The sequence below is a fragment of the Pararhodobacter zhoushanensis genome (assembly GCF_003990445.1).
GTDB classification, from domain to species: Bacteria; Pseudomonadota; Alphaproteobacteria; order Rhodobacterales; family Rhodobacteraceae; genus Pararhodobacter; species Pararhodobacter zhoushanensis.
Genome location: NZ_REEZ01000003.1, coordinates 165,621 through 219,974 on the forward strand (window position 1 = coordinate 165,621; position 54,354 = coordinate 219,974).

57 protein-coding genes (2 of these 57 running past the window's edge) are annotated in these 54,354 nt (G+C 65.7%); 22 read left to right on the forward strand and 35 right to left on the reverse strand.

All coding sequences use genetic code 11. The features are described 5' to 3' along the window. Nucleotides 1-2,360: the 3' portion of a hypothetical protein gene (locus EAE28_RS23975; protein WP_181954483.1), read on the forward strand. It extends 433 nt beyond the left edge of the window; 2,360 of the gene's 2,793 nt are visible here — the last part of the coding sequence; its start codon lies off the left edge, out of view; it ends in the stop codon at nucleotides 2,358-2,360. A gap of 187 nt (nucleotides 2,361-2,547) precedes the next feature. Here the strand turns inward: EAE28_RS23975 and EAE28_RS08915 are convergent, their stop codons facing one another. Beyond that, nucleotides 2,548-2,928 (reverse strand): VOC family protein, encoded by a 381-nt coding sequence (locus EAE28_RS08915; RefSeq protein ID WP_127105501.1) that lies wholly within the window; start codon nucleotides 2,926-2,928, stop codon nucleotides 2,548-2,550. Nucleotides 2,929-2,967: 39 nt separating this feature from the next. On the opposite strand from EAE28_RS08915, the gene EAE28_RS08920 reads away from it, so the two are divergent. After that, nucleotides 2,968-3,510: a winged helix-turn-helix transcriptional regulator gene (locus EAE28_RS08920; protein ID WP_127105502.1), complete on the forward strand. Its 543-nt coding sequence runs from the start codon at nucleotides 2,968-2,970 to the stop codon at nucleotides 3,508-3,510. 138 nt (nucleotides 3,511-3,648) lie between these two features. On the opposite strand, the gene EAE28_RS08925 is transcribed toward EAE28_RS08920, so the two are convergent. Together EAE28_RS08925 and EAE28_RS08930 are read right to left on the reverse strand one after the other, a co-directional pair. Next, nucleotides 3,649-3,873: a DUF2842 domain-containing protein gene (locus EAE28_RS08925; protein WP_127105503.1), complete on the reverse strand. Its 225-nt coding sequence runs from the start codon at nucleotides 3,871-3,873 to the stop codon at nucleotides 3,649-3,651. Further along, nucleotides 3,873-5,171, reverse strand: coding sequence for an adenylosuccinate synthase (locus tag EAE28_RS08930; RefSeq protein WP_127105504.1), 1,299 nt, complete (start codon nucleotides 5,169-5,171; stop codon nucleotides 3,873-3,875). Before EAE28_RS08930 ends, EAE28_RS08925 begins: the two co-directional genes overlap by 1 nt. Nucleotides 5,172-5,593: 422 nt before the next feature. On the opposite strand from EAE28_RS08930, the gene EAE28_RS08935 reads away from it, so the two are divergent. From EAE28_RS08935 to EAE28_RS08950, 4 genes are all read left to right on the forward strand, one after another. Beyond that, the gene (locus tag EAE28_RS08935) at nucleotides 5,594-5,992 is read left to right on the forward strand and encodes a DUF6524 family protein (RefSeq protein ID WP_127105505.1); all 399 of its coding nucleotides are present in this window, start codon (nucleotides 5,594-5,596) and stop codon (nucleotides 5,990-5,992) included. Then, a complete protein-coding gene (locus EAE28_RS08940; protein ID WP_127105506.1) occupies nucleotides 5,992-6,372 on the forward strand; it encodes a VOC family protein in 381 nt (126 codons plus the stop codon). The genes EAE28_RS08935 and EAE28_RS08940 overlap by 1 nt, the downstream gene beginning before the upstream one ends. A gap of 101 nt (nucleotides 6,373-6,473) precedes the next feature. Next, entirely contained in the window at nucleotides 6,474-6,836 is a 363-nt protein-coding gene (gene secG / locus EAE28_RS08945) for a preprotein translocase subunit SecG (RefSeq protein ID WP_127105507.1), read from the forward strand. 172 nt (nucleotides 6,837-7,008) lie between these two features. Then, on the forward strand, nucleotides 7,009-8,652 hold the full coding sequence (locus EAE28_RS08950) for a CTP synthase (RefSeq protein ID WP_127105508.1): 1,644 nt from the start codon (nucleotides 7,009-7,011) through the stop codon (nucleotides 8,650-8,652). A 36-nt stretch (nucleotides 8,653-8,688) separates the two neighbouring features. Here EAE28_RS08950 and EAE28_RS08955 read toward each other — a convergent pair whose 3' ends face one another. From EAE28_RS08955 to EAE28_RS08980, 7 genes are all read right to left on the reverse strand, one after another. After that, nucleotides 8,689-9,360, reverse strand: coding sequence for a pentapeptide repeat-containing protein (locus EAE28_RS08955; protein ID WP_127105509.1), 672 nt, complete (start codon nucleotides 9,358-9,360; stop codon nucleotides 8,689-8,691). Nucleotides 9,361-9,487: 127 nt separating this feature from the next. Next, nucleotides 9,488-9,619, reverse strand: coding sequence for a hypothetical protein (locus EAE28_RS24340; protein ID WP_264507194.1), 132 nt, complete (start codon nucleotides 9,617-9,619; stop codon nucleotides 9,488-9,490). A 236-nt stretch (nucleotides 9,620-9,855) separates the two neighbouring features. Further along, on the reverse strand, nucleotides 9,856-10,593 hold the full coding sequence (locus EAE28_RS08960; protein ID WP_164736591.1) for a pentapeptide repeat-containing protein: 738 nt from the start codon (nucleotides 10,591-10,593) through the stop codon (nucleotides 9,856-9,858). A 116-nt stretch (nucleotides 10,594-10,709) separates the two neighbouring features. Continuing rightward, complete coding sequence (locus tag EAE28_RS08965) at nucleotides 10,710-12,308, reverse strand: peptide chain release factor 3 (RefSeq protein ID WP_127105511.1); 1,599 nt, start codon at nucleotides 12,306-12,308, stop codon at nucleotides 10,710-10,712. Between the two features lie 292 nt (nucleotides 12,309-12,600). Further along, the gene (locus tag EAE28_RS08970; RefSeq protein ID WP_127105512.1) at nucleotides 12,601-12,843 is read right to left on the reverse strand and encodes a hypothetical protein; all 243 of its coding nucleotides are present in this window, start codon (nucleotides 12,841-12,843) and stop codon (nucleotides 12,601-12,603) included. Between the two features lie 273 nt (nucleotides 12,844-13,116). Then, nucleotides 13,117-13,674, reverse strand: a complete 558-nt coding sequence (locus EAE28_RS08975; protein ID WP_127105513.1) for a hypothetical protein — start codon at nucleotides 13,672-13,674, stop codon at nucleotides 13,117-13,119. Between the two features lie 184 nt (nucleotides 13,675-13,858). Then, nucleotides 13,859-14,740 (reverse strand): sensor domain-containing diguanylate cyclase, encoded by an 882-nt coding sequence (locus EAE28_RS08980; RefSeq protein WP_127105514.1) that lies wholly within the window; start codon nucleotides 14,738-14,740, stop codon nucleotides 13,859-13,861. A 400-nt stretch (nucleotides 14,741-15,140) separates the two neighbouring features. Between EAE28_RS08980 and EAE28_RS08985 the strand changes: the two genes are divergently transcribed. After that, nucleotides 15,141-16,718 carry a DEAD/DEAH box helicase gene (locus EAE28_RS08985; protein WP_127105515.1) on the forward strand — a complete coding sequence of 526 codons (1,578 nt, stop codon included), beginning with the start codon at nucleotides 15,141-15,143 and terminating at the stop codon, nucleotides 16,716-16,718. Nucleotides 16,719-16,779: 61 nt separating this feature from the next. Here EAE28_RS08985 and EAE28_RS08990 read toward each other — a convergent pair whose 3' ends face one another. From EAE28_RS08990 to EAE28_RS09005, 4 genes are all read right to left on the reverse strand, one after another. After that, nucleotides 16,780-17,040, reverse strand: coding sequence for a hypothetical protein (locus tag EAE28_RS08990; protein WP_127105516.1), 261 nt, complete (start codon nucleotides 17,038-17,040; stop codon nucleotides 16,780-16,782). Nucleotides 17,041-17,151: 111 nt separating this feature from the next. Then, nucleotides 17,152-18,522 (reverse strand): glutamate--cysteine ligase, encoded by a 1,371-nt coding sequence (locus EAE28_RS08995; protein WP_127105517.1) that lies wholly within the window; start codon nucleotides 18,520-18,522, stop codon nucleotides 17,152-17,154. A 55-nt stretch (nucleotides 18,523-18,577) separates the two neighbouring features. Then, the gene (locus EAE28_RS09000; protein WP_127105518.1) at nucleotides 18,578-19,093 is read right to left on the reverse strand and encodes a hypothetical protein; all 516 of its coding nucleotides are present in this window, start codon (nucleotides 19,091-19,093) and stop codon (nucleotides 18,578-18,580) included. Next, a complete protein-coding gene (locus tag EAE28_RS09005; RefSeq protein WP_127105519.1) occupies nucleotides 19,090-19,842 on the reverse strand; it encodes a 16S rRNA (uracil(1498)-N(3))-methyltransferase in 753 nt (250 codons plus the stop codon). The genes EAE28_RS09000 and EAE28_RS09005 overlap by 4 nt, the downstream gene beginning before the upstream one ends. 12 nt (nucleotides 19,843-19,854) lie before the next feature. Here EAE28_RS09005 and ubiA point away from each other — a divergent pair, with 12 nt between their 5' ends. From ubiA to EAE28_RS09025, 4 genes are all read left to right on the forward strand, one after another. After that, a complete protein-coding gene (gene ubiA, locus EAE28_RS09010) occupies nucleotides 19,855-20,865 on the forward strand; it encodes a 4-hydroxybenzoate octaprenyltransferase (protein ID WP_127105520.1) in 1,011 nt (336 codons plus the stop codon). Nucleotides 20,866-20,936: 71 nt separating this feature from the next. Then, nucleotides 20,937-22,928, forward strand: a complete 1,992-nt coding sequence (locus EAE28_RS09015; RefSeq protein WP_127105521.1) for an OmpA family protein — start codon at nucleotides 20,937-20,939, stop codon at nucleotides 22,926-22,928. Nucleotides 22,929-22,958: 30 nt separating this feature from the next. After that, nucleotides 22,959-23,282 carry a hypothetical protein gene (locus tag EAE28_RS09020; protein WP_127105522.1) on the forward strand — a complete coding sequence of 108 codons (324 nt, stop codon included), beginning with the start codon at nucleotides 22,959-22,961 and terminating at the stop codon, nucleotides 23,280-23,282. Nucleotides 23,283-23,374: 92 nt separating this feature from the next. Beyond that, the gene (locus EAE28_RS09025; protein WP_164736592.1) at nucleotides 23,375-24,010 is read left to right on the forward strand and encodes a hypothetical protein; all 636 of its coding nucleotides are present in this window, start codon (nucleotides 23,375-23,377) and stop codon (nucleotides 24,008-24,010) included. Between the two features lie 5 nt (nucleotides 24,011-24,015). Here EAE28_RS09025 and EAE28_RS09030 read toward each other — a convergent pair whose 3' ends face one another. The 12 genes from EAE28_RS09030 to EAE28_RS09085 all read right to left on the reverse strand — a co-directional run bounded on the left by EAE28_RS09030 (nucleotide 24,016) and on the right by EAE28_RS09085 (nucleotide 34,357). Next, nucleotides 24,016-24,456: a molybdenum cofactor biosynthesis protein MoaE gene (locus EAE28_RS09030; protein ID WP_127105524.1), complete on the reverse strand. Its 441-nt coding sequence runs from the start codon at nucleotides 24,454-24,456 to the stop codon at nucleotides 24,016-24,018. Nucleotides 24,457-24,460: 4 nt separating this feature from the next. Next, nucleotides 24,461-24,706: a molybdopterin converting factor subunit 1 gene (gene moaD / locus EAE28_RS09035; RefSeq protein ID WP_127105988.1), complete on the reverse strand. Its 246-nt coding sequence runs from the start codon at nucleotides 24,704-24,706 to the stop codon at nucleotides 24,461-24,463. Between the two features lie 2 nt (nucleotides 24,707-24,708). Further along, nucleotides 24,709-25,377 carry a CDP-diacylglycerol--glycerol-3-phosphate 3-phosphatidyltransferase gene (pgsA, locus tag EAE28_RS09040; RefSeq protein WP_127105525.1) on the reverse strand — a complete coding sequence of 223 codons (669 nt, stop codon included), beginning with the start codon at nucleotides 25,375-25,377 and terminating at the stop codon, nucleotides 24,709-24,711. 41 nt (nucleotides 25,378-25,418) lie between these two features. Continuing rightward, nucleotides 25,419-26,810: a PAS domain-containing protein gene (locus tag EAE28_RS09045; protein ID WP_164736593.1), complete on the reverse strand. Its 1,392-nt coding sequence runs from the start codon at nucleotides 26,808-26,810 to the stop codon at nucleotides 25,419-25,421. A 141-nt stretch (nucleotides 26,811-26,951) separates the two neighbouring features. After that, on the reverse strand, nucleotides 26,952-28,877 hold the full coding sequence (uvrC, locus tag EAE28_RS09050) for an excinuclease ABC subunit UvrC (protein WP_127105527.1): 1,926 nt from the start codon (nucleotides 28,875-28,877) through the stop codon (nucleotides 26,952-26,954). Nucleotides 28,878-29,175: 298 nt separating this feature from the next. After that, nucleotides 29,176-29,958, reverse strand: a complete 783-nt coding sequence (locus tag EAE28_RS09055; RefSeq protein WP_127105528.1) for an SDR family oxidoreductase — start codon at nucleotides 29,956-29,958, stop codon at nucleotides 29,176-29,178. A gap of 8 nt (nucleotides 29,959-29,966) precedes the next feature. Continuing rightward, complete coding sequence (locus tag EAE28_RS09060) at nucleotides 29,967-30,902, reverse strand: calcium/sodium antiporter (protein WP_127105529.1); 936 nt, start codon at nucleotides 30,900-30,902, stop codon at nucleotides 29,967-29,969. Then, complete coding sequence (locus EAE28_RS09065; RefSeq protein WP_127105530.1) at nucleotides 30,899-31,099, reverse strand: hypothetical protein; 201 nt, start codon at nucleotides 31,097-31,099, stop codon at nucleotides 30,899-30,901. Before EAE28_RS09065 ends, EAE28_RS09060 begins: the two co-directional genes overlap by 4 nt. 1 nt (nucleotide 31,100) lies before the next feature. After that, nucleotides 31,101-31,910 carry a S49 family peptidase gene (locus EAE28_RS09070; RefSeq protein WP_246022318.1) on the reverse strand — a complete coding sequence of 270 codons (810 nt, stop codon included), beginning with the start codon at nucleotides 31,908-31,910 and terminating at the stop codon, nucleotides 31,101-31,103. A 97-nt stretch (nucleotides 31,911-32,007) separates the two neighbouring features. Continuing rightward, complete coding sequence (locus EAE28_RS09075; protein WP_127105531.1) at nucleotides 32,008-32,598, reverse strand: hypothetical protein; 591 nt, start codon at nucleotides 32,596-32,598, stop codon at nucleotides 32,008-32,010. A 143-nt stretch (nucleotides 32,599-32,741) separates the two neighbouring features. Next, a complete protein-coding gene (locus EAE28_RS09080) occupies nucleotides 32,742-33,341 on the reverse strand; it encodes a hypothetical protein (RefSeq protein WP_127105532.1) in 600 nt (199 codons plus the stop codon). A gap of 74 nt (nucleotides 33,342-33,415) precedes the next feature. Further along, entirely contained in the window at nucleotides 33,416-34,357 is a 942-nt protein-coding gene (locus EAE28_RS09085) for an aspartate carbamoyltransferase catalytic subunit (RefSeq protein WP_127105533.1), read from the reverse strand. A gap of 232 nt (nucleotides 34,358-34,589) precedes the next feature. Between EAE28_RS09085 and EAE28_RS09090 the strand changes: the two genes are divergently transcribed. From EAE28_RS09090 to EAE28_RS09115, 6 genes are all read left to right on the forward strand, one after another. Further along, nucleotides 34,590-35,399, forward strand: a complete 810-nt coding sequence (locus tag EAE28_RS09090) for a uracil-DNA glycosylase (RefSeq protein ID WP_246022319.1) — start codon at nucleotides 34,590-34,592, stop codon at nucleotides 35,397-35,399. Then, nucleotides 35,396-35,986, forward strand: a complete 591-nt coding sequence (locus EAE28_RS09095; RefSeq protein ID WP_127105535.1) for a LysE family translocator — start codon at nucleotides 35,396-35,398, stop codon at nucleotides 35,984-35,986. The genes EAE28_RS09090 and EAE28_RS09095 overlap by 4 nt, the downstream gene beginning before the upstream one ends. Then, entirely contained in the window at nucleotides 35,983-36,597 is a 615-nt protein-coding gene (locus EAE28_RS09100; RefSeq protein ID WP_127105536.1) for a LysE family translocator, read from the forward strand. The genes EAE28_RS09095 and EAE28_RS09100 overlap by 4 nt, the downstream gene beginning before the upstream one ends. A 3-nt stretch (nucleotides 36,598-36,600) precedes the next feature. Continuing rightward, complete coding sequence (gene moaB / locus EAE28_RS09105) at nucleotides 36,601-37,143, forward strand: molybdenum cofactor biosynthesis protein B (protein WP_127105537.1); 543 nt, start codon at nucleotides 36,601-36,603, stop codon at nucleotides 37,141-37,143. Between the two features lie 91 nt (nucleotides 37,144-37,234). Then, complete coding sequence (locus EAE28_RS09110; RefSeq protein WP_342773084.1) at nucleotides 37,235-38,692, forward strand: efflux RND transporter periplasmic adaptor subunit; 1,458 nt, start codon at nucleotides 37,235-37,237, stop codon at nucleotides 38,690-38,692. Between the two features lie 3 nt (nucleotides 38,693-38,695). Then, nucleotides 38,696-42,100, forward strand: a complete 3,405-nt coding sequence (locus EAE28_RS09115; protein ID WP_246022320.1) for an efflux RND transporter permease subunit — start codon at nucleotides 38,696-38,698, stop codon at nucleotides 42,098-42,100. Between the two features lie 56 nt (nucleotides 42,101-42,156). Here the strand turns inward: EAE28_RS09115 and EAE28_RS09120 are convergent, their stop codons facing one another. Further along, a complete protein-coding gene (locus EAE28_RS09120) occupies nucleotides 42,157-42,972 on the reverse strand; it encodes a protein-disulfide reductase DsbD domain-containing protein (protein ID WP_127105539.1) in 816 nt (271 codons plus the stop codon). Nucleotides 42,973-43,102: 130 nt separating this feature from the next. Between EAE28_RS09120 and EAE28_RS09125 the strand changes: the two genes are divergently transcribed. After that, complete coding sequence (locus tag EAE28_RS09125; protein WP_127105540.1) at nucleotides 43,103-43,666, forward strand: YqgE/AlgH family protein; 564 nt, start codon at nucleotides 43,103-43,105, stop codon at nucleotides 43,664-43,666. Here the strand turns inward: EAE28_RS09125 and EAE28_RS09130 are convergent. Next, nucleotides 43,663-44,157 (reverse strand): MarR family transcriptional regulator, encoded by a 495-nt coding sequence (locus EAE28_RS09130; RefSeq protein ID WP_127105541.1) that lies wholly within the window; start codon nucleotides 44,155-44,157, stop codon nucleotides 43,663-43,665. The genes EAE28_RS09125 and EAE28_RS09130 overlap by 4 nt on opposite strands. 317 nt (nucleotides 44,158-44,474) lie before the next feature. Here EAE28_RS09130 and ileS point away from each other — a divergent pair, with 317 nt between their 5' ends. Continuing rightward, complete coding sequence (ileS, locus tag EAE28_RS09135) at nucleotides 44,475-47,390, forward strand: isoleucine--tRNA ligase (protein ID WP_127105542.1); 2,916 nt, start codon at nucleotides 44,475-44,477, stop codon at nucleotides 47,388-47,390. A 63-nt stretch (nucleotides 47,391-47,453) separates the two neighbouring features. Then, a complete protein-coding gene (locus tag EAE28_RS09140) occupies nucleotides 47,454-47,909 on the forward strand; it encodes a methylated-DNA--[protein]-cysteine S-methyltransferase (RefSeq protein ID WP_127105543.1) in 456 nt (151 codons plus the stop codon). On the opposite strand, the gene EAE28_RS09145 is transcribed toward EAE28_RS09140, so the two are convergent. Continuing rightward, nucleotides 47,906-48,769 (reverse strand): LysR substrate-binding domain-containing protein, encoded by an 864-nt coding sequence (locus EAE28_RS09145; protein ID WP_127105544.1) that lies wholly within the window; start codon nucleotides 48,767-48,769, stop codon nucleotides 47,906-47,908. The two genes, EAE28_RS09140 and EAE28_RS09145, sit on opposite strands and share 4 nt — an antisense overlap. Nucleotides 48,770-48,862: 93 nt before the next feature. On the opposite strand from EAE28_RS09145, the gene EAE28_RS09150 reads away from it, so the two are divergent. Further along, entirely contained in the window at nucleotides 48,863-49,699 is an 837-nt protein-coding gene (locus tag EAE28_RS09150; protein WP_127105545.1) for an EamA family transporter, read from the forward strand. On the opposite strand, the gene EAE28_RS09155 is transcribed toward EAE28_RS09150, so the two are convergent. From EAE28_RS09155 to fsa, 6 genes are all read right to left on the reverse strand, one after another. Continuing rightward, the gene (locus EAE28_RS09155; RefSeq protein WP_127105546.1) at nucleotides 49,696-50,391 is read right to left on the reverse strand and encodes a CDP-alcohol phosphatidyltransferase family protein; all 696 of its coding nucleotides are present in this window, start codon (nucleotides 50,389-50,391) and stop codon (nucleotides 49,696-49,698) included. The genes EAE28_RS09150 and EAE28_RS09155 overlap by 4 nt on opposite strands. Before the next feature lie 108 nt (nucleotides 50,392-50,499). Further along, a complete protein-coding gene (locus EAE28_RS09160) occupies nucleotides 50,500-50,730 on the reverse strand; it encodes a hypothetical protein (RefSeq protein WP_127105547.1) in 231 nt (76 codons plus the stop codon). A gap of 111 nt (nucleotides 50,731-50,841) precedes the next feature. Beyond that, nucleotides 50,842-51,009, reverse strand: a complete 168-nt coding sequence (locus tag EAE28_RS23710) for a hypothetical protein (protein ID WP_164736594.1) — start codon at nucleotides 51,007-51,009, stop codon at nucleotides 50,842-50,844. A 102-nt stretch (nucleotides 51,010-51,111) separates the two neighbouring features. Further along, entirely contained in the window at nucleotides 51,112-52,074 is a 963-nt protein-coding gene (locus EAE28_RS09165) for a tyrosine recombinase XerC (protein WP_127105548.1), read from the reverse strand. Next, a complete protein-coding gene (locus tag EAE28_RS09170; protein ID WP_127105549.1) occupies nucleotides 52,071-52,787 on the reverse strand; it encodes a DUF484 family protein in 717 nt (238 codons plus the stop codon). The genes EAE28_RS09165 and EAE28_RS09170 overlap by 4 nt, the downstream gene beginning before the upstream one ends. A gap of 42 nt (nucleotides 52,788-52,829) precedes the next feature. Further along, nucleotides 52,830-53,483 (reverse strand): fructose-6-phosphate aldolase, encoded by a 654-nt coding sequence (gene fsa, locus EAE28_RS09175; RefSeq protein WP_127105550.1) that lies wholly within the window; start codon nucleotides 53,481-53,483, stop codon nucleotides 52,830-52,832. 97 nt (nucleotides 53,484-53,580) lie between these two features. Between fsa and EAE28_RS09180 the strand changes: the two genes are divergently transcribed. Then, a protein-coding gene (locus EAE28_RS09180) for a primosomal protein N' (protein WP_127105551.1) crosses the window boundary here: on the forward strand, nucleotides 53,581-54,354 show its 5' end (the start). The gene runs 1,422 nt beyond the window's last position; 774 of the gene's 2,196 nt are visible here — the first part of the coding sequence; its start codon is at nucleotides 53,581-53,583; its stop codon lies beyond the right edge, outside the window.

Here is a 54,354-nt window from a genome sequence, read left to right on the forward strand (position 1 = left end):
GCGCTGCCGTGGCGCAGGTCCGCGCCTTTGAGGCGGCCGAGGATGACGACAGCGCTCCGGGCTATCCCGACGAGACCGCGATCGACGACGCGCCGATGTTTGAGTCGCCCGAGACCGAATCGCTGGTGGCCGACACCGTCGCGGTGGACGAGGCCGCAGCCGAACTCGCGCGGGCTGAGGCAGAGCGTGCGGCGGCTGAGGAGGCTGCGCGGGCTGAGGCAGAGCGTGTGGCGGCTGACGAGGCAGCGCGGGCTGAGGCAGAGCGTGCGGCGGCTGAGGAGGCTGCGCGGCTTGAAGCGGAGCGCGTGGCGGCTGAGGACGCTGCGCGGGCTGAGGCGGAGCGCGTGGCGGCTGAGGAAGCTGCGCGGGTTGAGGCGGAGCGTGTGGCGGCTGAGGAGGCTGTGCGGGCTGAGGCGGAGCGTGCGGCGGCTGAGGAGGCTGCGCGGGCTGAGGCGGAGCGCGTGGCGGCTGAGGAAGCTGCGCGGGCTGAGGCGGAGCGCGTGGCGGCTGAGGAAGCTGCGCGGCTTGAAGCGGAGCGTCTGGCAGCGGAAGAGGCAGCGCGGGCCGAGGCAGACCGTCTGGCCGAGGAAGAATTTGCCCGTCAGGAAACGGAGCGTCTGGCGGCAGAGGAAGAGGCGCGACTTGAGGCGGAGCGTCTGGCGGCTGAAGAAGCTGCGCGTCTTGAGGCAGAGCGTCTGGCCGCTGAGGAAGCTGCGCGGCTTGAAGCAGAGCGTCTGGCCGCTGAAGAAGCCGAGCGGCTGGAAGCCGAGCAGCGGGCAGCGCAGGAAGCGGCGCGGGCCGAGCAGGTGCGTCTGGCGGCTGATGAGGCCGAGCGTGCCGAGGCTGCCCGTATGGACGCCGAACGGATCGCGGCAGAGGAAGCAGCCCGGGCAGAGGATGAGCGTCTGGCCGTTGAGGCGGCCGCGCGTGAAGATCTGGCCCGCGAAGAGGCCGAGCGCGAGGCGGCACAAGCTGCCGAGCGTCAGGCCGCGATTGACGCTGAGCGGGTCGAAGCCGAGCGTCTCGCCGCTGAGGCTGAGGCTGAGGCTGAGGCTGAGGCTGAGGCTGAGGCTGAGGCTGACAGCGATGCCGTCACCGCCCGGCTGGCCGCCGAACGCGAGCAGCTGGAAAGCGAAATTCGTGCCGAGATCGCGCAGCGTGATGCGCGTGCCGGTGGTGCGGCGGTGCCCCGGCAGGGGCGTCGCGTGGTCGTGGTGCGCCCGAACGCCGGCGCGATGACCCCGCGGCCTGCACCGGTCGAGCCGGCAGCGCCGTCGCAGGCGCAGGGCGCGTCGGACAATGTCCGCGCGACGATGGCGGCGTTTGCTGCCGATGGATTTGCCGATGAAGACGCGCTGGCCGAGGCTCCGGTTGCGGCGGCGGCTCCTGAGGTCGCCGATGGTGCGGCCAGCGAAGGGGCGACCCCAGCACAGACGCAGGACGACGAGGATGCCCCGCTCGACGATGCCGCGCTGCAGGCGCGTATCGCGCAGACGCTGGGCGAGACCGGGCTGAGCGCCGAGGAAGAGGCGGCTCTGGTCGCCGATCTGGCGGCGGTCGAGCGCGAAGTGCAGACCTCGCGCCGCCCTGACGGGCAGCGCCGCTCGATTCTGGGCGACGAGGCGGATGCCTCGGTTGACCGGCTGATCATTCAGGCCGACAGCCAGCTGTCAGGGGCCGAAGCGCAGCGCCGCCTGTCGACGCTGTCGCATCTGAAGGCCGCCGTGGTGGCGACCCGCGCCGACGAGGAAGCCGGTGCGCCGCGCAATCCCGAGGACGAGGAGCGCGCCGAAATCGCCCGCTACCGCGCCGATCTGGAACGCAGCGTGCGGGTTCCGGCCGCCGAGGGTGTCGAAGAAGGTATGCCGCGCCGTCCGTCCCGGTCGCAGACCCATCGCACCGAGCGCCCGCGCTCGGCGCAGCCGCCGTTGGTGCTGGTGTCCGAGCAACGCATCGACCGGCCCACGGATACCGAGATCGTGCATCCGCGCCGCATCAACACCGGCGCGCTGGCGATGGAAGAGCTGTTCGACGAGGACGCGCCGGTTGCCATCGTCCCGCGCGGCAAGGCGTTCAGCGATTTCGTCGGCCCGATGCATCTGACCACGCTGGCCGAACTGACCGAGGCCGCTGCGGCCTATGTCACGCATGTGGAGGAGCTGGAGGAATTCACCCGCCCGCAGGTCATGCGGCATGTGGTGTCGACCGGCCAGCCGATGACCCGCTCGCGCGAGAACCTGCTGCGGACCTTCGGCATGCTGATGCGTCAGGGCACCATGCAACGCTCGCGCCGCGGCCAGTTCGAGCTGTCGCCGGGGTCCGAATTCGCGGAACAGGCCAAGCGGTTCGCCGAGCGGTGAGGTGTTGGACGGGACAATGAAAAAGGGCGCCGCGATTGCGGCGCCTTTTTTATTGGGGCGGGTTTGCCGTGCCGGGGCCCTGTGTCGTGCGGGCAGGGCATGGACTGAAAATCCGCTTCCAGCCCCCCGGCTTTGCGAATGCGGCTCAGGGTTCAGAGGTCCGCCAAATGTAAGGCATACCCACGCATTACACTCCCCCGCCGGTCAAATCCTGGGCCAGCATCAACGCGTTGCCATCAGGGTCATAGAACGTCGCTGTCTTGACCATGCCGTCAATGACGTCGGTTTCGCCGTCAAATTTCACGTTGGCCCGTTCCAGTTCTCGCCGCGCTGAATCGAGATCAGCGATACCGAAAACGGGGACACAGTTTCCGGGCGCGGGCTTTGTATGCTCGCCCAATCCGATCGTCACCCCGGCTGTCTTGGTCCGAAGCTCTGACCATCCCGCATCATCCGCGTGGTAGATAACGTCAAACCCGAGGATGTTGCCGTACCACGCGGCGCTGGCGTGGCGATCTTTGACCGAAAGTGAGATGGTGATCGTCTCATCCACCGAAATAAGCGACATGGTCTTTCCTTGTGATTAAATTTATACTAACTATACTTTATGGACATTGAGGCCTTTGTCAACACCACGTCAAGAGCGTGGGCCATACCGATCCTTGCGAACCTGCATGCGGGCGTCGCCGCGCGACAGGCGCCGCTGTTGGTGGCGACCGGTGCAAGCAGGACGGCTTTTGCGCAAAGCATGGAACACTTGATCACGATCGGATTGATGGAACGAAACCCCGGCTATGGTCATCCGCTACGCCCCGAGTTCCGTTTGACCCCGCTTGGCGTTACCGCCGCTGCCATCGCCAACAGAATTCAACGTGTCACGCCTGACGAAGATCAGGATCTGCTCCGCCGCTCATGGACCTTGCCGGTGCTGACAGCACTCCACAGGCCGACCCACTTCAACGATATCAGACGAAACCTGCGCACGATTACGGATCGCGCCTTGTCACAGTCGCTCAAAGCCATGGAGGTTCGAAACTGGGTGGAGCGCACTGTCGATCAGGCTGCGCGCCCGCCGAGATCGCTCTATCATGCTGTGAACACTGGCGGCTTGATAAGCCGTGTCGCGGCGGCTGAAATCAGCTTCTCTTAGGCGGTTCAGCCGGTCATTAACCGCGAAGCTCGCGGAAATCCTGCCGTGCGCTTCTCGCCGCGATGCGCGGCGCTTTGCCGAGGGGGGCAGCGTCAGCCTCGGCGGGGTCGCCGAAGCAACCCCGCCGAGCTAGGTTCGTTACTCGTCGCGGGCATCGGGGTCGGCCTGGCCGACGCCTTTGAACACCGCTTTCAGCGGAAAGGCCCAGATCACGCCCAGCCCGATATAGATCGCCAGTTCCAGCAGGAACGGCGGGCGGTCTATCAGGCCGACCAGCGTGACGGCGACCACGATATACAGCGGCAGCGCCACGATCAGGATCAGTAGCGACAGACGGCGGCGGGCTTTGTACGAGAGGGCCATCAGTCTTCGAACGGGTCGGTGACGAGGATGGTATCCTCACGCTCGGGCGAGGTGGACAGCATCGCGACCGGGCACTGGATCAGTTCTTCGATCCGGCGCACGTATTTGATCGCCGCCCCCGGCAGATCGGCCCAGGACCGCGCGCCTTCGGTCGATTCGGACCAGCCTTCGATCTCTTCATAGATCGGCGTGCAGCGCGCCTGCTGGTCGGCGGCGGTGGGCAGATAGTCCAGCCGCTTGCCGTCCAGATCATAGGCCACGCAGATTTTCAGCGTCTCGAACCCGTCGAGCACGTCGAGCTTGGTCAGCGCGATGCCGTTGATGCCGGAAATCGCGCAGGTCTGGCGCACGAGTGCCGCATCGAACCAGCCGCAGCGGCGCTTGCGCCCGGTGACGGTGCCGAATTCATGGCCGCGGGTGCCAAGGCGTTCGCCGTCGTCGTCGTGCAGTTCGGTCGGGAAGGGGCCTTCACCGACGCGGGTGGTATAGGCCTTGACGATGCCCAGCACGAAATCAATCGCGTTGGGGCCGACGCCGACGCCCGTGGCGGCCTGTCCGGCGATCACGTTGGACGAGGTGACATAGGGGTAGGTGCCAAAGTCGATGTCCAGGAGCGAGCCTTGCGCGCCCTCGAACAGGATGCGTTTGCCGGCGCGGCGCAGGTCGTTCATCACTTTCCACACCGGGGCTGCGTATTGCAGGATCTCGGGCGCGATCTCTTTCAGCGAGGCGATCAGCGCATCGCGGTCGATGGCTTCCAGCCCCAGACCCGAGCGCAGCGCGTTGTGGTGCACCAGCGCGCGGTCAACGCGCAGCTCCAGCGTGGCGGTGTCGGCCAGATCAGCGACGCGGATCACCCGGCGGCCGACCTTGTCCTCATAGCACGGGCCAATGCCGCGCCCGGTGGTGCCGATCTTGGCCTTCGAGCCCGAGGCCTGATCCTCGCGCGCGCGGTCCAGCTCGCCGTGGTAGGGCATGATCAGCGGGGTGTTTTCGGCGATCATCAGCGTCTCAGGGGTGATCACCACGCCCTGTTCGCGGATCTTGGCGATCTCGCGCACCAGATGCCAGGGGTCGAGCACGACGCCATTGCCGATGACGCTGAGCTTGCCGCCGCGCACCACGCCCGAAGGCAGGGCGTTCAGCTTGTAGACCTGCCCGTCGATGACCAGCGTATGGCCAGCGTTATGGCCGCCTTGAAAACGCGCAATGACGTCGGCGCGCTCTGAGAGCCAATCGACGATCTTGCCTTTGCCTTCGTCGCCCCATTGAGCGCCTACGACAACAACATTGGCCATGACAGGAGTCCTTCCCCGGTTTGGTGAAACCGTGCGTTCTATAGCGATGCACGCGCAGCAACGAAACACGTTTTTTCGTCGCGGCCTGAACCGGGGCGGGCCGGACGTGCAGCGTGGGAAAGATAAGGCAATGGGAAGCCCATAGAACGCGCCAGCACCCGTGTCGCCTGTGCGGGATGAGACTGATTTTCCTGAAGGGCGCGGTCTTTCCCCGCCTGCATCCGGCAATCGGGTGTTTTTGAGCGCCATCACAACACGGTGTCCCGGGCGCTGCGGTTCCCAACGCGCTGGCTGTGTTGTCACGCACGCCGTGTCTGGTGCTGCGGCGCGGGGGCAGGGCGCGCGGTCACGAAGCGGGGATGCGGGCTGGACACAGGCGCGTTTCCTCTGCACCAAGGGTCATCTTGCGAGGATTAGCGCCCATGTCATTTCTTATCCGCTGGCTGATTGCCTTTGTGCTGGTCGCCGCCACATGGAACCCGACGCCGTATAATTTCGTGCGCTGGGCGATGGACAACGGCATGGCCGAGTTGCCGATTCTGGTACTGTCGGGGCTGGTGCTGATCGTCGGCTACACGATCTATCTGCGCGCCACGCTGCGCTCTATCGGGCCTTTGGGCATGGCGCTGGTTGCGGCGATCTTTGCCGCGCTGGTCTGGGTGCTGATCGACTGGGGCGTGCTGGGCACCGACAATTCCAAGCTGAACCAGTGGCTGGCGATCCTGATCGGCTCGCTGGTGCTGGGGGTCGGGCTGAGCTGGTCCATCGTGCGGCGCCGAATCAGCGGGCAGGCAGATGTCGACGACGTGGATGTCGAGTGATGCTCAGCTACGTCACCGTCGGCAGTGACGATATCGAGCGGGCGGCGCTGTTCTATGACGCCGCGCTGGGCGCGCTGGGCTATGTCCGGCTCTATACGGACCCGCGCGAGATCGGCTATGGCGCGCCGGGTGGCCCGATCCGGTTCTGGGTGAACCGGCCCTATGATGCGCTGCCGGCGAGCGTCGGCAATGGCTCGATGCCCTGTTTTGAGGCGCCCAGCCGGGCGGCCGTGGACGCGTTTCACGCCGACGGGCTGCGCGCAGGCGGCCGGGATGAGGGCGCGCCGGGGCTGCGGCCTTACGGGCGGGTCTTCTATGCGGCGTATCTGCGCGACCCTGACGGCAACAAGCTGTCGGCGGTTTGCGACGCTGAGGCCTGAGCGCATCGCGGCCAGATCCGCGCGGTAAAGGGCAGGGCAAAGGGCTTGCACCCTTTTCCGGCTGCGCATAGATAGGCTCGAACCGTTGAAAAGGCCGCCCCATGCAGAACGTTGTGCTGATCATCCACCTCCTCCTGGCGCTTGCGCTGATCGGCGTGGTGCTTCTGCAGCGTTCCGAGGGGGGTGGTCTGGGGATCGGTGGGGGCGGCATGGGCCCGCAGGCGGGTCGTCCGCCGCTGACGGGTCTGGCCAAGCTGACCTGGGGTTTTGCCGGGGCATTCATCCTGACCTCGCTGGCGCTGACGGTGATTGGCGCGTCCAATTCGACCGAAACCTCGGTTCTTGAGCGTCTGGGCTTCCCGACTGCTCCGGCCACGCCGGATGCGGGCACCAGCATCCCGCTGCCCGATATCCAGTTGCCGCCCGCCGGTGACGCTCCTGTCCTGCCGCCGCGGCAGGACTGATCTGACAAACGGGCCTTGCCGGATGGCAGGGCCGAGCTCACTCAATATTTTGGGGCCCCGGCCCCGTTCACGCAGGATGTTGCGTCCGTATTGCGGAACGTCGGGGTTTAGGCTATAGCTCGAATCCCGTGATCCGTTGATTCTGACGGCGACGAACACGGGAGTTTCCAGCATGGCGCGCTATATCTTCATCACCGGCGGTGTGGTGTCGAGCCTTGGCAAAGGTCTGGCTTCGGCCGCGCTGGGGGCGCTTTTGCAGGCCCGCGGCTTCACGGTCCGCTTGCGCAAACTTGACCCCTATCTCAACGTTGATCCGGGCACGATGTCGCCCTTCGAGCACGGTGAAGTCTTTGTCACCGATGACGGGGCCGAGACCGATCTGGACCTTGGCCACTACGAGCGTTTCACCGGCGTTCCGGCGCGCAAGACGGATTCGATTTCGTCCGGGCGGATCTATTCCAACGTGTTGGAAAAAGAACGCCGTGGCGATTATCTGGGCAAGACGATCCAGGTGGTTCCGCATGTCACCAATGAAATCAAGGACTTCCTGCGCATCGGCGATGACGAGGTCGATTTCATGCTCTGCGAGATCGGCGGCACGGTCGGCGATATCGAGGGTCTGCCGTTCTTTGAAGCGATCCGCCAGTTCATCCACGAGCGCCCGCGCGGCCAGTGCATCCTGATGCACCTGACGCTGCTGCCCTATCTGGCGGCCTCGGGCGAGCTGAAGACCAAGCCGACCCAGCACTCGGTCAAAGAGCTGCAGTCGATCGGTCTGGCCCCGGATGTGCTGGTCTGCCGGTCCGAGCATCCGATTCCCGAAAAGGAAATCGCCAAGATCGCGCTGTTCTGTAATGTGCGGCCCGATGCGGTGATCCCGGCCTATGATCTGAAGACGATCTATCAGGCGCCGCTGGCCTATCACCAGGAGGGGCTCGATCAGGCCGTTCTGGACGCCTTCGGCATCAACCCCGCCCCGCGCCCCAATCTGGCCCGCTGGGAGGATGTGATGGACCGCCTGACGCATCCCGAGGGGATGGTGCGCGTGGCCATCGTGGGCAAGTACACCCAGCTGGAAGATGCGTATAAATCCATCGCCGAGGCGCTGACCCATGGCGGCATGGCGAACCGGGTCAAGGTCAAGGCCGAGTGGATCGACGCCGAAATCTTCGAGCGCGAAGACCCGACGCCGCGGCTGGAAGGCTTCCACGCGATTCTCGTTCCCGGCGGCTTTGGCGAGCGGGGCACCGAGGGCAAGATCCGCGCCGCGCAATGGGCGCGCGAAAAGAAGATCCCGTATCTGGGGATCTGTCTGGGCATGCAGATGGCGGTCATCGAGGCCGCGCGCAACATGGCGGGCATCAAGGACGCCGGGTCCGAGGAGTTCGACCATGAGGCGGGCGGCAAACGCTTCACGCCGGTGGTCTATCTGCTCAAGGAATGGATTCAGGGCAACCATGTCGTCGAGCGCAAGCTGGGCGACGACAAGGGCGGGACCATGCGTCTGGGGGCCTATGATGCCCGTCTGGTGCCCGACTCGCTGGTCGCGAAGATCTATGGCAGCACCCGTATCGAAGAGCGCCATCGCCACCGCTACGAGGTGGACGGCAAATACCGCGAGCAGCTCGAGGCCTGCGGGATGGTCTTTTCAGGCCTGTCGCCGGACGGTCGGTTGCCCGAGATCGTCGAGCACAAGGACCACCCGTGGTTCGTCGGTGTGCAGTTCCACCCTGAGCTGAAGTCCAAGCCCTTCGCCCCGCACCCGCTGTTCGCCGATTTCGTGCGCGCGGCGGTCGAGGTGTCACGGCTGGTGTGAGACCCGTGCGCGCTGCGAAAGCGGCGCGCGCCCTGCTCAGCAATGGGTTATCACGCCATCCGCGCCGGTCGACCCGCAGAGCAGCGCGCCGGTGAAATCCGCGCCGGCGGTATTGGCACCGGTCAGGTTTGCACCGGTCAGATCGGCGCCGGTAAAGAGCGCGCCGCGCAGATCGGCCCTGCGCAGGTCCGCCCGGACCAGCAGGGCGTCTTGCAGATCGGCGCCGCGCAGATCGGCCTCGGCCAGATTGGCATCATTCAGGATCGAGCCGCCAAAGAGCGCGCCGTCGAAGGTTCCTTCGGACAGGTCTGCGCCGGTAAGGTTGGCCTCGTCAAAGATTGCGCCCTGACAGGCGGCCTTGTGCAGGGTCGCGCCGGTCAGGTCGCTGGCCTCGAAGCTGGCGCCAGCACAGGCGGCGTTGCGCAGATGGGCGTCGGTCAGGGTGGCGCGGGAAAGATCGGTGCCGTACAGGATCACGGCTTCCATGATCGCGCCGCTCAGATCGCTTTCGGCCATATCGGCCCCCGAGAGCCGCGCGCGGCTGAGGCTGGCACCGGGCAGGTGCTGATCGAACAGATCCGCCCCTTGCAGATTGCAGGCATTGCAGGTGCCCCCACTGATCACGGCCTGAACCGAGCCCTCGCGATAGCCCAGCGCCGGCGAAGCGAGCAGCGAGAGGGCGGCGGCGAAGAGGGGCAGGTGGGACATGGCAAAGCTTCCGGGCGGTTTTCGGGGCCGCCCATCGTGGCGGACCCGGGCCGCCAAGGCAACCTGCGCCCGCCTGAATTTGCCTGAAGGGGGGGAACGCGCGAGGCCTCGCGCGCTCCCGCTCGGGTCACTTGACCTTTTTGCCGCCGATCGTGAGGTCTTTGCCCGCGTTGGAATTGGCCGTGGCCAGAACCTTGGGCTTTTCAGCCTTGGGTTTCTTCACTTCCTTGTTGCCGCGTTTGTTGTCGCCCTTGCCCATGGTGTTCTCCGTTGCCGAACCACCGTCGGGCTGATGCCCGCCGGTCCGTTGCCTAGGGGAAAGTCAAGAAGGCCGGGTGGTCCGCACCGGGCGGTGGCTTTCGACAAGCAGCAGGGCTGCCCGCCCAAGGAAAAGCCGGGGCGATGCCTGCTCGGTGAATCTGGTGTCTGGGCGGGACTTTTGCAAGGGGGATCAACGGGCGGCGGCGGTGGCCAGCCACCACCGCGCGCGCCGTGTCAGTTGCTTTGCTCGGCCGCCTCGTCACCGGCGGCGGCGCTGTCGCCATCCTCGGCGATGGCAGCGTCCTCTGCCGGGCTGGCCGCGTCTTGGCCAAAGCCCTCCGGCATCTCGGCGTCCGCGGTGTTTGCACCGCCAAAGCGCGCGTTCTCAAGGCTGGCGTCGGAAAAATCCGCGTCATCCAGCACCGCACCAGCGAAATTGGCGTTGTCGGCGTTGCTGTCGGAAAGATCGGTTTCGGTCAATGTCGCGCCCGAGAAATCGGCCTGCGTCAGGGTTGCGCGCGACAGATCGGTCTCGGTCAGGTCGGCACCGGAAAGGTCCGCTTCGGTCAGGTCGGCGCGCGACAGGTCCGCCTCGGTCAGATCGCTCCCGGCGAGATCGGCCCGGACGAGCGTGGCGCGTGTCAGGTCGGCTTCAGACAGGTTTGCCCCGGCCAGATCGGCGTCGGTGAGGTCGGCGCCTGACAGGTCGGCCTCGCTCAGGTTGGCGCCCGCGAGGTCGGCACCGACCAGATTGGCACCCGAGAGATCGGCTTCGGACAGATCCGCGCCGGCCAGATCGGCCCCGGCGAGGTTGAGGCCAGACAGGTCGGCTTCGGCGAAATCACCCCCGGCGAGGTCGCAGGACGGGCAATCCTCGCCATCGCGGACCGAGGCGGAGCGGGCGGAATCATGCGCCAGAGCGGGCGAACCCGCAGCAAATAGCAGGAGGGCAACGAGGGGAAATGTACGCATGAGACGCCTTTTTCGGTTGTTTTTCGAAGGCGTCGAGAGTGACGAGACGAGGCGCAGATAGCAACAATTAATGGCCGCGGTGACCCGGATTGGTGTTTTCGCAACAATCAGGCCGCTCAGACCATCATTTCCTTGGTCGCCGTGAGCCGTGCCTCGGGGTGATCGCGCTGGATGCGGTCGATATCCCATTGCAGGCGGGTCAGATAGACCATGTCGCCGTCGTGGTCGGTGGCGATATGGCCCTTGTTGGCCTCGACCACCGCGTCAACCGCTGCCTTGCTGCCCGAGATCCAGCGCGCCGAGGTGAATTGCGAGGGGCCAAAGCGCACCGGCAATCCGTATTCCAGCTCGATGCGCGAGGCGAGGACCTCGAATTGCAGGGCACCGACGACGCCGACGATAAAGCCCGAGCCGATCATCGGTTTGAACACCTTGGCCGCGCCCTCTTCGGCGAATTGCATCAGGGCTTTTTCCAGATGCTTGGCCTTCATCGGATCGCCCGCGCGCACCGATTGCAGCAGTTCCGGCGCGAACGAGGGGATGCCGGTGAAGCGGATCAGCTCGCCCTCGGTCAGCGTGTCGCCAATGCGCAGCTGCCCATGGTTGGGAATGCCCATGATGTCGCCGGCCCAGGCCTCTTCCGTCAGCTCGCGGTCAGAGGCGAGGAACAGCACCGGGTTGGTGATCGCCATCGGCTTGCCCGAGCGCACATGCGTCAGCTTCATGCCGCGCAGGAAGTGACCCGAGGCGAGGCGCACAAAGGCCACGCGGTCGCGGTGCTTGGGATCCATGTTGGCCTGCACCTTGAACACAAAGCCGGTGACTTTGGTTTCTTCGGGCGAGACCTGCCGTTTGTCGGTGGTCAGCGGCTGCGGTTCGGGGCCGAATTCAGCCATGCCCGCCATCAGTTCGCGCACACCAAACGAGTTGATCGCCGAGCCGAACCAGATCGGCGTCATCGAGCCGTTCAGCACCTGCTCGCGGTCATAGGCGGGCAGCAGTTCGCGGGCCATTTCCAGCTCTTCACGCAGGGTGGCGAGCATGTCGGCGGGGATGTGGTCGGCCAGTTTGGGATCGTCCAGGCCGTTGATCTTGAGGCTTTCGCCGACGCGGTTGCGGTCGGCGCGGTCCATCAGTTCCAGCCGGTCGTGCAGGATGTCGTAGCAGCCCAGAAACTCGCGGCCCTGACCGATCGGCCACGAAGCCGGGGTCACATCGATGGCCAGATTTTCCTGAATCTCGTCGATGATCTCGAAGGTATCGCGGGCCTCGCGGTCCATCTTGTTGCAGAAGGTCAGGATCGGCAGGTCGCGCATGCGGCAGACCTCGAACAGCTTCTGCGTCTGGCTTTCCACGCCCTTGGCACCGTCAATCACCATGATCGCGGCGTCAACGGCGGTCAGCGTGCGGTAGGTGTCTTCCGAGAAATCCGAGTGGCCGGGGGTGTCGACGAGGTTGAAGCGGTACTGCTCGAAATCGAAGGACATCGCCGAGGCCGACACCGAGATGCCGCGGTCCTTTTCCATCTGCATGAAGTCCGAGCGCGTGCGCCGTGCCTCGCCCTTGGCGCGGACTTGTCCGGCCATCTGGATCGCGCCGCCGAACAGCAGGAATTTTTCCGTCAGAGTCGTTTTACCGGCGTCGGGATGCGAGATGATCGCAAAGGTCCGGCGGCGGGCGATTTCGGCGGGCAGATCGGGGCGGTTGTCCAGCATGGCCGGGCCTCTAGCCGAAAGCGCGGCGCGTGTCCACTGGCGCCGGGTGCGCCGCGGTCAGGGAAGCAGCGGCAGAGCAACGGCCATCGAGCCATTCAGCAGCAAAGTCAGCACGGTGGCACAGGCGAGAAGGGCGCGGGTCATGATGTGGCTCTCGGGTGGCGGGCGCTCAGGGCGCGTTTGAAGGTTAACGGACCTGCCGGGCGGAAGTTCCCGCCCGGCAGGGGCGGGCGCAAAAAAAAAACGCCCCCGCAGGGGCGTTGGTCAGGTGGGGAGGGAGGGGCAGGTGTCGTCAGCGGCGACCAACCGCGGGAATGCTGTAGGACGCTTGTTGGGCGTGGCGCGCGGCCAGATCGGCGGGCCGGGCCGGGGGCGCGGACAACATGCGCAGCGAGATGACGCAAGGCGTCGCGGGCGTGCAGCTGGCCGAGACCGGCGTGACGGGCATCGGGTTCAGCGAGATCGAGGCCGAAGCCATCGAGCCATTCAGGGTCAGGGTGGAGAGAGCGGCGAGGGTCAGGGCAAAACGGGTCATCGGTCAATTCCTTTGCGCAGGGCAGTGCGTTGAATTGCCTATGGGTCGTCGGATTGCGCGGGATGGTTCAAAGAAAATCGCAGCCCCGGCCTGCGCTCGGGGTCAGCCGTTGCCCGGGCGACAGGAATGCGGCTGAAACGGGTGACAGAACGCTTTGCACGACCGGTCCCGGGCTTTCGGCCACGCGGCGTCGGGCGCAAGGGAAGCGCGTCGGCTTTGACGTTGCGTGTCGGTGCCCTCTCACGCGGGCCTGCGTGAGAGGGCAGCTCCGGGTTAGCGCGACTCGGCCATGGCGGCGTAATCCGAGCGCGCGATGTAGTTGATGTCTTCAAAGCCCCAGCTTGTGTCCTGCGGCCCGTCGAGCGTGAGCACGATGGCCATGTATCGCCCGTCCGCGCCGGAGAAGAGGCCGGCAGGCCCGCTTTCCCCTTCAATCGCGAAGGGGACGATTGCCTGGCCACGGTCGTTGTAGCGCACGGGCAGACTCTTGCCGTCCCACCCTGTTCCCGCTTCGCCGCGCGTGCCGTCAAACAGTTCTGACGGGCTTTCGTCGCCAGCCAGCAGTCGGGCGAAGAAATTCGCGTTGGTTTCGTTGGAGTAGGGCGCGATCATCGTCACGTCCTGATGGACATAGCCGTTCAGAATTGCCGAGGCGACACTGCCGGGCGTTTGATCCTGCGCGGTTGCGGCGGTGACGGTTGCGAATAGGGCGAAAGCGGTCAGTGCTTTGACTTTCATATGTAAATTCCGTATTTTGTCATCAAATTCTTGGCTTGCGGCGGTGATGGCCGATCGTCCAGACACGCGAATGGTCGCCAAAAATCCAGCCATCACAGGCCATTTTCACCCGTCAGGGCCAGCGTATCAAGTGGGGCCTGCCCGGTCCTGGCAGGCCGACGCATGTACTGCGGTGCAGCATCCAGCAGCAAACGCTGCGGTAGCCCCCAACACCAGTGGCACCAAAAAACACCCGCGCGCCGAGGGGCGCGCGGGTGTGTGGCACTGTAGTGTTGGCTCAGTTAACGGGCGTGAGTGGCTTGGCCATCGGGGCGATGGCGACCCGGTTCCGGCCGTCTTCCTTGGCGGCGTAAAGCTGGGCGTCGGCGCGATCCGACCAATCCTCGACATCCAGCACCGCGTCCGAGGCTTCGGCAACGCCGAAGCTGGCGGTAACCTTGATATGTGCGTAACCCTCGACCACCGTGCTCTCGATGGCGCGGCGCATACGCTCGGCGACATCCCCGGCGGTCGTGGCCCCGGCATTCGACACCAGCACGGCGAATTCTTCGCCGCCGACGCGGCCAAAGCTGTCCTCGACCCGCATCTCGCGCAGCACGGTACGGCTGACGGCTTTGAGCACGGCATCGCCGGCCGCATGGCCCCAGGTGTCGTTGACGCGCTTGAAGTGATCCAGATCGAACAGAATCAGCGAGGCCTTGGAGCGGGTCCGCTGACGCGAGGCAAAGGACTTGCGCAGCGATTCGGAAAAGGCGCGGCGGGTCATCGCGCCGGTCAGCCCGTCGCGGCTGGCTTCGGACCATAGTTCGACCTGATCGACGACCAGCTTGGCGAAGCCTTCTAGTAACTGACAGTCGCGCTCGTTGAAGGCGCGTTCCGAGGTGTCGAGAATGCGCAGGGTGCCGATGGTTTCGTGGTCCTTGATCAGCGGGATCTCCAGAAACGAGCGGTAAACGCCGCCTTCGGCGTTGGCCGGTGCCCCGTGCAGGGCAACCGCAACCGCCGGAACATGGAAGACCGACTTGATCAGCGCACTGACCGCCGCAAAATGGGCTGGCGACGGCAGGGCAGCTTGGACGGGAGCTTGGTACATAGACATCACCTCGACCGAGTTGAGCGCTCTATCGTCAGGACTGTAGGTCGAAACGGTGGCTAACATCGGCTTGTTCCTGCAAATTTTTTGCGGTCAGCCTATACTTGATCCTGAAATGCGGCCTGCATTTGTGCCGTATGTGGCCAAAACAAGATTAATTGGGTGTTAACTAAGGCGCGCAGCGTTTTTCTGCCTTACTTTCGCCAGAAACTTGTCCGGGAATGCAAGGAATGAGGCCAAAATCGGCCACGCGGCGGGCCTTCCTGACATTATACACCATGAATCACCCGTGGCGAGCCTGAAAACGCGCGATTGCAAGCGCCCCGGATTGACCCGAGCCCGCATTTGCGCTATCGCCCCCCATCGGTTGCTGTGCTCTGTGCAACCTGACCGATTGCTGCCGGGGCGCAGTATCTGGCGTCCCATCATTCCCTTGCGGCCCGATGCCGCAACATGACGGACACTGATGACCAAATTTGCTGATCTCAAGCTGGACCCCAAGGTCCTGAAAGCCGTGGCCGAAGCGGGCTACGAAACCCCCACACCGATTCAGGCGCAGGCGATCCCTGAAGCGCTGAACGGCCGCGACGTGCTGGGCATCGCCCAGACCGGGACCGGCAAGACAGCGTCCTTCACGCTGCCGCTGATCACGCGCCTTGCGCGGGGCCGGGCACGGGCGCGCATGCCGCGCAGTCTGGTTCTGGCACCGACGCGCGAATTGGCCGCGCAGGTGGCTGAGAACTTTGACGTTTATGCCAAGTACACGCGCCTGACCAAGGCACTGTTGATCGGCGGCGTCTCGTTCTCGGAGCAGGACAAGCTGATCGACCGTGGCGTCGATGTGCTGATCGCCACGCCGGGCCGTCTGCTCGACCATTTCGAGCGTGGCAAGTTGCTGCTTACCGGCGTTGAAGTGATGGTCGTCGATGAGGCGGACCGCATGCTCGACATGGGTTTCATCCCCGATATCGAGCGGATCTTCCAGATGACGCCGTTCACCCGGCAGACGCTGTTCTTCTCGGCCACCATGGCGCCCGAGATCGAGCGGATTACCAACACCTTCCTGTCGAACCCCGTGCGCGTCGAAGTGGCGCGTCAGGCGACGACGGCGGAAACCATCGAGCAAAAGCTGATCGAGCTGAAGCCGACGCGCCGCGACCGCGCCTTTGCCGAAAAGCGCGCGATGCTGCGTCAGCTGATCGAGTCCGAGGGCGACGCCTGCACCAACGCGATCATCTTCTGCAACCGCAAGATTGACGTCGATGTTGTCGCCAAGTCGCTGAAAAAGCACGGGTTTGACGCGTCTCCGATCCATGGCGATCTGGACCAGTCGGTGCGCACGCGCACGCTGGACGGTTTCCGCGATGGTACGGTGCGCTTGCTGATTGCCTCGGATGTGGCCGCGCGCGGTCTGGACATCCCGGCGGTGAGCCATGTGTTCAACTTCGACGTGCCCAGCCACGCCGAGGATTACGTGCACCGCATTGGCCGTACCGGCCGGGCAGGTCGCTCGGGCAAGGCGTTTACCATCGCCACGCCGTCGGATGAGAAGTATCTGGCCGCAATCGAAGCGCTGCTGCAAAAGCCGCTGCCGCGTGGCGAAGAGCCTGCCGGATTCGCGCAGGCTGCTGTGGACTCCGAGACAGCGGATGGCGGTCGTCCCGACAAGGACGAGCGTCCCGCGCGCAAGCCGCGCGGCGAAAAGACCGAACGTCCGCGCCGTGAGCGCAAGCCGCGTGGGGCCAAGGCCGCTGCGGTTGAGCCTGTGGCCGAGGAAGCAGTCGAGGCTGTCGCCGAGGCGTCGGTCGCGGCGGCTGAGCCGGTTCAGGCCGCGCCGGTGGCTGAGGTTGTTGCCGTGCGTGCCCCACGTGAGGAAAGCCGGTCGGACAATCGCGGCGAGCGGAATGATCGCAACACCGACCGCAACGAGAATCGCAACCGGGGTGGCCGTGGCCGCCGTGACCGCGACGATCAGCCGGTGGTCGGCATGGGCGACCATGTGCCCGAGTTCCTGCTACGCGAATTCCGCACCAAAGCGGGATGAGCCACAAGGCATTGCCGATAGAACAAGGGCCGCTCGATTGAGCGGCCCTTTTCTTTTGCGCTCAGCGCGCGGCGAGTTGCTCGATCGCGTCAGCGGTGCGACGGGTGTTCTGGTAGATGCCGAGCCCAAGGTACATGAAGCCGCCCATCACCACGACATAGATGCCGCCGCCGATCAGAATGGCGAGCGCCATCAGCGGGCCGGGGACGCCGGGCTGCGGCATGAACAACGCCCCGCCAGCGGCGACAACAACGCCGATCATCATGATGACGACCAGAACGGTGATCAGTTTTTCCAGAAGATTGATGAAAATATCGCGCATTAAACACTCCGACATAAAGAGGTGGTTTCCTGAAGAATAAGCAGGAAACCACGGCTTTTGCGGTGTGGCAAGCGGCCTGTGCCGGGCAGGGCACAGGGCCGCCGCAGCGTCTTAGTAGCTGTAGTCGGCGTAAACGCGGTTCAGATCGCCGCCCCAGTCGCCGTTGTAATGCGCCAGCAGCTCATCCGCCGGGGTCATCCCGGTGTCGAGGCTGTCTTTGAGCGCATTGAGGAAGTGAGTCTCGTCGGGCACCAGCCCACCGGCACCGGGGCGCGCGCGGGCTTTCAACCCGGCGTCGGCGATGTCGACGACCTGACGGGCCAGATCCATCATCTTGACGCCATGCGTCTCGGCCTGCAGCCCGTCGACACTGGCCGCGACGCGCAGGGCCTCGCGGGTTTCGGTGTCCCAGTTCTTGCACAGATCCCACGCCGCATCGAGCGAGGACTGGTCATAGAGCATGCCGACCCACAGTGCCGGCAGCGCGCACAGGCGGCGCCACTGGTTGCCATCGGCACCGCGCATCTCAAGGTATTTCTTGAGCCGGGCTTCGGGGAAAATGGTGGTCAGGTGGTCGGCCCAGTCGCTGAGCGTCGGCACTTCGCCGGGCAGGGCGGGCAGTTTGCCGTTCAGGAAATCACGGAAGGACTGGCCAAGGGCGTTGATGTATTTGCCGTCGCGGTAGACAAAATACATCGGCACATCAAGGGCATAGTCCACATACCGCTCGAAGCCGAAACCTTCTTCGAAGGCAAAGGGCAGCGTGCCGGTACGCGCCGGGTCCAGATCGCGCCAGATGCGCGAGCGCCAGGATTTATGGCCGTTGGGCTTGCCGTCAAAGAACGGCGAATTGGCGAAAAGCGCGGTGGCGACGGGCTGCAGCGCCAGCGCCACGCGGAATTTCTGCACCATGTCGCCCTCGGACGCGAAGTCGAGGTTGACCTGCACCGTGCAGGTGCGGCGCATCATCTGCGTGCCGTGGGTGCCGACGGTCTGCATGTAGCTGTCCATCAGCTTGTAGCGGCCCTTGGGCATCAGGGGCATGTCGTCATGCGACCAGACGGGGGCGGCACCAAGGCCGATAAAGCCCACACCGATCTCGTCGGCGATGCTTTTGACGTCGCGCAGGTGTTCGTTCACCTCGTCGCAGGTCTGGTGGATGGATTCGAGCGGCGCGCCCGAGAGTTCCAACTGGCCACCCGGCTCGAGGCTGACATTCGCGCCGTTATGCGTCAGGCCGATCAGTTTGTCGCCTTCGAGCACCGGCTGCCAGCCGAAGCGGTCGCGCAGACCTTCGAGCATGGCGCGGATCGAGCGGTCGCCGTCATAGGGCAGGGGTTTCAGGCTGTCTTTGCAGTAGCCGAATTTCTCGTGCTCGGTGCCGATGCGCCAGTCTTCGACGGGCTTCGAGCCTGATGACAGAAATTCTGCCAGTTGATCGCGATGTTCGATCGGCCCGCCGCCGGACTGGGGGATGGACATGTCAAGGGGCTCCGGGCTGATGTCTATGGACCTCTGACCTGTAGCGCCGACCGGCTCAAGTCAAGAGGCGCTGCGACCGTCTTTGCCAGATCGCGCGGGCGCGCGGGGCGGGGCCTTGGGCGATGGTGCGCAGCAGCAGGGGCATATCCAGCCCGCCGAGCGCGGCGAAAGCGTCGAAAAGTGCCTCGTTTCCCTTGGCCGCACGCGGAATTGCCAGAATGGTGCCGTCGAGCGATTCTACCAGCCAGAACGCCCCATCGGCGCTGAGCATCAGCGTTTGCATCAGGTCCAGCGCGATGACGCCGCCGCCGCGCGGGCCGAAATAGCGGATCTCGCCCTCGATCACCTCGATCACGCCTGCCGCATCGCCGCGCGCCGTGAAGCGGGCGCGTTGCACCGCGCCCAGGGTCAGGCCCGCGCCGACCAACGCGAGGAGCCAGCCCAGCCAGTAGACCGGACCGGGGCCTTGCAGCGCCCACCAGACGCCCAGCGCGGTGAGGGCCAGCGCGCCAAGGGTTTCGCCCCAGCGGCGCAGGGTGGCGAGGGCTTCGGGGCGCCAGAAGAAGGTCATCGCGGGCCGGCCCAGTCGCCGTGGCGTACCTGCCAGAGGGTCAGGGTGGCAACGGCGGCGGTATCGGCGCGCAGGATGCGTGGCCCAAGGCTCAGGCGGCGGATGAAGGGCAGGGCGCGCAGGCGCGCGCGCTCGGCCGGGGAAAAGCCACCCTCGGGCCCGATGAGAATCGCGGCGGGGGCGGGGGCCGGGTCGGCGATGTCCTCGCCTTTGAGGCTTTCGTCTGCCCACCAGAGCACGCGGTCGGCGGGCCAGTCGGCCAGCAGACGGTCAAGGCGGGTTAGTTCGGCGACCTCGGGCACGAAGGTTCCGGCGGATTGCTCGGCGGCCTCAACCGCGTGGGCCTGCAGGCGGTCGCGGCGGATGCGTTCGGAATTGGTGAACTCGGTCTGCACGGGCAGGATGCGGGCCGCGCCCATCTCAACGGCCTTTTCGACGATGAAATCGGTGCGGGCTTTCTTGATCGGCGCAAACAGCAGCCACAGGTCGGGCGGGTTGGTCTGCGGGGCGGTCTGTTCCTCGCAGGTCAACAACCCGCCGCGTTTGGCCAGATGCCCGATCCGCGCGCGCCATTCGCCGTCCTTGCCGTTGAAAAGGGCGACATCGGCCCCTGCCGCCAGCCGCAGGACGTTGCCCAGATAATGGGACTGGTCTTGCGTCACTGCTACGTGTTGCCCTTGGGCCAAGGCTTGCTCTACATAGAGGCGCACCTTGGGGCGGTCATCGTTTCGGGGCGGAATCGTCGGCATGGAAGCGACTGTATGACCGGGTCAGAGCAAACACCAGAGGCCGAAAACGGCGCAGCGACCAAGGCCGGGGTGTCTGCAGGCGATGCTGGCATCGCGGATCGGGTCGAAGACAACTGGGTCGATACCAAAGCCCCCGAAGAGATGCGGCCCTATCTGCGGCTGAGCCGGATCGACCGGCCGATTGGCACCTGGCTGCTGTTGCTGCCCTGCTGGTGGGGCACGATGCTGGGCGCGCTGGCGGTGCCTGAGACGCGCGGCGGGATCACGCTGTGGATCCTGCTGGCCTGCGGTCTGGGCGCACTGTTGATGCGCGGGGCGGGCTGCACGTGGAATGACATCACCGACCGCGATATCGACCCGCTGGTCGAGCGCACGCGCAACCGGCCATTGGCGGCGGGGCATGTCACCCTGCGCGAGGCGTTTATCTGGATGGGGATCCAGATGGCGGCGGCCTTTTTCCTGCTGCTGACCTTCAATGCTGCGGCGATCATGCTGGGCGTTCTGGCGCTGCTGCCGGTGGCGATCTATCCGTTTGCCAAGCGCTTTACCTGGTGGCCGCAGGTCTTTCTGGGGCTGGCGTTCAACTGGGGCGCGCTGCTGGGCTGGACGGCGCAGACCGGCAGTCTGGGCTGGCCGGCAGTGATCTTGTACCTTGGCGGCATTGCCTGGACGCTGTTTTACGACACGATCTATGCCCATCAGGACCGCGAAGATGACGCGCTGATCGGGGTGAAATCCACCGCGAGGCTGTTTGGCGACAACACCGAAAACTGGCTGCGCGGGTTTCTGGTGGCCTCGGTCGTGTTGATTTCGCTGGCAATTATCTACGCGCTGGCCCCATTGGCCGATCCGATGCGTCTGTCCCTGACGCTGGCCGGGGCCTGGGCGTTTGGCGCGCATCTGAACTGGCAGCTGGGGCAGCTGAACATCAACGACAACGATGTGCTGCTGCGCCTGTTCCGCTCGAACCGCGATGCGGGCCTGATCCTTGTGCTGATTTTCGCCGCTGCCTTGCTGGTTTGATTGCATCGCTGGGCGCATGGGGCTAGGTCAATGCCTGACCGGCCGCTGTCGGCCGCTGCCACGGACCCTCTATGTCACATAAAACCCTGCTCGTTTCGATCGCTGCCTTCTTGCTGGCGGTGGTTTTGGCGATGGTCACGGCACTGGGTCTGGTGGCGCTGGTCGAGCGGCGGACCGCAGATTCGCTGAGTGCTGCGTTCACCGACGCGGGCATCGGTTGGGTGCAGATTTCTCTGAACGGTCTGGATGTAGAACTGGGCGGCAACGCGCCGACGGAAAGCGCCCGCATTCGTGCCTTGCAGGTCGCGGGGGGTGTCATTGACGCCTCGCGCGTGTCGGAAAGCATCAGCGTGGCGGTGCGCAACGGTGTCGTCGCTCCGGTGTTCCGCATTGAGCTGATGCGCAACCGGGACGATCTGTCGGTGATCGGGCTGGTTCCGGCCCGGGCCGAGGGGGGCGCGATTGTGGACCGGCTGCGCGCGGCGATGCCGGACCTGCGGGTCGAGGACATGCTTCAGTCATCGGATTATCCGGTGCCGGGCGGCTGGGTTACGGCTGTCGGCTTTGCTGTCGAGGCGTTGCAACGGTTCGAGGTCGGCCGGGTCAGCGTCAGAGCCGGTCGCATTCAGATCGAAGCGCTGGTCGACGGACCCGAGGCCCGGCGCACGCTGGAACAGGACCTGCGCGCGCTGGCTCCGCGCGGGCAGGTGCTGACGCTGGATCTGGTCGCGCCGCGCCCGGTGGCCGCCCCGTTCCTGCTGCGCGTCGATGCGGCGCAGGGCGCGCTGCGCGTCGGCAGCTGTGTTGCGGATACCGACGAGGCGCAAACCCGCATCGCGGCGGCGCTGACTGAGGCGGGGGTGACCCGGCGGCTGACCTGTCCGCTGGCGTTGGGCGCGCCCACGCCGCGGTGGGGCGAAGGCGCGGCGGTGGCGATCAATGCGCTGGCGGCGCTGGGGGATGGCAGCCTGACGATCTCGGACGGGACGGTGATTCTGGCCGTGCCGCACACCATTGCCAGTGCCGATTTCGACCGCGCCGTGGGGCGTCTGGAAACCGCGCTGCCCGATGCCTTCAGTCTGAACGCCCGCCGACTGGACCCGCCCGCCGAAGAGAACGCCGCCGATGAGGCTGCGCCCGAAGTGCGCATGACACTGACCGAAGAGGGGCGCATGGCCCTGTCGGGCCGACTGCCGGACGAACGCATCCGCGCCGCTGTCACCGCGTTCTCGGGCGCGCGCTTTGGCTCGGGCGCGGTGGATGTCGCCACCCGGCTGGACCCGGATCTGCCCGCCGGCTGGTCGGTTCGCGTGCTCACCGTGATCGAGGCTCTGGCCGAGCTGCACCATGGCCAGGCCACCGTGCAGGCCGGTCGGGTTGCCGTTTCGGGCGTGTCGGGTAATCCGGATGCCAGCAGTCAGGTGACGCAGGTTTTGCTGCAAGGGCTTGGCTCGGACGCGGTGATTGATGTGAACGTGCGCTACGATGAGGCGCTGGACCCGGTGGTCAACGCCCCCACGCCCGACAATTGCGAGGCGCGGGTGCAGGCGATTCTGGCCGCCGACAAGATCACCTTCGATCCCGGCTCGACCGAGATCAACGAGGCCTCGGGCGTGATCATCGACCGTATCGCCGATGTTTTGCGGGAATGCGGCGAACTGCCCTTCGAGGTGGCGGGCTATACCGACAGTCAGGGCCGCGACGAGACCAACCTGAACCTGAGCCAGGCACGGGCCGAAGCGGTGATCAACGCCCTGCTGGCGCGGCGGGTGCTGGTGGCCTCGCTGGTGGCGCAAGGCTATGGCGCGGCAGATCCCATCGCCGACAACGGCACCGAAGCCGGGCGCGAGGCCAATCGCCGCATCGAATTCACCCTGATCCGCCCCGAGCCGGACCCCGAGCCGATGGACCCGGCGCTGGAGGCCCAGCTGGTGTTCGAGATCCAGACGGCTGATGACGACACAATCCGCCCGCGCCCGCGTCCCGGTAGCCAGCCGGCGGTTGTGCCCACCGTCGGCAGCGGCGATGATGCGCCCGAAGAAGACGCCCCGAATGACAACTGACGCGCGCCCGCGCACCCCGGAGACCGCCCGATGAACCGCACCGAATTCGTAATTGTCACCGTGATCGTGCTGACGGCGGCCTTTGCGCTAGGCTGGTTCGTCAACTGGCTGATCCACCGTTTCACCCGCGTCACGCAGGCCGATCTGGGCGAACTGGAGCGCATGGCGCAGGCGCTGCACGAGGCCGAGGAAACGCGCGATCAGGCCATCGCCTATATCCAGCAACGTGACGAGGAAGTCGGGCGCGAAATGGCGCAGGTGCAGGCGGAATTGCGGGCGGCGATGGACGGGTTGCGCGGTGCGCGGCACGAGGCCGAGACGCTGCGTCAGCAGCTCGACGGGCACGATAGATAAGCCAGGCGATACACATCGCCGCGAGCGGGACTTGCCCGCTCGGCGCTGTCCGGGCAAAGTGGCGTCATGACATTGCCGAGCGAGTTCGAACGATGAAATTCTGGTCGATTTGCCCAGCGATGCCTTTGGCCCGGCACGTCCTGAGGCCCTTTGCTCTTGCGGCTCTGGTTGGTGTCGCGCCGCTGGTGGTGGGGGCACAAAGCCTGACGCAGGCGGCCCAATCCATCGAATCGATGCTCGCCGAGGGGCGCACCGATGATGCCGTAGTTGCGGCCCGCCGCTTTATGCGCACCGTGACCGATCAGGCCGGGTTTGGCGTGACCAACGCCCAGCTCACCGCCGGGCAGGCCGAGGGCTATGGCATGTTCGTGCCGCGCGCGGACAACGTCTATGACATTGGCGAGCCGATCTATGCCTATGTCGAAGTTTACGGGTTTTCCATGACGTCGCTGGCCAATGGCGCGAATCGGTTGCTGTTCGACGTGTCTTTCACGCTCGACAGCCCCGAGGGCGAGCAGATGACCGACGCGATGATCCCGATGGGCGAGGTGCAGCTGGACAGCTACAGCCGTCCGGTGGACGGGTATTTCCACCTGACCTATCGTGTCACCGGGGCCGAAGGGGCTTACCAGCTGCGCACGCAGGTGGTGGACCGGGCAAGCGGTCAGCAGGCCGAGTTCACTTTGCCGGTGGTGTTTCAGACGGCCGATGATGCGCTGCGAAAATAGCCCGTTTACCAGCGCTTGAGGGCGTCTTCGTCGGCCTCGCGTGCCTCGACCCAGCCTTCACCCGTAGCGGTGCGTTCCTTTTTCCAGAACGGCGCGCGGGACTTCAGATAATCCATCAGGAACTCTGCCGCTGCGAAGGCATCGGCGCGGTGGCGTGAGGCCGTGGCGACCATCATGATCATCTCGCCGGGGTTCAGCGCGCCATGGCGGTGGATGATCAGCGCATCGCTCAGCGACCAGCGGCTGCGCGCCTCGGCCTCGATCGTGCTCAGCGCGCGTTCGGTCATGCCGGGGTAATGCTCGATCTCCATGCCGCGCAGCGTGCCGTCATTGTCGCGCACCACCCCACAAAAGGTGACAATGGCGCCCGCACCATCACTGGACCGGGCAAAAGCGTTGCTTTCGGCACCGTAATCAAAGGGCTGGGCCTGAACGCGAATCGTCATGGGTTCAGCCGCCGGTCATGGGCGGGAAAAACGCCACTTCGCGCACGCCGGCGAGAGGGGCGTCAAAATCGGTCAGTTCCTGGTCCAGCGCGACGCGCACCGCCTTGAGGTCGGCGAAGGTGAAAGCATAGCGCTCTTCGCGGGCGCGGAGTTCGTCGACCAGGTCGGCAACGGTGGCGGCCTCGGTCTGCACCGTTTCGCGCGGCAGGCCGATGCGTTCACGCAGCCAGGCGAAGTAGAGAATGGTCAGGGTCATTCGCTGCTGTCCCGCAAATGGGGCATCGCCTTGCGCAGATAGTCGAGGCCGGTGATCGCGGTCAGGATCGCGGCGATCCAGATCAGCGCAAGGCCGATCGCCCAGACGACCTGGCCCATGTTGTTAGCGATCGACAAGAGGTTGATATCGGCATCCAGCCCGGTATCGGCCATCTCGGCGATGATCGAGCGGTTACGCGCGAGCGCCTGCTCGCGCACGTACTCCAGACCCAGCGCGGCGAACAGCGTCGAGATCGCCACCATCTGCGCGGTGGTCTTCCACTTGGCCAGCTGCGTTACCGCCAGCAGGCGCGAGGTATTGCCCAGATATTCGCGCAAGCCTGACACGAACACCTCACGAAACAGGATCACCGTCGCGGGCAGGATCAACCAGGGATCCATGCCGGAATAGCCGGTGATCACCAGCAGGGCGATGACGACCATCGCCTTGTCCGCGATCGGGTCGAGCATGGCGCCGATGCGGCTTTCCTGCCGCCACAGGCGGGCGAGGTAGCCGTCGAAATAGTCGGTGATCGCGGCGCCCAAGAAAAGGACCAGCGCGAACCAGTCGGCCCAGGGGCGGGCAAAATACAAGAACATGATCGCAACGCCCGGGGCGGCGACCAGGCGCATAACAGTCAGGGTGTTGGGTATGGTCCAGCGCATGCACGATAGGTAGCCCAAGCGCGCGCGTTGCGAAAGGGGGACTACTCGGCCGCGATGTGCTGCGTTGGCCCATGCGCGGCATCTGGCGGAGCATCGTCGCGCCAGCCGCTGCTGACAGGGACGGCGGCGGCCGGTGTGGTGCCCGGCTGCCCGGTGGTGCCGCTTTGCGGGGTGTGTGTTTTGGCCGGGGACGACACGGGTTTGGGCGCTGCACCCGTCGCCTTGACGCGGTCCTTGCCCGGTTCGCGCACGGCGCTGATCATGGCCAGTCCGGTCTGGATCGAAACAGCGAGATTGGACAGTGTCTGCAGGCTTTCCGAAATGGCCGCCTGTACCGTGTCGATCTGGTCAAGCGTGGCCGAGCAGGCCTTTTCGAAAACCCGGTCGCGCCGGCTTTCGACCCGGCCAAGGATGCGGATGGTATCAAGGCCCAGGACCATGCGGCGGATTTCATAGGCCGAGGCGATCAGCGTTGCGGCAAGTCTGGACGCTTCGGCCAGCGACACCTGCACCAGCGTTTGGCTTTCATCGCCGAGCTTCGCGATGATCGTGTGTTCCTGACGGTTCTCTTCGCCGGCGAAGTTTTCGTCCGGCTGACGGATCTGTTGCGACATCTCAAGATGCAGGCGTGAGCAATTGGTCAGAATAAGGCTGCGCCGAACCGCGGCATCCATGCTCCCGCAGATGTTCTTTTCACCGGTGACAAAGGCACTTAGCCTTTCCGCGATATTGTCGAACGAGGTCTTGTAGTTCATCGAGATCTGGCTGATCGGCCCGCCCTGCGGTTCCAGCCGCGAGGCGATCAGGCGCATGTTCACTGGCAGCAGTTTGAGGCTGTCAAACAATCCGACCAGCCGTGTCTGTTCTTCCAGAGCGGCGGTCAGGCCGCTGACCAGCGTAGCGAGATGGTTCGCCACCTTGTCCACCGGTCGATCGAGCCCACGGTCGCGCGCAAGCGTTTCTTCCTGCAGGGCCTGGCTCATGAATTCGGGATAAGATCGGAAGCCAAGTTCGGTGAGCCGCGTCAGAAGGATTTCTGCCGACGCTTCGGCCGACAGCGATTCGTTCTGTTCGCGCCGCCGAAGGCGCGCGTATTCTTCGCGCATGGTCTGGAACAGGGCCGAACTGGGCTTGAGCCGGACCGAGAAATACCCCCCCTCACACGGAATTGCCGCAGCGAGAACCCAATAATAGCGTCCGTCCTTGTTGCGGTTCTTGACGTAGCCGACAGCCGGTTCCCCGGATTTCAGCATGGACCAGAAGATATGGAAAAACCCCTTGGGCATATCGGGGTGGCGCACCAGTTTATGCGGCGCGCCGATGGTGTCGCGCCACCCGTAACCCGCAAGCCGGTCGAACGTGTCATTCGCCGCGCAAATTACGCCGCGCGTGTCGGTCCGCGAATAGATCAGCTCAAGAAGGTCAAAAGGCACCTCCTGGCCGGTGTCCCGCGCTGAAGAGTTAAAGGTGGAAGGAGCCTGAGCCATGATCGCCAACGCATGTGAGGGACATTGCTGGTGAGCATGGCGCCGACTTATTACTGCTTCGTTAGCGCCGGGCCGGTTTCTGTGCTGTCATTCCTCGGCGTGGAAAAAATTATAGACAGTTTCCGCGATTTTCTGCGAGATCCCCGGCACTGCCATCAGGTCGGGCAAGCCCGCGCGGGTCACGGCCTTGGCCGAGCCGAAATGCGCCAGCAGCGCGCGTTTGCGGGTCGCACCAACGCCGGGCACCTCGTCGAGCGGGGTGCGGGTGGTCGTCTTGGCACGGGCGGCGCGGTGGGTGCCGATGACGAAGCGGTGAGCCTCGTCGCGCAGGCGCTGGATGAAATAGAGCACCGGGTCATTGTGGCGCAACGCAAAGGGGCGCTGGCCGGGGCGGTGGAATTCCTCGCGCCCCAGATCGCGGTCGACGCCCTTGGCGACGCCAATAAACGGTATGTCATCGAGCCCCAGTTCGGCCAGCGTCTCGGCCACGGCCGAGATCTGCCCGGCGCCACCGTCGATCAGCAGAAGATCCGGCCAGGCCTCGGACTCGCGGCCCGGGTCATCCTTGAGCAGCTTGTCGAAGCGCCGCGTCAGCACCTCGCGCATCATGCCGAAATCGTCGCCGGGCTTGGCCATGTCGCCCTTGATGTTGAACTTGCGGTACTGGTTCTTCATCCAGCCGTCGGGCCCGGCCACGACCATGGCACCCACGGCATGCGCGCCCTGAATGTGGCTGTTGTCATAGATTTCAACCCGTTGCGGGGTCTCATCCAGATTGAACGCCTCGGCCAGACCGGCCAGAAGGCGGGACTGCGCGGCACTTTCCGACATCTTGCGGCCCAGCGATTCGCGCGCATTTCTAAGCGCGTTTTCCACCAGCTCGGCCTTTTCACCGCGCTGGGGGACGCGCAAGTCGACGTTGCGCCCGGCGCGGGCGCTGAGGAGTTCGTGGATCAGATCCTCATTCTCAACGGGATGCGAGAGCAGGATCTGCTTGGGCGGCGGTTTGCCGTCGTAGAATTGCGCGAGGAACGCCTCCAGAATCTCCCCTTCTTCGGCACCCGAGCCGGTGCGGGGGTAAAAGTCGCTGTTCCCCCAACTCTGATGCGCCCGGATGAAGAAAACCTGAACGCAGGCCTGCCCCTTTTCCAAATGCAGCGCGATCACGTCGGCCTCGTCGACCCCTTTGGGGTTGATGCCCTGCGACTGCTGCACGGCGGTCAGCGCGCGGATGCGGTCGCGCAGGGCCGCCGCGCGCTCGAATTCCATCGCGTCGGACGCTTCCTGCATACCGCGCGCCAGATCGGCCTGAATGCGGGTCGTCTTGCCGGACAGGAACTGCTCGGCGTCGGATACCAGATCGCTGTAATCCTCGGGCGTGATCAGGTTCACGCAGGGACCGGCGCAGCGCTTGATCTGGTAGAGCAGGCAGGGCCGTGTGCGGTTCTGGAAGGCCGCATCGGTGCAAGATCGCAAAAGGAACACTTTTTGCAGCTGGTTCAGCGTCCGATTGACCGCTGTTCCGCTGGCGAAGGGGCCGAAATAGCTGCCTTTTTCCGTCCGCTTCCCCCGGTGTTTGCGGATCTGGGGAAAGGCGTGATCTTTGGAAATCAGGATATTGGGAAAGCTTTTGTCGTCGCGCAGCAGCACGTTGTAGATCGGCTTGAGCTGCTTGATCAGGTTCTGTTCGAGCAGCAGCGCCTCGGTTTCGGTCTTGGTGGTTAGGAACATCATCGACCGGGTTTCCGAGATCATCCGCGCGATGCGGCCCGAATGCCCGGAAGGGCGCGCGTAATTCGACACGCGGACCTTCAGGTTGCGCGCCTTGCCGACGTAGAGCACGCGCATGTCGTCGCCCAGCATGCGGTACACGCCGGGAGAGCCGTCAAGGGTGCGCACGTAGCTGGCGATAAGGGCGTGGCCGGTGAGGCCATCGGTCCGTGCGCCAAGCTCAACGTTAAGATCGTCGGGGCCAAGCTCGTCAGCGCCAGATTCGTCGGGTGTTTCGGTCATCAAAGGGGCCGGGTGATTCTGCTCGCTGGCTGCACTCTAGCGCGCGTGAGTTCAAGGGCAAAGCTTTCCACGGAATCTGTGGATAAACCTGTGGAGGTGCTGTTGGGAAGGGTGAAAAACCTAGGTTTCAGGGCTGGTTCGGATGAATGCCCAATTTTTGGGCGCTGCCTTAAGTCATTGAAATCAAAGAGAAGAAAAACAATGCATGGCAACCTACTGAAAAGCTTAACAATTTCATAACGCTTCTGTGACAGCTTGCGGTCCGGTGGACAAGCTGACGCGGCGTCCGGCCAAAGGGCTATTCCAGACCCAGAATATCAGGCGTTTTCCAGCCCAGATGCTGGCCGCCATCAACGCAGATCAGCTGGCCGGTGACCGCCTTCGCGTCGAGCAGATACCCAAGCGCTGCCGTGATGTCATCGGTGTCCGAACCCCGGCCCAGCACGGTATTGGCGCGCTGGCGGGCGAAGTGTTCGGGGGTCTGGCGGGTGCCGATAAGGGTGGGGCCGGGGCCGATGGCGTTGACCCGGATCCTTGGCGCGAGGGCCTGTGCGCTGGTCTGGGTGAGGGTCCACAGGCCCGCCTTGGCCAGTGTGTAGGTCAGGAATTCAGGCGTCAGTTTCAGCACGCGCTGGTCGATCATGTTGATGACCTGCGCCAGTGCCACGGCCTCTCCGCGGGCGTCCGTGCCGGTCGCGGGGGCCTGCGCGGCGAAGGCCTGCGTCAGGATCAGCGGCGCGCGCAGGTTCGAGCCCATGTGCCGGTCCCAGCTGGTGCGGGTGGCGCTTTGCAGGCTGTCGTATTCGAAGATCGAGGCGTTGTTGATCAGCACGGTCAGCGGCCCGCCGAGCGCCTCGGCTGCGGCGGGGAGGAGGGCGTGGGTCTCGTCCTCATCCAGCAGATCGGCCTGATGAACGCTGGCGGTGACACCCAGGGCGCGGGCCTCGGCGGCGGTGGCTTCGGCCCCGTCGCGGCTTGAGGCGTAGTGCAGCGCGACGTCATAGCCGCGCCGGGCCAGCTCGAGCGTCATTGCCGCGCCCAGACGGTGTCCCGCCCCCGTGATCAGTGCCTTGCCAGCCATCCCAAGCCTCAGTGAAACAGAGAGAACAGATACGCGCCATAGAGCGCAATGAGCAGCACGCCGGCAACCCGGCCGATGCTGCGGCCGCTGAGCACGAAGACCCCCAGCAAGGCCGAGGTAGCGGCCATGACCCAAAGGTCAAGGTGCAGCATCTCGACGGGGACCGGAATGCGTCCGACCAGCGACGAAATCCCGATGATCCCCAGCAGGTTGAAGATGTTCGAGCCGATGACGTTGCCCAGCGCCACGCCGGTTTCCCGGCGCAGGGCGGCGGTGACGGTGGTGGCAAGTTCGGGCAGCGAGGTACCGACGGCGACCAGCGTGAGGCCGATCACGGCCTCGCTGACGCCGAAGGTGGTGGCGATGTCGGTGGCACCGCCCACCAGCAGGTTGGCACCCAGCGGCAGGCCGATGATGCCGCCGAGCAGGTAAAGCCCGATGTGCAGGCGCGACATGCCATGGTCGACGCCCTCAAGTTCGGGCTCGGCGGCGGCGCGGTGGGCCTGCGCGCGGGAATAGCTGCTCCACAGCATCAGCCCCAGACCCGCCAGCAGTGCCAGCCCGTGCGGCCAGCCCAGCGGGCCGAACCATGCCAGCGCGATGAACAAGGCGGTCGCGGCCATCATCACAAGGAAATCGAACATCAGATCGCGAGAGACAGGGACAGCCGCGATCAGTGCCGGGATGCCCAGCACCAGAAGGATATTGGCGATGTTCGAGCCGACCACGTTGCCGATGGCCAGCGCCGGCACGCCGTCAAGGATCGCATCGACCGAGACCAGCAGCTCGGGCGCGGAGGTGCCGAAGGCCACAACGGTAAGACCAACGATCAGCGCCGGCACGCCCAGCCGCAGGCTGAGGTTGACCGCGCCTTTGACCAAAGCGTCGCCCGCCACGACCAGCAATGCCAGCCCGGCGAGAATCATCAAAGCGTCAATAATCATGGTCGGTACCGGCAGTCAGGGCGCGCGCAGGGCGCGGGGGTGTTGGTCAGGTTGACGCGCTTGCAGGTCGGGCAGCGCAGCCGGTCCAGCGTCGGGGTGTTTCGTTTGGTCAGCCGCGCATTGGGGCGGAACATTTTCTGAACCATCCCCATGACGAGGATGAAGATCAGGAACAGAATGACGACGCGGATCAACATCTTAGGCGCCCAGCCGTGCCCAGAGGGCGGCTTCTTCGACCCCAGCCAGCGCGTCTTGCGCTAGCGTCAGGCCAAAGCGCGACAGCAGGCTGCGGCGCGGGCCATAGGCTCGGACGCGCAGCTTTTTGCCATAGCGCGCCTTGAGGGTCGGCACCGCGTGGCCGATGCCATCGGCGAGGCCGAGCGACACGGCCTCGGCCCCCAGCCAGAAGCGCCCGTCAAAGAGGTCGGTCGTCGTGCTGAGCCGGTCGCCGCGTGCGGTCTTGATTTGGTTGATGAACACGCCGTGCATCTGTTCGAGCAGGCTGGTCAGGCGCTCGATATCCTCAGGCTTTTCCGGGCGGAACGGGTCGAGCTGGCTTTTCGAGCTGCCCGCCGTATAGACGCGGCGCTCGACTCCCAGCTTGCCGATGGCTTCGGTCAGGCCAAACCCGGCCGAAATCACGCCAATCGAGCCAAGGATCGACGCCGGGTCGCAGTGGATGTCATCGGCGGCGCTGGCGATCCAGTACCCGCCCGAGGCTGCGGCATCCTCGACAAAGGCATGCACCGGGGTTTCCGTCTCTTCGGCCAGCCGCCTGATACGCGCGCCGATCAGCGAGGATTGCACCGGCGAGCCGCCCGGCGAATTGATCACCAAAGCGACGGCGACGGGCTTGCCGGTGCGGAACGCACGCTCGAGCAAGGGCGCAACGCTTTGATCAGACAGACGCCCGCGACCACCGGCGGCAATCATGCCCTCCAGTCGCACGAGATTTACACGGGGGCCACGGCGAAACAGCCGCGCGGGCAGGGCGAGGGGGCTTTTCATGCCCTCCGATGTAGGGGCGGTGCCATTCAGCAGCAAGGCCCGGCCCCTGCGGTTGCCCAGAAAAAGCCCGCAGGCGGGGGGATTAAGCGCCGCGCGCTCATGCCATCACGGCCTCACGCGCGTCGGTGATCAGCCGGTAGACCCGCCGCGCATCGGGGATGCGGCGAAACCCGGTGCGCACGACGGTGGTCTGGCGTCGCGATCCGCCGCTCCGCCCGCCGCTGGCCGTGCGAAACGACCGGCGCGTATAGGCCTGCGAGTGGAACCACACGGTGCCGGGCGCGCTGTCGTCGAGCGCCAGCGAGTTCATCTCGCGCAGATCGAACGGCTTGAGCGAGCGGCCAAAGAGCACGTCGGTGGCTATATAGGCCTTGCGGTTGGTCAGCGTGTACCACGTCCGCTGCCGGACATAGGCGTCCCAGAACAGCCGCCCGACCAGCAGGTATAAACCAACCGCAATGAAGGGCAGGCCGAAGAGCGGGAAGAGACGGAACACCGGATCGCCTGCCGGAACCATCGACGCCGCGAGCGTGACCCAGAAGATCGAGAACCCGGTGAAAAACACGCCCATGATGCTGACCGGGCTGATCAGATCGCTCCAGACAATCCCGGTTTGCGGACGGTCCTGCCACAGGATGTGTTCGTCGGGGGCAAGGATATCCTCCCATCCCGGAGGCGGATTGGTCATGGGGAAACTCCGAATACAATCACGAAATCAAGACGCTCATCGTGCCGCGCCCGGGGCGGCGTGGCAAGTCTTGGGGCGTGACGTGGCCGCGCTCGGGACGCTGTGCGCCGGGCGGTGCAACGGGTCCGGCAGGACGCGCGGGGTCATCCCGTCACCGCCGCGCGATGCGGGGCCATCAGGGCGAAGACGTGCCGGGCCTCGGCGATGTTGCGAAAGCCGGAGCGTTTGCGATGGATCTGCTGTCGGTGCACGCCGCCGTGGCGGCGGCTGCCGGTGGTATAGCGGATCAGCTCCTGCGCGAACCAGACGGTGCCGGGCGTGGTATCGACCAGTTCTATGGCACGCATGTCCTCGGTGCCATAGCGTTGCAGGGCGCGCCGCCCCGGTCCCTGCGTGGCGATAAACGCTGCGCGGTCGGTGAGCGTGTACCAGGTGCGGCGGCGCTGACGGGCCTCCCAGAACAGCCGTCCGATGAGCAGATAGGCCCCGACCAGCCAGAAAAACCCGCCGATCAGCGGGAAGACCACGCGAAACGGCCAGAGCATCGGGCGCTCGGGCATGCTGGCGAGCATGACGCTGACGCCAAAGAGCCACGCGGTTGAGAAGGCAAGGAAAAACAAACCCATTAAGGTTAACGGGCTGAGCAGGTCGCGCCAGAGGATGCCCGGTTCAGGCTGTCCTTGCCACAGGATGCGCTCATCGGCGGCCAGAAGGCCTTCCCAGCCGGGGGGATGTGCTGTCACAAAACGGCTCCGCTGAATGTCAGGCGATCCATCCGCGCATCGTGCCAACCCGCGGCGGCGCTGGCAAGGCGGCCTCAGGCCGCCCGCGCCGCCCGCAGGTTGCGCGCCAGCAGGTCCATCGCCGCCATACGCACGGCGACGCCCATCTCCACCTGCTCCTGAATGACCGAGCGGTTGATGTCATCGGCAATGGTGCCGTCGATCTCGACGCCGCGGTTCATCGGGCCGGGGTGCATGACAATGGCGTCTTCCTTGGCGAAGGCCAGCTTCTCGGCGTCCAGCCCGTAGCGGTGGTAATATTCGCGCTCGGACGGGATGAACCCGCCGTCCATCCGCTCTTTTTGCAGGCGCAGCATCATCACCACATCCGCGCCTTCCAGCCCTTGCCGCATGTCGTCATAGACCTCGCAGCCGAACTCGGCGACGCCCGCGGGCATCAGCGTCGGCGGCCCGATCAGGCGTACGCGGTTCTCCATCTTGCCCAGCAGGATCAGGTTCGAGCGCGCCACCCGGCTGTGCGCGATGTCGCCGCAAATCGCCACGGTCAGACGGTGCAACCGGCCCTTCTTGCGCCGGATGGTCAGCGCATCGAGCAGTGCCTGCGTCGGGTGCTCGTGCTTGCCGTCCCCGGCGTTGAGCACGGCGCAATTCACCTTCTGCGCCAGAAGATCGACTGCGCCGGAATGGGGATGCCGCACGACCAGCAGATCAGGGTGCATCGCGTTCAGGGTCAGCGCGGTGTCGATCAGCGTCTCGCCCTTCTTCACGCTAGAGGATTGCATCGACATGTTCATCACATCCGCCCCCAGCCGCTTGCCGGCCAGTTCGAAACTGGCCTGCGTGCGGGTGGAGTTCTCGAAGAACATGTTGATCTGGGTGAGCCCGCGCAACGCTTCGGAATGCTTGTCGGTCGAGCGGTTCAGCGTCACGTAATCCTCGGCCAGATCAAGGATCGTGGTGATTTCGGCGGGATCCAGCGGCTCGATCCCAAGAAGATGGCGGTGCGTATAGGTCATGCGGGCCTCGCAGGGATTTGCTGGCGGTATAGAAAGCGCCGGGCGCACGGGCAAGAAGAAAGCCCCCAACCCCGCCTCATCATCTTGTCCCAAATACTCACGGGGGTTTCCAAAGGGGGAGCGTGCTTCCCCTTTGGCGAGGGGGTTCGGGGGGCGAGCAGCCCCCCGACCTGCCCGCGACTCATTGGCGAGCCGCGCGTGATCCGCTAGGGTCAGCGCCATGACGGCTGCCATGGACTGGAACCTGGCCCGGGCGCTGCTGGAATGGCAGGTCGAACTGGGCGTGACGGACGCGATTCTCGCGGAGCCGGTGGATCGGTTTGCCCATGCCGCCGAGCTTCGCGCCGCGCGCGAGGCTCCGCGTGAGCCCGCGCCCGAGGCCGAGGCCAAAGCCCCCACCATCGTCCCCAAGGCCACACCAGCCCAAGAGACAGCGAACGCGGTGGCCGAGGCCCGGCGCATCGCCGCCGCCGCGCAGGATCTGCCCGCGCTGGCCGAGGCCTTGGCCGATTACGGTCACTGCGAGCTGCGGCGCGGGGCGCGAAGCTGTGTGTTTTCCGATGGCAACCCCAAGGCCCGCGTGATGCTGGTCGGCGAGGGCCCCGGCGCCGAGGAAGACCAGCAAGGCAAGCCCTTCGTGGGCCGCGCTGGGCAGCTGCTGGACAAGATGTTTGCCGCCATCGGTCTGTCGCGTCACAGCCCTGATCCGGCAACCGCGTTCTATGTCACCAACACCGTGCCGTGGCGTCCACCCGGCAACCGCGAGCCGACGCGGGACGAGCTGGCGATGCTCAAACCCTTCCTGCTGCGCCATATAGAGCTGGCCGATCCCGATCTGGTCGTGGTGATCGGCAACGTCGCCTGCGACGCGCTGATGGGACAACGCGGCATCCTGCGGCTGCGCGGCAAATGGGGCGAGGCGCAGGGCCGTCCCGCGCTGCCGATGCTGCACCCGGCCTATCTGCTGCGCTCGCCCGAAGCCAAGCGCGAGGCCTGGGCCGATCTGTTGTCACTGCAGGCGCGGATGCGGGATTTGCCATGATCGACCCGCTGGTGCTGCTGGCGTTTTTCCCTGCCGCCTTGGCGCTTGCCCTGATACCGGGGCCCGAGATGATGTTCTGCATCGGACAAGGCGCACGGTTCGGCGCGGGCAGGGCGCTGCGGTCGGCCTTGGGCATGGCGCTGGGGGCTTTCGCCGGGGCTGCGCTCGCCGGGCTGGGTCTGTCGGCGCTGTTGGTCAACGCGCCGGACGCCTTCTCGCTGCTGCGCTGGTTCGGGGCGGGGTATCTGCTTTGGCTGGCGTGGTGCGCCTGGCAGTCTGGTGACGCAGGGCCAGCCCGCGCGGCGGGCGTGCCCGGCGGGTTGCTGGTGGCGCTGACGAACCCCAAAGGGGCAGGCTTTTCGCTGGGCGTCCTGCCGCAGTTTCTGGACCCGGCGCATCCGCTTTTACCGCAGACCTTGGGCTTGGCGGTGGTCATGGCGGGGTGCGGGTTTTGTGTGAATGCTTTGGCCGGCGCTCAGGCCGCGCGGTTGGGAACGCTGCTGGCCGGATCACGCTGGTGGCGGGGGATCAGCGCCGGGATATTCGGGTTGTTGGCGTTTCGTGTGATCGCAGGAGAGCGCGGATGATCGAGCCCCTTGTCTTGCTGGCCTATATCCCTGCCGCGCTGGCGCTGAACCTGACGCCGGGGGCGGATATGATGTTCTGTCTGGGCCAAGGCCTGCGGGGTGGTCCGCGCGCGGCGATGGCGGCGAATGTCGGGATTGCCTGCGGTGGCATGGTGCATGTGCTGGTCGCCGGTCTGGGTCTGGGCGCGCTGATGGCGGCGCATCCGGGGATGTTCGAGGCGGTGCGCTGGCTGGGCGTGGCCTATCTGCTCTGGCTGGCGGTCAAGTCGCTGCGCGCCAGCGGTTTGCCCGAGGTGCCGCCGGTTTCGCCGGGGCGGGCGTTTCGCGAGGGCCTCGTGGTCAATCTGCTGAACCCCAAGGTGATCCTCTTCGTACTGGCCTTCATCCCGCAATTCGTTGACCCTGCGCGCCCGATCCTGCCGCAGTTCCTGCTGTTCGGCGCGGTGCTGTCGGTCGGCGGGCTGGTGGTGAATGGTGCGGTCGGGCTGGCGGCAGGCGGGGCAGCGGGCCGCCTGATGCGCTCGGCGCGGTTTGCCACGGTGCTGGGGCGCGTCTCGGCGGGTATCTTTACGGCCTTGGCGCTGCGTCTGGCGCTGATGCAGAGGAGCTGAACCATGGGCAGGATCGATGAGAGCAAGGACTTCATCCCGGTGCGCATTGCGGTGATGACCGTGTCCGACACCCGCACGGTGGCCGAGGATCGCTCGGGCGACACGCTGGTGCAGCGGCTTGAGGCCGACGGGCACGTGCTGGCGGCGCGGATGATCCTGCAAGACGAGCGCGCGCAGATCGCCGCTCAGTTGCGGGTCTGGTGCGCGGATCCTGACATAGATGTGATCCTGACCACGGGCGGCACAGGCCTGACCGGACGTGATGTGACGGTCGAGGCGCATCGTGATGTCTATGAAAAAGAGATCGAGGCCTTCGGCACGGTTTTCACCATGGTTTCCATGCAGAAAATCGGCACATCGGCGGTGCAGAGCCGTGCAACCGGCGGTGTAGCAGGCGGAACCTATCTGTTTGCGTTGCCCGGATCGCCGGGGGCGTGCCGCGACGCGTGGGACGAAATCCTGCACTGGCAGCTCGATTTTCGGCACCGGCCGTGCAATTTCGTCGAAATCATGCCCCGTTTGGATGAACATCTGCGACGGAAGTGACCGCGCCTTGCGTACAAGACTTGCGCGGTGATCTGCTGCGGTTCATGTCTCGTATCGTCACTACACAGATGAAAGACCCATAATGCGCTTTATGACCCGCAGCCTGATCGCTGTGTTTCTGGGGGCCTTGGCTCTGGGCTTGCTCGCCGTCGCCGGTGGCATGGTTCGCGACACGCTGGCGGATCGCGCGGCGCAGGAAAACATGCCCCGCATGGCGCGCGAACGGGTGTTCACCGTGCGGGTGATGCGTTTGGAGCCGGGGGCAATGTCGCCGGTTCTGTCAGCCTTTGGCGAGGTTGTTTCGCGCCGGACGCTGGAGTTGCGGGCACCCTCGGCCGGGCGGATCCTTGAAATGGCCGACGGATTTGAAGAGGGCGCTGCCGTGACAGCGGGTCAGGTGCTGGTGCGGCTGGACCCGGCGGATGCGACGGCGGCACGCGATCTGGTGCGCACGGATCTGTCACAGGCCGAGGACGAGCTGCGCGATGCGCAGGCTGCGCTGGAACTTTCGCATCTGGACCGGGCCGAGAGCGAGGCGCAGGCCGATCTGCGCCAGCGCGCGTTCGAGCGGCGGCAGACGCTGAGCGAGCGCGGCGTGGGCACCGAAGCGACTGTTGAAGAGGCCGAGCTGGCCTTCGCCGCCGCGCGCGCTGCCGTGATTGCCCGCCGTCAGGCCGAGGCACAGGCCGAGGCTCGCGTGGCCACGGCTGAAACGGCGGTTGAGCGTCAACGCATCAATCTGTCCGAGGCCGAGCGCCGGGTGACCGAAACCGCGATCACCGCCAGTTTCGACGGCGTGTTGAGCGATACCAATGCTGTAGCGGGCGGGCATGTGGCCTCGAACGAGCGGATCGCGTCGATCATCGACCCGGATTCGCTGGAAGTGTCGTTCCGCCTGTCTACCGCGCAATACCTGCGGCTGCTCGATGCGCAGGGCGCGCTGATCGCCGCGCGCGCGCAGGTGGCGTTGGAGCTGGGCGGGCTGGAAATCACCTCGCCTGCCGTGTTGAGCCGGGCGGCGCCCTCGGTCGGTGAGGGGCAGTCGGGCCGTCTGGTCTATGCCGCCATCGACGCGCCGCGCGGCTTTCGCCCCGGCGATTTCGTGACCGTGCGGATCACCGAGCCCGAGCTGCCGGGTGTGGCCATGGTGCCCGCCGCTGCGGTCGATGCACAGGGCGGGGTTCTGGTGCTGGCGGCTGAGGACCGGCTTGAGGCGGCGACGGTCGAAGTGGTGCGCCGTCAGGGTGACAGCGTGCTGATCCGCACCGGCGCGTTGACCGGGCGCGAGATTGTCGCGGCGCGTAACCCGCTGCTGGGCGCGGGCATCCGCGTGCGCCCGCAGCGCGATGCCGCGGCAGAGATCCCTGCCGCGCCTGATCTGGTCGCGCTGGACCCCGAACGCCGCGCCGAGCTGATCGCGCGGGTGTCGGCCAATACCCGGATGCCCGAACAGGTGCGCACGCGCATTCTGGCGCAGCTGGAACAGGAAAGCGTGCCCTCGCAGCTGATCGAACGGCTGGAGCAGGGCGGCGGGCGGCAGGGGGGCTGACGGGTGATTGCAGAGACATCGCTGGGGCTCTTTCGGTATTTCACGCGCCACAGAACCGCTGCCAATCTGGTGCTGGTGCTCATGCTGGCGGCTGGCATCGTCGCCGTGCCGCGCATGCATGCTCAGTTTTTCCCCGATATCGTCGTCGATACGGTCAATGTGTCGATCCCCTGGACCGGCGCGGGGGCGGCGGATGTGGATTCCGCCATCATCCAGATCGTCGAGCCGGTGATGATGGCGGTCGAGGGTGTTACCTCGACCTCGTCCACTGCGTCGGAAGGGCGCGCGCAGATCTCGCTTGAGTTCGAGCCGGGTTATGACACCGAGCGCGCGGCCTCGGATGTGCAGGACGCGCTGGACGCGATCAACACGCTGCCCACCGATGCCGATGACCCGCGCGTAACGCGGTCGAACTGGCGCGACCGGGTGACGAATGTGATCCTGACCGGGCCGGTGGGCATTCAGCAACTGGCGCTGTTCACCGATGAATTCGTCGCGCGGCTGTTTGCCGCCGGGATCACGCGGGCGTCGATCCAGGGCATCGCCTCGCCCGAGGTGTCGGTCGAGGTGCCGGCTATGAGGCTGGTGCAATACGACGTGACGCTGGCAGAGATCGCGGCGGCCATCGAGACATCGGTGGCGGCGGACCCGTCCGGCGAGCTGGCCGGGGGCGCGCAGCGGGTGCGCACCGGCTCGGCCCGCCGCACGCCCGAGGAGATCAACGCCATCGTCCTGCGTTCGGGTGCTGATGGCAGCACGCTGACCGTGGGCGATGTCGCGACCGTGCTGAGCCGCGATATCGACCGGGACCGATCCTATTATGTCGGCGACAGTCAGGCGGTGGTGGTGCGGGTGGATCGCTCGGCCAATGGCGATGCGATTGGCATTCAGGAGACGGTGCAGAACGTCGCCGACGAGATGATGCTGTCGCTGCCGCAGGGCGTGCGGATCGAGCTGGCGAATGCGCGGGCCGATATGATCTCGGGCCGGTTGAACCTGTTGGTGAGCAACGGGTTACAAGGGCTGTCGCTGGTGGTGCTGTTGCTGTTCTTGTTCCTGAACGCGCGCACGGCGATCTGGGTGGCGGCGGGGATTCCGGTCAGCATGCTGGCCGCCGTCGCGATGATGTATGTCACCGGCATGAGCCTGAACATGATCTCGCTCTTTGCGCTGATCATCACGCTGGGCATCGTGGTGGATGATGCCATCGTGGTGGGCGAGCACGCCGATTATCGCTACCGGGTTCTCAAAGAAACGCCCTATCAGGCGGCGGAAAACGCCGCGACCCGCATGGGAATGCCGGTGCTAGCGGCGTCGCTGACTACGATCATCGCGTTTGGCGGGCTGACCGTGATCGGCGGGCGCTTTGGCGACATGATTGCCGATATCCCCTGGACGGTGATCATGGTGCTGCTGGCGTCGTTGATTGAATGCTTCCTGATCCTGCCCAACCACATGGCGCATGCGTTGGCGGGCTCGGCCAAGGAGCATTGGTACGACTGGCCGTCGCGCACCGTGAACAAGGGGTTTGACTGGTTCCGTCAGCGCATGTTTCTGCCCTTCATGCGGCTGGTGATCCGGGCGCGTTACGTGGTTCTGGCCGCGTTGATGGTGGCGCTGGCCTATACCGGGACGATGTTCCTGCGCGGGGACGTGCCGTGGCGGTTTTTCTCATCGCCCGAGCAAGGCACGCTGAGCGCCAATTTCCTGATGGCTGCGGATGCGACGCGTGACGACACGCAGGCGATGATGTTCGAGCTGCAACGCGCGACGAATGCCTTGGCGACGCGGCTGGAGGCCGAGCATGGCACCTGGCCCATCGCCTCGATCGTGGCCGAGGTCGGCGGCAACGCGGGGCGGTCGCTGGCGGCAGCCGAGAACCGGGATGCGGATCAGCTGGGGTCGATCACCATCGACCTGATCGGGGCGGACCACCGGCCGTATTCGTCGTTCGAGTTCACCTCGATGCTGCAAGACGAGGTACGCCAGAGCCCGCTGCTGGAGGAGTTGAGTTTCCGCTCGTTCGGCATGGGGCCGGGCGGGGATTCGCTGTCGGTCGATCTGATCGGCGGCGATGCCGAGACGCTGAAGGCGGCTGCCGAGGCGCTCAAGGCGCAGCTGGCGCAGTTTGCGCTGGTGACCGGGCTTGAAGATACGCTGGCCTATGACAAGGAAGAGCTGGTGCTCGAACTGACCCCACAGGGGCAGGCGCTGGGCTTTTCCACCGACACGCTGGCGCGCGAGTTGCGCCAACGGTTGAGCGGGATCGAAGCGGCGACCTTCCCGGACGGGGTGCGCTCGGCGTCGATCTGGGTCACGCTGCCCGAGAACGAGCGCGCGGCGGATTTTCTGGAGAACACGCTGCTGCGCAGTGCATCGGGCCGTTACCTGCCCTTGGGCGATATTGTGCGGGTCGAGACGCGGCAGGGCTTCTCCTCCATCCAGCGCGAGAACGGGTTGCAGCTGGTGACGGTGTCGGGCGTGCTGGACGAGGGTGACCCTGCGGCGGCGCGCGATCTGCTCAGCCAGATGGAGACGCAGATGCTGCCGCGTCTGGCCGAGGATTACGGCGTGACCTTCCGTCTGTCGGGCCTGAGCGAGCAGGAAAACGAGTTCCTCGGCGATGCGACGCTGGGCGCGATTGGGTGTCTGATCGCAATCTATCTGGTGCTGGCCTGGGTGTTCAGCAGCTGGGTGCGGCCGATGGTGGTGATGTCGGTGATCCCCTTCGGGATGATCGGGGTGATCTATGGTCACGCGCAATGGGGTATCCCGATGACCATGTTCTCAGTCGTGGGCATCATCGGCATGGCCGGGATTATCATCAACGATTCCATTGTCTTGGTCTCGACGGTGGATGAGTATTCCAAAGATCGCGGGTTGTTCCCGTCGATTGCCGACGCGGCTGGGGATCGCTTGCGTCCGGTGCTGTTGACCACGGCAACGACGGTTTTCGGGTTGGGACCGCTGTTGTTCGAGCGCTCGAATGATGCGCAGTTCCTGCGGCCAACCGTTGTCACGCTGTCATACGGGCTGGGTTTTGGCATGGTGCTGGTGCTGCTGATCGTGCCCGCGATGCTGGCGGCAGGGCATGATCTGGAGCGGGCCGTCCGCTCGGCCCGGCGCGCGTTCCGCATGCCGGCGGGGCAGGTGGGCGGCGGCGTGCGGGTACTCCCGTGGCTGGCGGCGGCGCTGGTGGCGGTGGCGTTCGCGCTGACACTGGGCTGGGGGCTGGTGATGCAGGTGCCAGGGCCGTTGACGGCGCTGGCGCTGCCGGGCGCGACGGGCCTGCTGGCCGCGCTGGGGGTTTTCGTGGTGACGGTGGCGGTGGGGATACTGGCTGTCTGGCTGGCTGGCGCGCTGACCATGGCGCTGCGGCGCAAACCGCCGGTTGAGCCTGCCGAGTAAGCGGTCGCGGTAAGACCGGCGGCTTGGCCGCTCAGAACGGGGGACGAACCGGCGGCTCAGCCGCCGGTGCAGCCTTGCGAGACGAGCATCTGCTCTTCGGACAGCACGGTAAACACGATGCTTGCGCGGTCAAAGATCATCGGGTCGCCGCGCCGCGGCGCGCGCAGGCGGGCCTGCGTGACCAGATCGCCACCCTCACGCCGGGTCTGAGCGTCGGTGACGCGGTAGCCGGGCACCTCGACAATCACCGCCTCGGTCCGCCCGATCGAGGGGACAGAGGTGCGCAGCGTCAGCTCGGCGTCGCGGTCGCCGGGGTGCAGCTGGCAGATCGCGCGGGTCAGGCCGCCCTGAGCGCCCGGCTCGGCCCGGTTGTCCAGCGCGGCGGTGATGCGGCGGTCGTGTTCACCGGCACCGCGCAACACGCCCTGCACGGCGACATCGGCAGGCACGCAGGTGTCGGCGCAAACGCCAATCGCCAACGCGCCGAGCAGTGCCATCGGATGTGCGCCATCCTGCGGGGTGACCTCGATCGGCAGAAGCAACTCGTCCTCGTACCCGTAGCTGCGATAGCCGTTCTGGTCGAAGATCTGCGGGCGCGGCCAGATGGCGCGCACACTGGCCACGTTCTGCGACGCGCCCCAGTCAAAGCGCGGCGCGATACCTGCCTCACCGGGGTTGCGCCAATACGTGTGCCAACCCGGGGCCAGCACCAGATGCAGCGCCGCCATGCGCGTGCCGCGCTCGGTGGTCCAGCCGGGTAGAATCTCGGCCGACAGGACAGGGTTCGACACCTGCGCTTGGGCCGCAGTCGACAGGGGCGACAGTGCGAGAGCGCAGAGCGTCAGGATACGGGGCAGGGATGTCAGGGTCATGGCAAATGCTTAGCAGAACGGCAGCGCGCGAAAAGTCACAAAAGGGCGAGAGATCCCGGGAGCGTGCCTTGGCTTTTGGTCGGGGCAACGCCACATTGGTAGGGACACAAGGTTTCGGAACGGTGCGGTGATGGATTTCGATCTGACCGGAAAGCTGTTGATTTCGACCCCGTCCATGGGGGATCGGCGGTTTTCGCACGCGATCATCTATATCTGCGCGCATAGTGCCGAGGGCGCGTTCGGACTGGTGTTGAACCGTCCGGTGCCCCGGCTGACCATGGGCACGGTGCTGGACCAGATCGGCATCGCCTGCACGCCCGAGCGCGAAGAGGCCGCTGTGCTGTCCGGCGGCCCGGTCGAAACGCAGCGCGGTTTTGTGCTGCATCAGGGCGGCAGCCCGGTGGATGACACGGCGCAGGCACTGCCCGAGGGGCTGTTGCTGAGTGCCTCGACCGACATCCTGCGCGCCATCGCGCGGGGTGAAGGGCCCGAGGCGTGGCTGCTGGCGCTGGGCTATTCGGGCTGGGGGCCGGGACAGCTGGAAAGCGAGATCGGCCAGAATGCCTGGCTGACCTGCGAAGCATCCCGCAGCCTGATCTTTGACGCCCAGCCGGGCGAGCATCAGTGGAACGCGGCGCTCAGGTCCATGGGCGTGGACCCGATGAGCCTGTCCGCCGTGGCCGGTCGCGCTTAGGCGTTGGGGGGCAGGGCCTCGGTGATCTCACGCAACTCGTTGAGCAGATCGAGCAGCAGCGACATCTTCTCCTCGCCAAAAGCTTCCTCGATTTCCCGGCGCGAATCCTCGGACTGGCCGACAAGTTGACCGAACATCGTCTGGCCGTGTTCGGTCAGCGTGACCATGTGACGGCGGGCGTCCGAGCAGTCGACCTGCCGGATGATGCCCTTTTCTGCCAGCGCCCGCAGGATCCGCGTCAGTGATGGCGGCAGGATCACACAGCGTTGGCACAGCGTGCCCGCGTCCAGCGGCACGCCATCGGCCAGGGCGCGCAGCACGCGCCATTGTGGCGGCGACAGGTCGCTGGCGTCGGAATATTTCTTGAACCGCCGCATCGTCGATTCTCGCGCCCGCAGCAAGGCCACGGTGAGCGAGCGTTCATAATATTCCTTGCCCGACGGGATGCCGTCGGGAAGTGCTGCAGGAGTCGGGTTGGAAGCTGTTTTCATACGGTAACATTCGCGCGCGAGCCGCCGCAAAATCAAGTGGTTTTTCACGGGTGAAGCAGTTTGTCGCGAGTCATGCTGCACTTGGGTTGTAGCGCGGCACAGGAACTGTCCCTTGCCTTGTGCTTTGTCCCCGTTGCTCCGTCCCGCGCGGCGTCGTATAGAGCGCGCATGACGTATCGCCTTTCGCCTTTGCGCGCGATCATCATTCGAATTAGCGGCCCGGCGCTCTGATCAGAGTTGCCGGGACAAGGCGTATGGAGACCTGCGCCGAAGCTTGCTAGATCCTTTCCAGAATTCGTTGATCCGGAGCCCACGCGATGTGTGCCGATACCCCCCAGACGTCTGAATACCCTGACTACAAAGACACCCTGTTCCTGCCCGAAACCGAGTTCCCGATGCGCGCGGGTCTGCCTGCGCGCGAGCCAGAATGGCTGGCCCGCTGGGAGCGGCTGGGCGTCTACGAGCAGCTGCGCGAGAAAGCCAAGGCCACCGCGCGCAAGCCTTTCACGCTGCATGACGGCCCGCCCTATGCCAACGGCCATCTGCACATCGGCCATGCGCTGAACAAGACGATCAAGGACATCATCGTGCGCTCGCATCAGATGATGGGCTTCGACAGCCGCTATGTGCCGGGCTGGGATTGCCACGGTCTGCCGATCGAGTGGAAGATCGAGGAACAATACCGCGCCAAAGGGCTGGACAAGGACGACGTGGATATCGTCGCCTTCCGTCAGGAATGCCGCAAGTTTGCCGAGGGCTGGGTGGATATCCAGCGCGAGGAGTTCAAGCGGCTGGGCGTCACCGGCACGTGGAATGACCCCTATCTGACGATGGACTATCATGCCGAGGCGGTGATCGCCGAGGAGTTCATGAAATTCCTGATGAACGGCTCGCTGTATCAGGGCTCAAAGCCCGTGATGTGGTCGCCGGTCGAGAAAACCGCGCTGGCCGAGGCCGAAGTTGAATACCACGACCACACCAGCCATCAGGTCTGGGTGCGGTTCAAGCCGGTTGACGGCGCTCTCGACGGGGCGACGGTGGTGATCTGGACCACGACGCCGTGGACTCTGCCGCAGAACCGCGCGGTCGCGTACAATCCGGGCATCGCCTATGGCCTCTACCGTGTCACCGAAGCCGACGAGAAATCGACGGCGACGGTGGGTGAGACGGTCCTGTTGGCCGATGCGCTGGCCGAGGGCGTCCTGAGCACGGCCAAGGTCACGGGCTTTGAAAAGCTCCGTGACGTCACGGCCGAAGAACTGGGCGCGCTGGTTCTGGCGCACCCGTTCCGGGGCGTGGAAAATGGCAAGGGCGAGTGGGACTATGACGTCCCGATGCTGCCGGGCGACCATGTGACCGAGGATGCGGGGACGGGCTTTGTCCACACCGCCCCCAGCCACGGCGATGACGACTATCAGCTGGGCGTCAAGTTCAAGCTGCCGATGACCTATAACGTCGAGCCGGATGGCAGCTACCGCGCCGATCTGCCGCTGTTCGCCGGTCAGCACATCATCCTGCCCGATGGCAAGGAAGGCCCGGCCAACGTGTCGGTGATCAAGCAGCTGGCGTGGTCGGGCGCGCTCTTGGCCAAGGGCAAGCTCAAGCATTCCTATCCGCACAGCTGGCGCTCGAAAGCGCCGGTGATCTACCGCAACACGCCGCAATGGTTCGCCGCCATCGACAAGCCGCTCGACGACGGCATGGGCCAGTATGGCGACACGATCCGCCAGCGGGCGGTGAAGTCGATCGAGGATCTGGTCAAGTTCACCCCGGTCTCGGGCCGCAACCGCCTGCATTCGATGATGGAGGCGCGGCCCGATTGGGTGCTGTCGCGGCAGCGCGCCTGGGGCGTGCCGCTGACCTGCTTCGTCAAGAACGGTGCGAAACCGGGCGACGAAGACTTCCTGCTGCGCGACCCTCGCGTCAACACGCGGATCGTTCTGGCCTTCGAGGCTGAGGGCGCGGATGTCTGGTATGTGCAAGGCTTCAAGGAGAAGATCCTGAAAGACCTGCATAATCCCGAAGAGTATAGTCAGGTTTTTGACATTCTCGACGTGTGGTTCGACTCTGGTTCGACCCATGCTTTCGTGCTGCGCGACCGCGCGGATGGCGTGCCGGACGGCATCGCCGACGTCTATATGGAAGGCACCGACCAGCATCGCGGGTGGTTCCATTCCTCGATGTTGCAGGGCTGCGGTACCAAGGGCCGCGCGCCTTACCGCAATGTGGTGACGCATGGGTTTACGCTGGACGAGAAGGGCATGAAGATGTCCAAGTCCATCGGCAACACCATCGTGCCGCAAGAGATCATCGAGCAATACGGCGCTGACATTCTGCGGTTGTGGGTGGCGCAGGCCGATTACACGGTCGACCAGCGGATCGGCAAAGAGATCCTGAAAGGCACGGCGGACAGCTATCGCCGCCTGCGCAACACGCTGCGTTTCATGCTGGGCGCGCTGGGCGATTATGCGCCGTCGCAGGCGGTGGCCTATGCCGATATGCCCGAGCTGGAGCAGCTGATGCTGCACCGGCTGGCGGAACTGGACGCGGTGGTGCGCAAGGGTTATGCGGCCTTCGACTTTCAGGGCGTGTTTCAGGCGCTGTTCACCTTCGCCACGACGGATCTGTCGGCCTTCTATTTCGACATCCGCAAGGACGCGCTCTATTGCGACCCGTCCGACAGCACGCTGCGCCGGTCCTGCCTGACCGTCATGGACGCGCTGTTCCACCGGCTGACGACTTGGCTGGCCCCGATCCTGCCATTCACGATGGAAGACGTCTGGCTGTCGCGCTTCCCCGGCGAGGAAGGGAGCGTGCATTTGCAGGACTTCCCCGACACGCCGGCCGAGTGGCTGGCACCGGACCTGGCCGCGCGTTCGACCACCGTGCGCGCGGTGCGCCGTGTGGTGACCGGGGCGCTGGAAGTCGAGCGTCGGGCCAAGACCATCGGCGCAAGCCTTGAGGCCGCGCCGACGGTGTACCTGTCGCCCGAACTGGCGCAGATCGTGACCAACCCGGACACCTTCGCGACGCTGTGCATCACCTCGGCGCTGACGCTGACCACCGATGCCGCCCCTGAGGGGGCCTTTGCGATGGACGATGTGCCGGGCGTCGGCGTGGTGTTCCATCATGCCGAGGGGCAGAAATGCCAGCGTTGCTGGAAGATCCTGCCGGATGTGGGCACGCACAAACACCCCGGCACCTGCGCGCGCTGTGACGCCGCGCTGGGTTGAACGGGCGCTGATTGGGGATAGGATGGGGCGGGGTTATTCCCGCCCCTTTCCTTTGTGATGCCCATGCCCCGCCTGACCATCGACACCCCCACCGGCCCTTTCACGCTGATCGAGCGCGACGGCGCGATCACGGCGGCGCATTGGGGGGAGGATGACGGCGACGACGAGACGCCGTTGCTGGCCATGGCGGCGGCGCAGGTGGCCGAGTATTTCGCCGGGACGCGGCGGGTGTTTGACCTGCCGCTGCGGATCGAGGCGAGTGCGGCGCAGCAGGCGGCCTGTGCGGCGATGGCGGCGATTCCGATGGGCGAGACGCAGACCTATGGCGAGATCGCGCGGGATCTGAAGGTCAGCGCGCAGGCGATGGGGCAGCTGTGCGGGCACAACCCGATCCCGCTGATCGTGCCCTGTCACCGGGTGCTCGGGGCCAGCGGGCTGGGCGGGTTTTCCGCGCCCGAAGGGGTTGAGACAAAGGTCTGGCTGCTGAAACACGAACGCGCGGGCGGGTTGCTGATCTAGGCGCGCGCGGCCTCGACCAGCCAGTCGCGGAACTGCCGGGCCGGGCGCGAGGGGTTGGGGCGCAGTAGCGCGACATACTCCATGCCGGTGGGCAGGAACCCGTAGGGGGCGATCAGCCGTCCGGCGGCCAGTTCGTTGCGGATCAGGGCTTCGGGCAAGACGGCAGCGCCAAGGCCCGAGAGCGCGGCTTCAATCTTGTAGTGAAAATGCTCGAACACGGTATCCTTGGCCGGGGCCAGCCGGTGGCCCGCGACATGCGCCCAATCCTCCCACGTGCCGACGCGCGAGCTGCTGGACAGGCGCGGGACATGGGCGAAGTCGGGCGTGACCTGCGCAGCAAGGGCGGGGGCCACAACCGGACCGGTCAGGTCGGCAAAAAGCGGTGTCACGGCATAGCCCGCCGGCCACGCGCCGGTGCCAACCCTGATCGCCACATCCGGCCCCGAGGCTGAGGTATCCACCGGTGCGTGGTCCGAGGTCAGGCGCACGCGCAGCTGCGGGTGCAGCGCTTGAAAGCCGTGCAGCCGGGGGATCAGCCAGCGCATCGCGAAGGTGGCGAGGCTGGAGACATCGACGCTGTCGGCGGTGCGGGGCAGGGCGCGCAGGGCGTCCTCGAGCGCGTCAAAGCCGCGCGCAAGGGCGGGGAGCAGGAGCAGCCCGGTAGCGGAGGGGCGGGTGGCGCTGCGCGGGCCCGTCGTGAGCGTGACGCCGAGCAGATCCTCCAGCTGGCGGATCTGGCGCGAGACGGCGGAGTGGGTGACACCCAGCGAGGCGGCGGCGGCAGACATTGAGCCGAGCCTGCCGAAGGCCTCGAAAGCGCGCAGGGCGGTGAGCGGCAGGGTGCGGCGGTCTATGTTCATCAGGCTCACAAAGCGGCGAGAATTTCTGTTTTGATTATCTTAGGCGCTCGTGATTTCTGGTCCACAGATTTACCGCCGTGAAAGGCCTGTCCGATGACCCTTGGTGTGTTTCTGGCCGTCCTGTGCGCTGCCCTGCTGCATGCCGGGTGGAACGCGATCATCAAGACCGGGCTGAGCAAGCAGACGTCTATGTTCCTGCTGTCGACCGGGCAGGCGGTGATCGGGCTGGTCGTGGCGCTTTGTCTGCCGCTGCCTGCGCCCGAGGCCTGGCCGTGGCTGCTGGCCTCGGGGGTGGTGCATATGTGCTACCAGCTGTTCCTTGCCTATGCGTATGAGCAGGGCGATCTGAGCCGGGTCTACCCCATCGCGCGCGGGGCGGCGCCGATGCTGGTGCTGGTGGTCAGCCTGCTGTTTTTGTCGGACGACCTGGAAGCGGGGGCGCTGTGGGGCATCGCGGTGCTGGGCTGCGGTATCGCGTTGATGGCGCGGGGTGTGCTGACCTCGGGCGAGTCGCGGCGGTTGTTGCCCTTCGCCTTCGGCTCGGCACTGGCGACGGCGGGCTATACGCTGACGGATGGTCTGGGCGCGCGGGTCTCGGGCGAGCCGGTGGCCTATGTCGGCTGGCTGATGGTGGTGGCGGCGGTGTTTTACACGCCTGCCGTGATTGCGCTGCGCGGGCGGGCAGTGCTGCGCACGGATGCGCGCGGCTGGGCACTGGGGATGGTGGCCGCTGCGGCCTCGTTCGGGGCCTATGCGATTGCGGTCTGGGCGATGACCAAGGCCCCCATCGCGCTGGTCGGCGCGCTGCGTGAGACCTCGATCCTGTTCGCGGTGCTGATCGGCTGGTGGTTCTTTGGCGACCGGATGGACCGGGGCAAGGTGCTGGCGGCGGTGCTGATCGTGGCGGGCGTGGTGCTGACGCGGCTCTAGAGCCGCTCGCGGTAGAGCACCTGCTGCACGCAACCGGCGCAAAGCAGGTAGACGCTGGTGATGATGAGGCCCCAGGTGACCAGCATCGGCTGCGCGAAATCGGCCCAGGCGGCCATGGTCGCCAAAGCGACCCAGGCCAGCGCCATCGGCAGGGTGATCGCCCGCCAGCGCTGGGTGCGCACCGGGTGCACGAATTTGAGGCGCAGGAACATGGTGACCGACAGCACGAAGACCAGCCCCAGAATGACCCAGAAATCCGGGCGTATGGCAAAGACCACCACCGCGACCATGTTCCAGCAGCCCGGAAAGCCCGAGAACGAGGCATCGGCGGTCTTCATCCGCGTATCGGCGAAATAGAGCACCGAGGCGAAGGTGATGACGATGATCGCGATCCAGCCGGTCCAGCCGGGCAGCAGCCCCGAGTTGAACAGCGCGAAGGCCGGGATGAACACATAGGTCAGGTAGTCGATGATCAGATCGAGCAGCACGCCGTCGATGATCGGCGCCTTGGTCTTGACGTCATACTTGCGCGCCATCGGTCCGTCGACACCATCGACGATCAGCGCGACGACCAGCCACAGGAACATCAGCGACCATTGCGAGTCGACGGCGGCGAGCATGGCCAGCATGGCAAACACCGCCCCGGTGGCGGTGAACATGTGTACGAAATAGGCGCGAAAGGTTTCGATCATGCCCTTCTGTCTGACCCGTTTGCCGCGCCGAAGCAACCCGTTGTGTGCGGCGGATGGGTACTCGTGATCCTTGCGCGCGGGGGATGATTGTGCCGCGTGCAGGGTGGCTTACAGCGTTAGCGCACCCATGACGCCATGCACGCCGGGGTCGCCCTGCGGGGATTGGCCGCCCGAGAGATTGACGCTGACCGGGCCGGGCAATGTGTCGCCGGTAATGATCAACGCGCTGGGGACCGGGCGCAGCGGGGTCTGCGGGGGCGCGGCGTTTCCCGCGACAGCGGTCAGCGCGTGCAGGCCGAAGGCAACGGCAAGGCGCAGGGCGGTTTGGGGGGTATTCATGGACGAAAAACCTGAGGTCAGCGGGGCGTGGGCAGCGGCAGCGGGCGCGGTGCGTGCAGCTTGGGTTTGGGCGAGAAGATCGTGAAACGCTTGGTCATGGCGGGCTCCGGGTCAGCGGCGGATGGTGCGGACCGAGCCGTCACCGAGGACGACAGGCGGGCTGGGCTGAGCACCGTGGCCGGGGGCGCGGACATAGGGCGACGAGGCGTCCATCTCGGCATGTGCGGTGGTGACCGACAAGACGGTCGCGGCGATCAGGGTCAGGGCGAGGGTTTTCATCGACGGGCTCCGGTTCAAGGAAGGATACCGGTACGTCGCAGGGGCCGCGCAAAGGGTTCAAAGTTTCTTGCGGGCGATGTTTGGGCCGTTGGTCGCGCTGGCTTAGCCTGCCGATTTCGCGCGCGGATGCGCGGCGCGGTAAGCCTCCATCAGGCGGGCGGTATCGACGCCGGTGTAGACCTGCGTAGTAGACAGGTTGGCGTGGCCGAGCAGTTCCTGAATGGCGCGCAGATCACCGCCCGCCGACAGCAGATGCGTCGCGAACGAGTGGCGCAGCGCGTGAGGCGTGGCGCTGGCGGGCAGGCCAAGGCGCAGGCGCACGCTCTCCATCGCGCGGGCGATCAGGCGCGGGTTCAGCGGGCCGCCCCGTATGCCGCGAAAGAGCGGGCTTTGCGGCGCGATGTCCCAAGGGCACAGGCGCTGATAGGCGGCGACAGCCTCGGCGGTGGCGGGAAGGACGGGGACCATGCGCTCTTTGCCGCCTTTGCCAAGGATGGTCAGGCTGCCACCCGGCGTGGCGATGCGGGCGGCATCACGACCGGTGAGACCCAGCGCCTCGGAAATCCGCAGGCCGCAGCCGTAGAGCAGCGAGACGACAGCGGCATCGCGGGCGCGGACCCAGGCTTCGGCCTTTTCGTCGCTGATCGTCTCGGTGACGGCGCGGGCGGCGTCTTCATCCAGCGGGCGGGGCAACGGGCGTTGGTGGCGCGGGGCACGGGCGCTGAGGACGGCGGTGGCGTCGAAACCGGCTTCACGGTCGGCCAGCCAGCGCGCGAAGCCTTTGAGCGCGGACAGGGCGCGGGCGAGGGTGCGCGCGCCGCGCCCCTCGGCGCGGGCGTGGGCCATCCAAGCGCGCAGATCGCGGGTTTCCACCGCGCGCAACTGGTCCAGACCGGCAGCGCCGCCGTGGTGACGGGCAAGAAAATCGAGAAATTCGGTGACGTCGGCGCGGTAGGCGTTAACCGTGTGGTCCGAGGCGTCGTTCAGCGCGCCCAGGTGCGACAGCCACTGCGAAAGCGCGTCGCGCAAAGCCGGAGAAATGGCGCTGGGCGCGCCCTTGGTCACGACAGCCAGCGCCGGAGCACGCGCTCGAAACTGCCGGTGAAGAAGCTGAGCAGGTCGGTGCCCTGACCGGGCTTGAAGCGGTGCGGGTCTTCGGAGCCCATCGCCAGCATGCCGGGCAGACGGCCCTTGCCCAGATCGAGGCGCATCAGCGCCTCAGACCGCAGATCGGCGGCCACTTCACCATAAGGCCCCGCCGAGGGCGGCACGCCCTGACGCAGCACGATGGGGCGCGCGGGCGCGGGACGCCCGGCGCTCATGTAGGTTTCGACGTAGCCGGGTTTCTTGACGCGAAGGATCGCGTCCAGCTTGCCCAGACCATTGGACGGCTCGGGGCTTTCGAGCACCAGACGCACGGCATCGACGCCAAGGATCTCGCTTACCGCGCCACCCAGATCGAGCACGAAAGTCTCGAAGCGTTCGGCATCCAGCAGGCGCAGCAGCGCGCGGTGGATCTGGTTGGTGGAGGAGAGGTTCTCATAGGCGGCGGCGATGACGGCGCGGTGGGTGTCTTCCAGCCGGTCCAGCCGGGACTCCAACCGCTCCATCGCCATGCCGCGCAGATCGACGACATTGCCGCCCATCGCGCGTTCAGAGGTCAGCACAAGGGCGCGCATCAGATCGGGGTCATCCAGCACAAGGCCGGGATCGGCGAGCACGCGTGCCCGCCATTCATCCTGCGTTCGGACGTCTTGTGCCGGTCCCGTCGCTGCCATGTCTGCCCCGATCTTGTGCCTTCGCCCTGACCCTACACCAGATCAGACGATTTTCTGACCGGTTTTTTCCCAGTCCTTCATGAACTGTGCCAGACCTGCATCGGTCAGCGGGTGCTGCGCCAGCTTGCGGATCACTTCCGGCGGGGCGGTCATCACATCGGCGCCAACCAGCGCGCATTGGGTGACATGGTTCACCGTGCGGATCGAGGCGGCGAGGATCTGCGTCTCGAACCCGTAGTTGTCATAGATCTGGCGGATGTCCGCGATCAGGTCCATGCCGTCAAAGTTGATGTCGTCCAGACGGCCGATGAAGGGCGAGATGAACGTGGCACCGGCTTTGGCGGCAAGCAGGGCCTGATTGGCGCTGAAGCACAGGGTGACGTTGACCATGTGGCCTTCGCCGGTCAGCACTTTGCAGGCCTTCAGGCCGTCCCAGGTCAGCGGCAGCTTGATGGTGATGTTCGGCGCGATCTCGGCCAGGCGTTTGCCTTCGGCGATCATCGCGCTGGATTCCAGCGCCACGACTTCGGCGGAAACCGGGCCGTCAACGATCGAGCAGATCTCTTTGGTGACGTCGATGATGTCACGGCCCGATTTCAGGATGATCGAGGGATTCGTGGTGACGCCATCGACCATGCCGAGGTCATTCAGCTCACGGATGGCCGCTACATCGGCGGTATCGACAAAGAATTTCATCGCGCTCTATTTCCTCTGAAAGAAGGGGGGCGGTTGCGGAAGAGGTTCGGGGGCGTCATATCCTATCGCACCCCCGCCTGAAAGGTCTTTTGCCCCCGTGCAAGCGTCCCCGGTTTCCACTTTTGCCCCCGGCGAGCCGCTCGCCGTGCTGACCACGCAGCCGCTGGACCGGCTGCTGGATTACCGCGCGCCCGAGGGTGGCGCGGTGATCGGCGATTTTGTCGAGGTGCCTTTGGGGCCGCGCAAAGTGCTGGGTTGCGTGTGGGGGCCGTCGGAAAGCGGGCTGCCGCTGGAGAAGCTGCGGGCGGTGATCCGGGTGCTGGATGTGCCGCCGATGCGCGACGAGCTGCACAGTTTCCTGATGCGCGCCGCGGAATACACGCTGACCCCGCTCAGCCTGATGCTGTTTCTGGCGACGCGTGCGCCGGGGCTCAGTTCCGGCCCGGCGATGATCCGGGTGTTCCGGCTGGGCGATGCCGAGCCCGTGCGCATGACCGACGCGCGCCGCCGGGTGCTTGATGTGTTCGACAGCTATGGCGGCTCGGCGCTGACCATCGGCGAGATTACGCGCGCGGCGGGGGTGACCAGTTCCGTGGTGAACACGATGGCCGCGCAGGGCGCGCTGATCGAAGGCGAAGCGCCCAAGGATCAGCCCTATCCACGGCTGGACCCTGAGCTTGCGGGCAAGCCGTTGTCCGAGGATCAGCAGGCGGCAGTGGACGCGCTGGCGGCGGGGGGCGACGGGTTCGGCGTGACGCTGCTCAAGGGCGTGACCGGCTCGGGCAAGACCGAGGTGTATCTGGAGGCCGTTGCGAATTGCCTGCGGCAGGGGCGGCAGGCCTTGGTACTGCTGCCTGAGATTGGCCTGACC

Excerpts from the sequence above, each read along its gene's own strand:
- EAE28_RS08915 (WP_127105501.1), bottom strand. The coding sequence starts at position 2,928 with ATGTCGCTTATTTCGGTGGATGAGACGATCACCATCTCACTTTCGGTC.
- EAE28_RS08920 (WP_127105502.1), top strand. The coding sequence starts at position 2,968 with ATGGACATTGAGGCCTTTGTCAACACCACGTCAAGAGCGTGGGCCATA.
- EAE28_RS08925 (WP_127105503.1), bottom strand. The coding sequence starts at position 3,873 with ATGGCCCTCTCGTACAAAGCCCGCCGCCGTCTGTCGCTACTGATCCTG.
- EAE28_RS08930 (WP_127105504.1), bottom strand. The coding sequence starts at position 5,171 with ATGGCCAATGTTGTTGTCGTAGGCGCTCAATGGGGCGACGAAGGCAAA.
- EAE28_RS08935 (WP_127105505.1), top strand. The coding sequence starts at position 5,594 with ATGTCATTTCTTATCCGCTGGCTGATTGCCTTTGTGCTGGTCGCCGCC.
- EAE28_RS08940 (WP_127105506.1), top strand. The coding sequence starts at position 5,992 with ATGCTCAGCTACGTCACCGTCGGCAGTGACGATATCGAGCGGGCGGCG.
- secG (WP_127105507.1), top strand. The coding sequence starts at position 6,474 with ATGCAGAACGTTGTGCTGATCATCCACCTCCTCCTGGCGCTTGCGCTG.
- EAE28_RS08950 (WP_127105508.1), top strand. The coding sequence starts at position 7,009 with ATGGCGCGCTATATCTTCATCACCGGCGGTGTGGTGTCGAGCCTTGGC.
- EAE28_RS08955 (WP_127105509.1), bottom strand. The coding sequence starts at position 9,360 with ATGTCCCACCTGCCCCTCTTCGCCGCCGCCCTCTCGCTGCTCGCTTCG.
- EAE28_RS24340 (WP_264507194.1), bottom strand. The coding sequence starts at position 9,619 with ATGGGCAAGGGCGACAACAAACGCGGCAACAAGGAAGTGAAGAAACCC.
- EAE28_RS08960 (WP_164736591.1), bottom strand. The coding sequence starts at position 10,593 with ATGCGTACATTTCCCCTCGTTGCCCTCCTGCTATTTGCTGCGGGTTCG.
- EAE28_RS08965 (WP_127105511.1), bottom strand. The coding sequence starts at position 12,308 with ATGCTGGACAACCGCCCCGATCTGCCCGCCGAAATCGCCCGCCGCCGG.
- EAE28_RS08970 (WP_127105512.1), bottom strand. The coding sequence starts at position 12,843 with ATGACCCGTTTTGCCCTGACCCTCGCCGCTCTCTCCACCCTGACCCTG.
- EAE28_RS08975 (WP_127105513.1), bottom strand. The coding sequence starts at position 13,674 with ATGGCTGGATTTTTGGCGACCATTCGCGTGTCTGGACGATCGGCCATC.
- EAE28_RS08980 (WP_127105514.1), bottom strand. The coding sequence starts at position 14,740 with ATGTTAGCCACCGTTTCGACCTACAGTCCTGACGATAGAGCGCTCAAC.
- EAE28_RS08985 (WP_127105515.1), top strand. The coding sequence starts at position 15,141 with ATGACCAAATTTGCTGATCTCAAGCTGGACCCCAAGGTCCTGAAAGCC.
- EAE28_RS08990 (WP_127105516.1), bottom strand. The coding sequence starts at position 17,040 with ATGCGCGATATTTTCATCAATCTTCTGGAAAAACTGATCACCGTTCTG.
- EAE28_RS08995 (WP_127105517.1), bottom strand. The coding sequence starts at position 18,522 with ATGTCCATCCCCCAGTCCGGCGGCGGGCCGATCGAACATCGCGATCAA.
- EAE28_RS09000 (WP_127105518.1), bottom strand. The coding sequence starts at position 19,093 with ATGACCTTCTTCTGGCGCCCCGAAGCCCTCGCCACCCTGCGCCGCTGG.
- EAE28_RS09005 (WP_127105519.1), bottom strand. The coding sequence starts at position 19,842 with ATGCCGACGATTCCGCCCCGAAACGATGACCGCCCCAAGGTGCGCCTC.
- ubiA (WP_127105520.1), top strand. The coding sequence starts at position 19,855 with ATGACCGGGTCAGAGCAAACACCAGAGGCCGAAAACGGCGCAGCGACC.
- EAE28_RS09015 (WP_127105521.1), top strand. The coding sequence starts at position 20,937 with ATGTCACATAAAACCCTGCTCGTTTCGATCGCTGCCTTCTTGCTGGCG.
- EAE28_RS09020 (WP_127105522.1), top strand. The coding sequence starts at position 22,959 with ATGAACCGCACCGAATTCGTAATTGTCACCGTGATCGTGCTGACGGCG.
- EAE28_RS09025 (WP_164736592.1), top strand. The coding sequence starts at position 23,375 with ATGAAATTCTGGTCGATTTGCCCAGCGATGCCTTTGGCCCGGCACGTC.
- EAE28_RS09030 (WP_127105524.1), bottom strand. The coding sequence starts at position 24,456 with ATGACGATTCGCGTTCAGGCCCAGCCCTTTGATTACGGTGCCGAAAGC.
- pgsA (WP_127105525.1), bottom strand. The coding sequence starts at position 25,377 with ATGCGCTGGACCATACCCAACACCCTGACTGTTATGCGCCTGGTCGCC.
- uvrC (WP_127105527.1), bottom strand. The coding sequence starts at position 28,877 with ATGACCGAAACACCCGACGAATCTGGCGCTGACGAGCTTGGCCCCGAC.
- EAE28_RS09055 (WP_127105528.1), bottom strand. The coding sequence starts at position 29,958 with ATGGCTGGCAAGGCACTGATCACGGGGGCGGGACACCGTCTGGGCGCG.
- EAE28_RS09060 (WP_127105529.1), bottom strand. The coding sequence starts at position 30,902 with ATGATTATTGACGCTTTGATGATTCTCGCCGGGCTGGCATTGCTGGTC.
- EAE28_RS09065 (WP_127105530.1), bottom strand. The coding sequence starts at position 31,099 with ATGTTGATCCGCGTCGTCATTCTGTTCCTGATCTTCATCCTCGTCATG.
- EAE28_RS09070 (WP_246022318.1), bottom strand. The coding sequence starts at position 31,910 with ATGAAAAGCCCCCTCGCCCTGCCCGCGCGGCTGTTTCGCCGTGGCCCC.
- EAE28_RS09075 (WP_127105531.1), bottom strand. The coding sequence starts at position 32,598 with ATGACCAATCCGCCTCCGGGATGGGAGGATATCCTTGCCCCCGACGAA.
- EAE28_RS09085 (WP_127105533.1), bottom strand. The coding sequence starts at position 34,357 with ATGACCTATACGCACCGCCATCTTCTTGGGATCGAGCCGCTGGATCCC.
- EAE28_RS09090 (WP_246022319.1), top strand. The coding sequence starts at position 34,590 with ATGGACTGGAACCTGGCCCGGGCGCTGCTGGAATGGCAGGTCGAACTG.
- EAE28_RS09095 (WP_127105535.1), top strand. The coding sequence starts at position 35,396 with ATGATCGACCCGCTGGTGCTGCTGGCGTTTTTCCCTGCCGCCTTGGCG.
- EAE28_RS09100 (WP_127105536.1), top strand. The coding sequence starts at position 35,983 with ATGATCGAGCCCCTTGTCTTGCTGGCCTATATCCCTGCCGCGCTGGCG.
- moaB (WP_127105537.1), top strand. The coding sequence starts at position 36,601 with ATGGGCAGGATCGATGAGAGCAAGGACTTCATCCCGGTGCGCATTGCG.
- EAE28_RS09110 (WP_342773084.1), top strand. The coding sequence starts at position 37,235 with ATGACCCGCAGCCTGATCGCTGTGTTTCTGGGGGCCTTGGCTCTGGGC.
- EAE28_RS09120 (WP_127105539.1), bottom strand. The coding sequence starts at position 42,972 with ATGACCCTGACATCCCTGCCCCGTATCCTGACGCTCTGCGCTCTCGCA.
- EAE28_RS09125 (WP_127105540.1), top strand. The coding sequence starts at position 43,103 with ATGGATTTCGATCTGACCGGAAAGCTGTTGATTTCGACCCCGTCCATG.
- EAE28_RS09130 (WP_127105541.1), bottom strand. The coding sequence starts at position 44,157 with ATGAAAACAGCTTCCAACCCGACTCCTGCAGCACTTCCCGACGGCATC.
- ileS (WP_127105542.1), top strand. The coding sequence starts at position 44,475 with ATGTGTGCCGATACCCCCCAGACGTCTGAATACCCTGACTACAAAGAC.
- EAE28_RS09140 (WP_127105543.1), top strand. The coding sequence starts at position 47,454 with ATGCCCCGCCTGACCATCGACACCCCCACCGGCCCTTTCACGCTGATC.
- EAE28_RS09145 (WP_127105544.1), bottom strand. The coding sequence starts at position 48,769 with ATGAACATAGACCGCCGCACCCTGCCGCTCACCGCCCTGCGCGCTTTC.
- EAE28_RS09150 (WP_127105545.1), top strand. The coding sequence starts at position 48,863 with ATGACCCTTGGTGTGTTTCTGGCCGTCCTGTGCGCTGCCCTGCTGCAT.
- EAE28_RS09155 (WP_127105546.1), bottom strand. The coding sequence starts at position 50,391 with ATGATCGAAACCTTTCGCGCCTATTTCGTACACATGTTCACCGCCACC.
- EAE28_RS09160 (WP_127105547.1), bottom strand. The coding sequence starts at position 50,730 with ATGAATACCCCCCAAACCGCCCTGCGCCTTGCCGTTGCCTTCGGCCTG.
- EAE28_RS23710 (WP_164736594.1), bottom strand. The coding sequence starts at position 51,009 with ATGAAAACCCTCGCCCTGACCCTGATCGCCGCGACCGTCTTGTCGGTC.
- EAE28_RS09170 (WP_127105549.1), bottom strand. The coding sequence starts at position 52,787 with ATGGCAGCGACGGGACCGGCACAAGACGTCCGAACGCAGGATGAATGG.
- fsa (WP_127105550.1), bottom strand. The coding sequence starts at position 53,483 with ATGAAATTCTTTGTCGATACCGCCGATGTAGCGGCCATCCGTGAGCTG.